This window comes from Polaromonas sp. CG_9.7 (assembly GCF_015752205.1).
Classification (GTDB): domain Bacteria; phylum Pseudomonadota; class Gammaproteobacteria; order Burkholderiales; family Burkholderiaceae_C; genus Polaromonas.
In genome coordinates, this window is sequence record NZ_JADOVG010000002.1 from 222,569 (window position 1) to 280,239 (window position 57,671).

A 57,671-nucleotide genomic window follows, 5' to 3' on the forward strand; every position below is an offset into this window, starting at 1 on the left:
GCCGCCAGATCGGTTTTGCCGACCAGATATTCATCAGCAAGACTGACCTGGTAGCCGAGGATGATGTCAAGGCGCTGATGCACCGCTTGAGCCACATGAACCCGCGCGCACCGCAAAAAGCCGTTCATTTCGGCGAGGTGGCAATTGCCGACGTGTTTGACCTGCGGGGCTTCAACCTCAACGCCAAGCTCGACATCGACCCGGATTTCCTCAAGGCCGACGAGCCGCATGACCATGCCCATCATGACCATGACCATGACCATGAACATGGTGAGCATTGCGACCACCCGTCGCATGCGGCAGAGCAGGGCAGCCACCATCGCCATGACGACGACGTCAAAAGCTTCGTGTTCCGCTCGGACAAGCCTTTCAGTCCGGCCAAGCTGGAAGACTTTCTGGGCGCCGTGGTCAACATCTATGGCCCACGCATGCTGCGCTACAAAGGCGTGCTCAACATGGACGGCACCGAACGCAAGGTGATTTTCCAGGGCGTGCACCAGCTCATGGGCAGCGACTTGGGGCCGGCCTGGGCCGAGGGCGAAAAGAAAACCAGCAAGATGGTGTTTATCGGCATCGACCTGCCGAAAGATATTTTTTTCCAGGGGCTGGAGCAGTGCCTGGTCTGAGACAGACGGGTCATCTGCCAACGCATTCCCGCCTTGAAACAGCCGTGAAAACTCCCATGCTGAAAGTGTTTCAGGGGGAGATTTATTTAGGATTTCTGAAGATGCTTCGGCAAGCCGCTACAATCGCGCCGACCAAAATATCCGGGAATTTGAATCCGGAAGCCAGCCCCGGGGGAACCCGCTCGCTGCAAGGGCTGAAAGCCGCCTCACAGCGGTTTCAGGGGCTGGATTGGCGCAGACACACCAGATTATCTGGCACCAGGCAGGGCTTGGCGGCCCCAGGGCTGCCCAGCCAAAGAATCGGTTCGGGACATCACCCCGGGCCGCTTCCCAGAGGAGAGACTCAGTGAATACCCCAGAAAAGAAAATCAAGACCCCGGTCAAGCCAGTGGCCAAGGATGGCAAGACGAGCAAGGCACCGCTTGCGGCTCCTGTGCGCATGGATTCCGCGCCACTGAAGCCTGGTCGCAGAAGCTCGGCCCGCACCGCGATCCAGACGCCGGCGCCATCGCCCATGCTGCCTACCTATGCGCCCGACGCAGCCAAGGCGAGCTATTCAACGATGACCGAACGCGTCATTGCGCCGCCGGTTCATGCGGTGGTTCCCAAGGATCCGCAACTGGCCAACAACTGGAAGACCACGCCGGCCAACCAGCTGACCGACCCGGAAATCAAGGCCATGCCTGATTCCGAGTACATGAATGAAACCCAGCTGGCTTTTTTCCGCCACCGCCTGTCGGTGCTGAAGCAGGAAATCCACAACAGTGCCGGCCAGACGACCGAGCACTTGCGTGAAGACGCCGCGATTGTTCCCGATCCGGCAGACCGTGCGACGATTGAAGAAGAGCATGCGCTTGAATTGCGCACCCGCGACCGGGAGCGCAAGTTGCTCAAGAAAATCGAGCAGTCGATTGCCCGCATCGATTCGGGCGACTATGGCTATTGCGACGAAACCGGTGAAGCCATCGGCGTAGGCCGGCTGATTGCCCGCCCAACGGCCAATCTGTCACTTGAAGCCCAGCAGCGACGCGAACTCAAGCAGAAAATGTTTGGAGACTGATCCGCCATTCCTGCGCAACTTTTTGATTGAACAGCATGTCCAAAGACGATTCTGCTTCCGGCTTGTTGTCCAAGCTGGTCAAGTTTGTCCGCAATCCTGCCACCAACTGGACTGAACTTGATTCCATCGACGGTGGCAAGGATGACGCCGTCACGAAGCAACTGCTCAATGAAATGATCGAGCGCAAGCGGCGCAACGATTTTGTGCGAAAGCGTGAATTCGACATGTTGCGCAAGTTGCGCAAACTAGAGGTGTCTTCAGGACCCGCGGCTGATCCGGTTGGAAGGCCCTCATTTTTCCAAAGCAGTCTCACGTTCAATGTTGATGACCGTGCGGTAACCCTGAAAAAAATCGACGACATCGAAGCGCAGATGTCCAAGCATTGGTGGACCACCAAGAGTCAGACCGCTGATGGTTCGGTTAACGAGTTGGCACCGGTGTCATTTTCGCCGGTCAAATCGCGGCTGTCCACGGTACAAGGCGCTTTGCCTGATACCTTCCAGCCGACGATTCTTGCTGGCGCGGACTCGGTTCATCCGGCCGACGAGCCTGTTCCCGCCTTCCTGCTTGACGATCTTTTGGGTAGCTTGCCTGAAAGTCCGATCCATATGAAGTTTGCGGTTGCTGACAAGTCCACTGACAGCGGTGTGTCGGGATTGCTGCCGTCGCTTGCTTCGGACCTGGAGCACGAACCCATCGTGCATGACGCCGAACTTGAAGAGTCCGCCATTTTGTTTGCCAACGGCGATGATGCGGGTGCTGAGGCCGGTTTGTTCGAAATTCTGCGGCCAGGTGCATCGCATGCCGACAATGTCTATACCTGGCTGACGCTGTTTGATTTGTACCGCGCCACAGGCGAACAGGCCAAGTTCGAAGCGGCCGCCCTTGAGTTTGCAGAGCATTTCAACCGCTCTGCACCACAGTGGTTTTCGCTACCTGAGATGGTCAAGGCGCTGGTTCAGCCAGGTGAAAAATCCGGGCATGAGAGCATGGACACAGACTGGATCTGTCCCTCTGGCTTGAGCCTGCAGTCCGTGGGCGCTCTCAATACGGCAATGGCCCGATCCTCTATGCCATGGTGCCTTGACTGGCGCTATCTCAAGACCATCGAAACTGCCGCTCTTGAGTCTTTGCTCAAGGTTTTCAGCGACTGGGCTGTCCAGCCTGTGCAACTGCGCTTTCTTGGCGAGGCGCAGTTGCAAACGGTGTTGATTGATTCCACTCCTTCAGGCGAACGGGCGACTGATACAAGGTGGTGGCTGCTGCGTATGGAAATGCTGCGCATCATTCACCGTCCGGATGATTTCGAACTCACCGCGCTTGATTTTTGTGTGACCTATGAGGTATCGCCTCCGGCATGGGAAGTTGCACGCTGTGATTACAAGTCGCTCGATGACGAAGGCGACGCCATGGGCCAGGCAACCATTATTGGTGAGCCGACCACTGAAACCAACTATTCCACATTGATGGAATTGGGGGGTGATTCGGTGCTCGATTTTTCACCGAGCAAGTCCATCCGGTTCTTGTCAGTGGACCTGTCCGGCCAGATACAGGGCGATGCTGTGGGTGTTTTGGACAGGCTGGAAGCCAGTCTGACAGGGGCAGACAGAATGCAAATTTCCTGCGCCAAACTCATCCGGGTCGATTTTTCTGCAGCAGGCATGCTGCTCAACTGGGTATCTGCGCGGCGGGCTGAAAATCGATTTGTCGAGTTTTCCGAGGTTAACCGGCTGGTGGCTGCTTTTTTCAGCGTGATCGGAATTGTCGAATACGCCAAGGTCAGCGCCCGAAACGACTGATTGCATTCGGCACAGCCGAACAACACAGTTTTGCAATCCGTCATTTTCCGCAAGGTAGCATGACCTGTGTGGGTTTGACATGCGGGCAAGGCGACATGGGTTTTGCACTTGTGCTGGCTCTGTTTTAAATTGAAAATCCCTGCTTCACCTTGATGTCCAATGCCTTTGTCTCCGGTTTTTTGCTTCCTCAAGGTTTCGCATCCAAACCGGTTTTCCTTGCTTTTATTCGCAAGAATGAAGCGGGAACATGGCTGTTTATTTATTTCAAATAAAACACTTTGTGGCGTTTTCCGGTGGCTTAAAAGCTGCTGATCGTCGCCAAAATCGGCTTTTTCAAGCTAAAACCCGTTCGATGGATGTGTATCTTGAAATTAAGCCTGCAAGGCTTTAAAGCTTGGAAAAAAATCCATACGCTACGTTTTTGCTAGCTTTAAAACATGACCGATCAAGGCTTGCGGCACTGTTCAGCAAATGAATGATGCCGTCGTTTCACCTTTCCGTCAAAGATCACCTCAAAAAAGTCCAAGCAAGAAATTTTGATTTTTTTGGCTTCTTGATCAATCTTTATAGATTCCGAATATTTTAAATGTTTTACCTTAACTATCTGCGCTAAGTTATTTATACCAAATAACTTTAAATCTTTCAGAAGCTTTTCTTTAGTCCTCTAAGTTATTGATTTCATTGAAATAATTTGTGTCAAATTACAGGTTGGCAAGGGGTTCCCTGATACAGTGGGAAAATGTGCAATTCGGTGGTGAAAAGTGTCAGAGGAGGGATTGAAAAGTGTTACAAGGTGCGTCATTTCTCGCTCTCGATGCCAAAGGCCGGCTGTCCGTCCCTGCGCGCCATCGCGAGTCTCTGGGCGCAGACAACTCCGGCCGGTTCACCCTCACAAAACATCCCCATGGATGCCTCATGATTTTTCCTTTGCACGAGTGGGAAAAGTTTCGGGAACGGATTGCGTCCCTGCCCATGCAGGCGCAATGGTGGAAACGAATTTTTCTGGGCAATGCGATGGATGTTGAAATGGACGCCACCGGCCGCATCCTGGTTTCGCCTGAACTCCGCAAAGCCGCAGGAATCAGCAAGGAATCGGTACTGTTAGGTATGGGCAACCATTTTGAACTCTGGGACGCAGCGACTTATGCTGCCCAGGAAGCTGAGCAGATGAAGGGCGAGATGCCCGATGTATTTAAAGATTTTTCTTTTTGAAAGTAGATGGTGAAGGGCACATGGACACACCGCACCGTCCTGTTGAACGAAGCCATCACGGCGCTTCAGATCAACCCGGACGGTCATTACATCGACGCGACCTTTGGTCGCGGCGGACATTCGCGCCTGTTGCTGTCACAACTGTCGGCGATTGGCCGCCTGACGGCATTTGACAAGGACCTTGATGCGGTAGCCGAAGCGCAATCCATCGATGACCCGCGTTTTGCCATACGCCATCAAGGGTTCAGGCATCTGGACCAGATGCCTGAGGCCAGCATCGCAGGCGTGCTGATGGACTTGGGCGTGAGTTCCCCCCAGATCGACAATCCAGAGCGTGGTTTTTCCTTTCGCAATGAAGGACCGCTGGACATGCGCATGGATACCACGCGCGGTCAAAGCGTGGCCGAGTGGCTGCAGGATGCTTCGATTGAGTCGATGACCGAAGTCATTCGCGACTACGGCGAGGAACGTTTTGCCGGATTGGTCGCCAGAGCGATTGATCGGCACCGGCAGGCATCCGGCCCGCTTTCCACCACAGCCGAATTGGCGGATGTGGTGGCCAGTGCCGTGAAGACGCGCGAACCGGGCAAGGACCCGGCAACGCGGACTTTCCAGGCGCTGCGGATTTTTATCAATGCCGAACTGGAAGAACTGGAGCAAGCGTTGAAGGCGTCGCTCAAGGTGCTGCAGCCTGGTGGGCGCCTGGTGGTGATCAGCTTTCACTCGCTTGAAGATCGCATCGTCAAGCAATTCATGGCAGCACATTCGCGCGAGGTATATGACCGGCGCACGCCTTTTGCCGCGCCCAAGGTGATGCAACTCAAGGCGCTGGGACGCACCAAGCCCAGCGATGAGGAAGTTGCTGGCAATCCGCGCTCACGCAGCGCCGTGATGCGCGTGGCCGAGCGCACCGGAGAAGCCGCATGAACTTTGTTTACGCTGTTGGCATGAGAGACAGGCCATGGGACGTCTGAATTTCGTGCTGCTGCTGGTTGTGCTGGCCAGTGCGCTGTACCTGGTGCAAACCCAGTATGAGTCGCGCCGTCTTTATGTGGAACTTGAAAAGGCGGCGGCACAGAGCCGCAAGATTGAAACCGAAAGCGAGCGGCTGCAGGTGGAAAAACGTGCGGAAGCCACACCGCTGAAGATTGAGAAGCTGGCCAAGGACCGGCTTCAGATGCGCACTACCACGCCGGCCATTACGGAGTACATCAAGTACAAATCCGCTGCCGATGTTGCGGCCGCTGCAGGCCAAAAGGCGCAGCATGAGTAGAAAAAATGTTCTTTATACGTCCAGCCCCCTGCTGGCCAGCAAGACGCCTGTCTGGCGAAGCAAACTCATCGTTGCGCTCATCGCACTGGCGTTTGCCGGCCTTGCAGTCAGGGCGGCTTATATACAGGTGTACGCCAACGAATTTTTTCAGCGCCAAGGCCAGGTGCGGTTTGCACGGACGCTCGATCTGCCAGCCAACCGTGGACGCATCCTGGACCGCAACGGGCTGATTTTGGCGTCCAGCGTTCCGGCCTTTAGCATCTGGGCCATTCCTGAAGACGTCAAGGCCAGTCCTGAACAACTGACCGAATTGGCCCGCTTGCTGGAAATGCCGCTGGCCGATCTGAAAAAGAAGTTTAGCGACGAAGACAAGAACTTTGTCTGGGTCAAGCGTCAACTGGAACAACCCGTTTCCCGGAAAATCAGCGATCTCGGCATTCCCGGCATTTACCAGCGCAAGGAATACAAGCGCAAGTACCCCGAAGGCGAAACCATCGCCCACATCGTTGGTTTCACCAATGTGGAAGACAAGGGGCAGGAAGGTATCGAGCTGACCTTCAACCAGGCACTGTCGGGCAAGGCAGGTTCACGCCGTGTCATCAAGGACCGGCTGGGCCGCGTGGTCGAAGGCGTGGGCGAACAGATTCCGCCTGTTGACGGCAAGGACATTCAGCTCAGCGTTGACAGCAAGGTGCAGTTCTTCGCCTATCAGAAGCTGCGCGATGCGGTGATCGCGCGCAAAGCCAAGGCTGGCAGTGTCGTGGTGATTGACTCAATTACCGGTGAGGTGCTGGCGCTGGCGAATTACCCAAGCTTTGTGCCAGACAAGCGCCAGAATCTGACCGGCGAGCAATTGCGTAACCGGGCTGTGACCGACACCTTCGAGCCTGGCTCGACAATGAAGCCCATCACGGTCGCCATGGCGCTGGAGGCCGGACGCGTCAAGCCGCAGACGCTGATTGATACCGGTCCCGGCCGTTTCAGTATCGGTGGCTTCACCATCAGGGACACCCATAACTACGGCATATTGACTGTCGAGGGCGTGATCCAGAAGTCCAGCAACGTGGGCGCGCTGAAAATTGCCCAGAAAATGACACCCCACGAAATGTGGGATACGTACGTCGCCTTGGGCTACGGACAGAAGCCGCAGATCGAGTTTCCGGGTGCCGTGTCCGGTCGCCTGCGCCCCTGGAAAACCTGGCGGCCGGTAGAGCAAGCCACCATGGCTTATGGCTATGGCCTGTCGGCATCGCTGTTCCAGATGGCACATTCCTACACCTCTTTTGCCCACGACGGCCAGATCATTCCCGCCACCATGCTCAAGAAAAATGAACCAGCAGTCGGCGTCAAGGTGTTTTCTCCCGAGACAGCCCACGCCGTTCGCCGCATGCTGCAGATGGCCGCCGCACCGGGCGGAACCGGCCAGCTGGCACAGACTGTGGGCTATTCGGTGGGCGGCAAGTCGGGCACGGCGCACAAGCAGGTCGGCAAAGGCTATGCCAGCAACAAATACCGTGCCTGGTTTACCGGCATGGCGCCGATCGAGTCGCCACGCATCATCGTCGCGGTGATGATCGACGAGCCCAGTGACGGCAAATACTTTGGCGGCATTGCCGCCGCTCCGGTGTTCAGCGAAGTGGTTCAACAAACGCTGCGCATGATGGGCGTGCAGCCCGACATGAGCGTGAAACCGCAAATCATCACGCAGACCGTGGAGGAGTCGTTTTGACCACCGTCCAGCTTCGCACCCCGGAGCAGGCTGCGCGCTGGCTGCACGAGCGCGTGACCGGTACGCTGTGGGCCGACAGCCGCAAGGCGTGCAAGGGCGATGGTTTCATCGCATGGCCCGGAGCAACTACTGACGGACGGCAGTTTGTGAAGGCCGCTTTGGCTGCTGGGGCAGAAGCCTGTCTGGTCGAGAATGAGCACGTTCAGACTTACGGTTTCAATGATGATCGGGTAGCGACCTACGAGGATCTCAAGTCCGCCACTGGACTGATCGCTGCAGCCTATTTTGGCGCGCCAAGCGAGCAGCTCGAACTTGTGGCCATCACGGGAACCAACGGCAAGACCTCGACCGCCTGGTGGCTGGCGCAGGCGCTTGGTCGGTTGACGCGCCCATGCGGCTTGATCGGAACGCTGGGAATTGGCACACCCGGTGCAATGGTTTCCACCGGAATGACGACGCCAGACCCGGTGCTGCTTCAACAGCAGTTGCGCCTTTTTGCAGGCAAAGGCTTTTCAGCCTGCGTGCTGGAAGCTTCATCGATAGGTATCCAGGAGCGTCGCCTGGACGGAACGAAGATTCAGGTCGCAGTGTTCACCAATTTCACCCAAGACCATCTTGACTACCACGCATCAATGGACGCCTATTGGGCATCCAAGAAAGCGCTGTTCGACTGGCCTGGTCTGCGGGCAGCAGTCATCAATATAGACGACCACAAGGGTCTGGAGCTGGCTGGTTTTCTGGCATCAAAGCCGCTCGACTGCTGGACGGTGTCATGCGTTGGTCCTGCGCGGCTTGAGGCACAGGCGATCCGCCAAGGCCCGCAGGGTTTGAGCTTCGAGGTGGTGGAAGGCGCCGATCGTCACAGGCTTTCAACCACCATGGTGGGCTTGTACAACGTGTCAAATTTACTGGGTGTCGTGGCCACCCTGCGGGCGATGGCGGTGCCCCTGGCCGAGGCAGTAGCTTCCTGCGTGGATTTGTTGCCAGTACCCGGCCGCACTGAAACTCTGGCGATGGCCGGCCAGCCGCTGGTCGTCATCGACTATGCGCACACGCCCGATGCGCTGGAAAAAGTGCTGTTGGCGCTCAGGCCGGTGGCACAGGGCCGGGGCGGCAAGCTGTGGTGTGTTTTTGGCTGTGGTGGTGACCGTGACACCAGCAAGCGGCCCCTGATGGCAGCCGCGGCAGAAAAAATTGCTGACCAACTGGTGCTGACCAGCGACAACCCCAGAAGCGAAAACCCGCTGCGCATTATTGAACAGATGAAAAAAGGCCTGAACCAGCCGCAGGCTGCGCATGAAGAGCCGGACCGGCATGCCGCCATCGCTTATGCCGTGGTGCGAGCCCAAGTGCAGGACGTTGTATTGCTGGCCGGCAAAGGGCATGAAAACTACCAGGAAATCAACGGTGTGAAGATGGTATTTTCCGACCGCGACCAAGCGCAGGCTGCCCTGAATGCCATGGCGGCAGGGCGCCGGGCAAAGGCGGTCGCATGAAGCGCCTGGAGCAACTCGCGGCCTGGTTGCCTTTGTCCCGGCTGGTGGGCGACGGCAGTGTTGCCCCGCTGCGAATTCATACCGATACGCGAAGCCTGCGGCCGGGCGACCTGTTTGTCGCGCTCAAGGGCGAACATTTCGACGCACACGATTTTTTGCCAAAAGCCAAGGCTCAAGGCGCTGTGGCCGCCATTGCACAGCACGGCCTGGCACGGGCTGGCCTGTCCGGTATTGAAGTCGCCGACACCCGCCTGGCGCTGGGCCAGATCGGCGCTGCCTGGCGTTCGCAGTTCAGCCTGCCGCTGATTGCCGTGACGGGCAGCAACGGAAAAACCACGGTGACGCAGATGATCGCGGCGATTCTGCAGGCCTGGAAACCCGAAGAAGCATTCTCGACCGAAGGCAACCTCAACAACGATATCGGCGTTCCCCTGACATTGCTGCGCCTGCGCGCTGCGCACAAGGTCGGTGTGGTTGAACTCGGAATGAACCACGCTGGCGAAATTGCCTATCTGGCCGATCTGGTTCGGCCGACGGTGGCGCTGGTCAACAACGCCCAGCGCGAACACCTTGAATTCATGGCCACGGTGCAAGCCGTTGCCCTTGAAAATGGCGCGGTGCTGGCCTCGCTGGATGCGTCTGGCATAGCCGTTTTCCCTGCCGACGATGTTTATACCGAGCTATGGCGGCGTCTGGCGGGCGCACGCCCGGTCATGACGTTTGCGCTTGAAGGGCCGGCCGATGTGACAGGCAGTGCGAGGTGGAATGGCGACGGCTGGGACGTTGAAGCCCGTACGCCGTCGGGGCTGCTGGCGTTTGCGCTGAATGTGGCGGGCCGGCACAACGTCAAGAATGCACTGGCGGCCATCGCCTGCGCATTGGCCGCCGGCGTTCCGCCGGCTTTCATCAGCGCCGGCCTTTCGGCGTTCATGCCGGTCAAGGGGCGGTCGCGTGCCTTGTCGGTTTCGCTGCCGGGACGCACGGTGACGCTGGTTGACGACACCTATAACGCCAACCCCGATTCAATGGAGGCGGCCCTCCAGGTGCTGGCCGAGCTTCCCGGGCCGCGCTTGCTGGTCATGGGTGATATGGGCGAGGTCGGCAGCCAGGGGCCACAGTTCCACCGTGAAGCTGGCCGAAATGCCCGTGCGTTGGGAGTCGAAAAGCTTTTCACGCTGGGTGAACAGTCGCACAGCGCAGGCGTCGCTTTTGGGGACAGTCGTCATTTCACCAGCATGGCCGAACTGAGCACCGCCGTGGTGGACGAACTGCCGCACGTTGCCAGCATGCTGGTGAAAGGTTCACGGTTCATGAAGATGGAGCGCGTGGTCGAAGCGGCCATGGCCGCTGGCGCCGATTCACAAAAAGAAGACAAGAAAGCGCCTCATGTTGCTTAGCCTGGCCCAATGGCTCCAGACCCTATCGCCTGACCTGGGATTCCTGCGGGTGTTCCAGTACCTGACCCTGCGCGCTGTGATGGCCGCGCTCACCGCGCTACTCATCGGCCTGCTGGCCGGCCCGTTCGTGATTCGCCGGCTGATCACGCTCAAGATCGGCCAGCCGATCCGTGAGTACGCCATGCAGACGCACCTGAGCAAAAGCGGCACGCCGACCATGGGTGGTGTGTTGATTTTGATGGCGATCGGCATTTCCACGCTGCTGTGGTTCGATCTGTCCAACCGCTTTGTCTGGATCGTGCTGCTGGTGACCTTCGGCTTTGGCGCTATCGGCTGGGCCGATGACTGGCGCAAAGTGGTGCTCAAAGACCCGGAAGGCATGCGGTCGCGCGAAAAATATTTATGGCAATCCGTTATTGGCCTGATGGCCGCGCTCTACCTCGTGTTCAGCATCTCGGAAAGTTCCAACATGCGCGTGCTGGAACTGTTTGTCAGCTGGGTGCGGTCGGGGTTCGATGTCAGCTTGCCGCCCAACGCCGGGCTGCAACTGCCGTTCATGAAGGAAATCAGCTACCCGCTGGGCGTCTTCGGTTTTGTGATCCTGACGTACCTGGTCATTGTCGGCTCCAGCAATGCCGTGAACCTGACCGACGGCCTGGATGGGCTGGCCATCATGCCGGTGGTGATGGTTGGCTCGTCGCTGGGCGTGTTTGCTTATGTGACAGGCAGCTCGGTCTATTCCAAATACCTGCTGTTTCCCCACATCCCCGGTTCAGGCGAGTTGCTGATCTTTTGTGCCGCCATGGCAGGCGCCGGACTGGCCTTTTTGTGGTTCAACACCCATCCGGCGCAGGTCTTCATGGGCGATGTTGGGGCGCTGGCGCTGGGCGCGGCGCTGGGCACCATCGCCGTTATCGTGCGCCAGGAAATCGTGCTGGCGATCATGGGTGGAATCTTTGTGGTGGAGGCGCTGTCGGTCATGCTTCAGGTCACCTGGTTCAAGTACACCAAACGGCGTTACGGTCAGGGACGGCGTCTGTTGCAAATGGCCCCGTTGCACCATCATTTTGAAAAATGCGGCTGGAAGGAAACCCAGGTCGTTGTCCGTTTCTGGATCATCACCATGCTGCTGTGCCTGGTCGGTCTTTCAACGCTGAAACTCAGATGAGAAACCTGGCACATCAAAACATTCTGGTTCTGGGGCTGGGCGCATCCGGTCTGGCGCTGGCGCGCTGGTGCGCTCGCTGTGGTGCCCGTGTCACCGTGGCCGATACGCGTCCTGCGCCGCCGCAACTCGCCGCCTTGCAGGGCAGCATGCCAAACGCCCGCTTCATCAATGCTGCGATGGATGGCGCACTGCTGGACAGCGAAAACTTCAACCTGGTGCTGAAAAGCCCTGGCCTGTCACCCGCCTCCATTGCTGGAGTCGTGGCGGCAGCCCGTGCCCAAGGCATCCCTTGCGGCAACGAACTGAGCCTGTTCGCGCAAGCCCTGGCCGAACTGAAACAGGACAGGGGTTATGCACCTCGGGTCATCGGCATCACTGGCACCAACGGCAAGACCACCGTGACGTCCTTGACGGGGCAACTCATCGAGCGCGCCGGAAAAACGGTGGCGGTGGCCGGCAATATCGGCCCCACGCTGCTGGACACACTTATTGAAAAGCTGGAGGTGCAAGCCCGCGATGAAACCTTGACGCTGCCTGAGGTCTGGGTGCTGGAACTGTCCAGTTTTCAGCTCGACGGCGTCGCGAATTTCCAGCCTGACGCGGCAACGGTGCTGAACGTCAGCCAGGACCACCTCGACTGGCATGAAACCTTGACGGCCTATGCCGCCGCCAAGGCGAATGTCTACGGCAGCGCTGGGCTCATGCTGCTGAATCGCGATGATCCTCAGGTGATGGCGGCATTGCCCGCACCCGTCAAGGGCAGGCAAATACGCCACTACCTGACCTTTGGTGGCGACGAGCCGAGGCGGCCGGGTGACTACGGGATCCAGACGGTCAACGGCATGGCATGGCTGGTACGCGCCGCCGAGGCCGACGAAACCCTCAAGCGCCGCAAGACCGAAGATGTGGTGCTGCATATCCAGCGCCTAATGCCGCTCGAAGCGCTGCGAATTCATGGCCGGCACAACGCCGCCAATGCACTGGCTGCGCTGGGTCTGGCCGTCGCCGTGGGTTGCCCGTTGGCGCCTATGCTGCATGGCCTTCGGGAATACCGGGGCGAGCCGCACCGCGTGGAGTCGGTGGCCGTGCTGCAGGGCGTGGAATACTTTGACGACAGCAAGGCCACCAATGTCGGCGCCACGGTGGCGGCGCTGGCCGGATTGGGCGTTGATCGCAAACTGGTGTTGATTTTGGGCGGGGAAGGCAAGGGCCAGGATTTTTCGGCGTTGGCCGATCCGGTGGCGCGCTATGTCCGGACTGTGGTGCTGATTGGTCGTGATGCGCCGCTGATTCGCGCTGCACTGCAAGGCCGACAGGTCGAGTTGCTGGAGGCGGCTTCCATGGCGCAGGCGGTCAGCCTGGCTGCTGCGCAGGCACATGCCGGTGACGCGGTGCTGATGTCGCCTGCGTGTGCCAGTTTTGACATGTTTGACAATTACCAGCATCGGGCACGGGTTTTTTGCGAGGCAGTTCAGGAACTTGCCGTCGAACAGGGAGCTGTGCTGTGACTGCCAAACTGCGTCGTACCGGCTGGTTTTCAGGGGCTGGCAAGGTTGCTTCGGATGCCTTGCCAGTGCGTTTGGGCGGCCGCAGTCTTCCGGGTAAGCTCACCACCCCGGTTCGATTGGCAGGACTCGATTGGGGGCTGGTCTGGGTCACTGTGGCCTTGCTGCTGTTCGGCTTGGTGATGGTGTATTCGGCCTCGGTGGCGATGCCCGACAACCCCAAGTTTTCGCGCTATGCACACACATTTTTCCTGACGCGGCATTTGCTTTCGCTGCTGGTGGCGACGCTTGCAGCTTATCTGGCTTTCCAGATCCCCATGGCCACCTGGGAAAAATATGCGCCCTGGCTTTTCATGGGTTCGCTGTTGTTGCTGGTGCTGGTGCTGGTTCCCTTCATTGGCAAAGGGGTCAATGGCGCGCGGCGCTGGATTCCATTGGGCGTCATGAACTTCCAGCCTTCGGAGCTGGCGAAATTTGCCGTGCTGCTGTATGCCGCCAACTACATGGTGCGCAAGATGGATGTCAAGGAGCGCTTTTTTCGCGCGGTGCTGCCGATGGCTTTTGCCGTGGGCATCGTCGGCATGCTGCTGCTGGCCGAACCCGATATGGGCGCCTTCATGGTGATTTCTGTCATTGCCATGGGCATTCTTTTTCTGGGCGGCGTCAATGCGCGGATGTTTTTGGTGATTTCAGCGGTGGTCGTGGTGGCTTTCGGCATGATGGTGATGTTCAGTGAATGGCGTCGCGAGCGGATCTTTGCCTACATGGACCCGTGGAACGAAAAATACGCCTTGGGCAAGGGCTACCAGTTGTCCCACTCGCTGATTGCCTTTGGCCGGGGCGAGATCTTTGGCGTCGGCCTGGGCGGCAGCATCGAAAAACTGCACTGGCTGCCCGAAGCGCACACCGACTTTCTGATGGCTGTGATTGGCGAGGAATTCGGCCTCATCGGCGTGCTGGTGATCATCGCTTTGTTCGTGTGGATGATCCGCCGCATCATGCACATCGGCCGCCAGTCCATCGCGCTGGACCGGCTGTTTTCCGGGCTGGTGGCGCAGGGCGTTGGCATCTGGATGGGCTTTCAGACCTTCATCAACATTGGCGTGAACCTTGGCGCCTTGCCGACCAAGGGCCTGACGCTGCCGCTGATGAGCTATGGCGGCTCCGCGATTGTGATGAACCTGATTGCGCTGGCGGTCGTGCTTCGCATCGACTACGAAAACCGCGTGATGATGCGTGGAAGCCGCATATGAACCCTCAGCGCTGTGCTTTGATCATGGCCGGCGGAACCGGCGGCCATATTTTTCCCGGCCTGGCCGTGGCGGAGGCCTTGCGCGCGGGTGGCTGGCGCGTGCACTGGCTGGGCGGCAAGGGCAGCGCAGAGCGCCCCAGCATGGAAAGCCAGTTGGTACCGCCGCGTGGCTTTGCCTTTGAGTCGATTGATTTCTCGGGCGTTCGTGGCAAGGGGCTGTTAACGTTGGCCTTCCTGCCGCTGCGCCTGCTCAAGGCTTTCTGGCAAAGCGTACAGGTCATTCGCCACGTCAAGCCTGATGTAGTGGTCGGTCTGGGCGGCTACATCGCCTTTCCGGCCGGCATGATGAGCGTGCTGCTGGGCAAGCCGCTCATCCTGCACGAACAAAATTCCGTGGCCGGCCTGGTCAACAAACTGCTGGCCCGCGTCGCCGACCGCGTTTTTACTGCTTTTCCACTTGTGCTGAAAAATGCCGAATGGGTGGGCAATCCGCTTCGGCCAGCTTTTACCCTGCAGCCAGATCCGACGGTGCGCTTTGCGCAGCGAAGCGGGCCGCTCAAGGTGCTGGTGGTGGGCGGCAGTCTGGGCGCGACGGCGCTGAACGAACTTGTTCCCAAGGCGCTTGCCCTGATTCCAGCGGCGCTGCGTCCCTGCGTCACACACCAAAGCGGTGCTCGCCAGCTTGAAGCGTTGCGCGCCAATTACCTGGCTGCCGGCGTGGGTGCCGAACTCACGCCTTTCATCAACGACACGGCCCAGGCCTTTGCCGATGCGGACCTGATCATCTGCCGCGCCGGCGCCAGCACGGTGACCGAAATTGCCGCTGTCGGTGCTGCGGCGCTGTTTGTTCCCTTTCCGTCTGCCGTAGATGACCACCAGACCGCCAATGCCAAATTTCTTGTTACACAAGGCGGTGGCTGGCTGGTGCAACAACATGACCTGACCCCCGAAAAACTTGCGATAATGCTACAAAAAACAGAGCGCTTTGCGCTTGTCCAGTCTGCGCTAAAAGCCAAAAACATGCAAAAAACAGATGCCACCGCCCATCTTGTCGCCGCTTGCGAGGAACTTGCGCGATGAAGCACGCCATCAAGCACATCCATTTCATCGGCATTGGTGGGGCAGGCATGTCCGGAATTGCCGAGGTCCTGCACAACCTGGGGTATGTGATTTCCGGCTCCGACCTGTCGGACAGCAGCACGCTGCAGCGCCTGGGCGGACTCGGTATCCAGACCTTTGTCGGCCATGCTGCCGGGAACCTGGTCAATGTCGATGCCGTGGTGACCTCCACGGCAGTGCAAGCCGACAACCCGGAAGTCGTGACCGCGCGTGAAAAACACATTCCGGTCGTGCCGCGCGCAATGATGCTGGCCGAACTGATGCGCTTCAAGCAGGGCATTGCGATTGCCGGTACCCACGGCAAGACCACCACCACCAGCCTGGTGGCCTGCGTGCTGGCCGAAGGCGGACTGGACCCGACGTTCGTGATTGGTGGCAAGCTCAACAGCGCTGGTGCCAATGCCAAGCTGGGATCGGGCGACTACATCGTGGTCGAAGCCGATGAGTCGGACGCGTCTTTCCTGAACTTGCTGCCCGTGATGGCAGTGGTCACCAACATTGATGCCGACCACATGGAAACCTATGGGCACGATTTTGGCAACCTGAAAAAGGCGTTTGTCGATTTCCTGCACCGCATGCCGTTCTATGGCACAGCGGTCTTGTGCACCGACGACCCGGTGATCCGTGACATCGTGCCCCAGATGTCCTGCCCCATCACCAGCTATGGCCTGAACGACGCCGCGCAAATACGCGCCGTGAACGTGCGCGCTGTCGGCGCGCAAATGCATTTCACCGCGCAGCGCCGCAATGGTGTGCAACTGCCCGACCTGGAGGTGGTGTTGAACCTGGCCGGCCAGCACAACGTGCTCAATGCCCTGGCAGCCATTGCGATTGCAGTGGAACTCAACGTGCCCGACGCCGCTGTGCAAAATGCGCTTGCCGGCTTCACTGGCGTGGGCCGGCGCTTCCAGCGCCATGGTGACCTGCCTGCCAAAGACGGCGGCCGGTTCACGCTGATCGAGGATTACGGTCACCATCCGGTCGAGCTGGCGGCTACGTTGTCGGCGGCGCGCGGCGCTTTTCCGGGTCGGCGGCTGGTGCTGGCATTCCAGCCACACCGTTACACCCGCACCCGCGACTGTTTCGAAGATTTCGTCAGGGTCATCAGCAGCCACGCCGACGCGGTCCTGCTGGCCGAAGTCTATGCCGCTGGCGAATCGCCCATCGTGGCGGCCGACGGCCGCTCGCTGGCGCGTGCGCTGCGTGTGGCCGGCAAGGTCGAGCCGGTCTTCGTCGGCGACATTGCAGCCATGCCCCAGGCCATCCTCGATACGGCACGGGGCGGCGATGTGCTGATGTGCATGGGCGCTGGTTCTATCGGCCAGGTACCCGCCGGTGTCGTGGCCATGCTGGAGTTCCAGGAATTCAAGGTGCTGGAAGGTCAAGCCGCATGAACGCCCATCCTTCGAGCTTCGGCAAGGTCGCCGTCCTGATGGGCGGGCGCTCCGCCGAGCGTGAAATTTCGTTGATGTCGGGGCAGGGCGTGTTGCAGGCGTTGCGCTCGCAGGGTGTCGATGCCCATGCCTTCGACCCGGCCGAGCGCGACCTGGGCGACTTGAGGAAAGAGGGTTTTGCCCGCTGCTTCATCGCGCTGCATGGCCGCTTCGGCGAAGACGGCACGGTGCAGGGCGCGCTGGAACTGCTCGGCATTCCGTACACCGGCTCCGGTGTCATGGCGTCGAGCATGGCCATTGACAAGGTCATGACCAAGCGCGTGCTGCTGTCCGAAAACCTGCCCACCCCCCGCTATGTGCTGCTGCGCCGTGGTGGATACAGCGCGGCAGAGGTCAATGCGGTCGCCGACACGCTTGGCCTGCCGCTGATCGTCAAGCCGGCGCGCGAAGGCTCGTCGCTGGGCTTGACCAAGGTAACTGAGCGCGCCGATATGGCAGCCGCTGTGGCACTGGCCGAAAAAATGGATGCCGACATCCTGTGCGAGCAGTTCGTTAGTGGCGACGAGGTGACCTGTCCGGTGCTTGGCACCGGCGCGCAGGCGCGGGCGCTGCCGGTGATCCGCATCGTTGCGCCCGAGGGCAATTACGACTATCAGAACAAGTATTTCACCGACACCACGCAGTACCTGGTGCCCTGCGGCCTGCCAGACGGAGAAGAGCAAGCCATCCAGCAACTCGTGCTGCAGGCTTTTCGCACGCTGAACTGCCGGGGCTGGGCCCGTGCCGACGTGATGATCGACCAGGCGACGCGCAAGCCCTACCTGCTGGAGATCAACACCTCGCCGGGAATGACCGGGCATTCGCTGGTGCCCATGTCTGCGCGGGCAGCGGGCATTTCCTATGAGGACTTGTGCGTCCAGTTGCTTCAAACCGCAGCGCTCGACTGCCAGCCCCGGGACGGAACACTGCTGTGAGCCGCACCATGCCACTGCCAGCCGCCCTGCCACCAGACGTCAGGCTCATGAACACCGTGTCGGTGCTTCTGGGTTTGATGTTCGGCGCCATGGTGCTGGCCTTGGGCATGGCTTGGCTGGCACGCCAGCCCGCCTTCAACCTCAGCGCCATACGTGTCGGTGGCGACTTGACGCACAACAATGCCGTCACCCTGCGCGCCAATGTGGCGCCCAAACTGGTCGGCAACTTCCTGACAGTGGACCTGGAATCCACGCGCGCTGCTTTCGAATCCGTGCCCTGGGTTCGCCGGGCCGTGGTGCAGCGCGAATTCCCGAACCGCCTGAAAGTGGTCCTGATTGAGCACAAGGCCGTTGCCTACTGGGGACCCGAGGGCGATGCCAGGTTGCTCAACAACCTGGGCGAGGTGTTTGACGCCAATCCCGGCGATGTCGAAAACGAAGAATTGCCGCTGCTGATCGGCCCCAAGGGCCAAGCGCCGCAGGTGCTGCAGGCTTACCACGAAATGCTTCCGTTGTTTGAAGAGATGGATGCGGTGCTGGAGCAGTTGCAGTTGAATGATCTGGGAAGCTGGCGCGCGCAGCTTGACAGTGGCGCGGTGATCGAACTCGGCCACGGTTCGCGGGCTGAAGTCCAGGCGCGTGCCCGGCGCTTCGTCGACACCGTGACGCAGGTGTCGTCGCGCTTCGGACGCGACGTGGAGTCTGCCGACCTGCGCTATCCCACCGGCTATGCGCTCAAGCTCAGGGGCGTCACCACCGGCGAGATCGCTGACAAAGACGACAAGAAAAAGAAAAGGTAAATGAATGGCCAAAGAATATAAAGATCTGGTGGTGGGGCTGGACATCGGAACGAGCAAGATCATGGTCGTGGTGGCCGAGGTCATGCCCGGCGGCCAGCTCAAGCTGGCCGGTCTGGGCATTGCCGCCAGCCAGGGACTCAAGCGCGGCGTGGTGGTCAACATCGACGCCACCGTGCACAGCATCCAGCAGGCATTGAAAGAGGCCGAACTTATGGCCGACTGCAAGATTGGCCGGGTCTTCACCGGCATCACCGGCAGCCACATCCGCGGCATCAATTCCAGCGGCATGGTGGCCGTGAAGGACAAGGAAGTGACCCAGGCCGATGTCACCCGGGTGATTGAAACCGCCAAGGCCATCAACATCTCCACCGACCAGCGCCTGCTGCTGGTCGAGCCGCAGGAATTCGTGATCGACGGCCAGGATGTGCGCGAGCCCATCGGCATGAGCGGTCTGCGCCTGGAGGCCAAGGTCCACATCGTGACGGGCGCACAAAGCGCTGCCGAGAACATCATCAAATGCGTGCGGCGCTGCGGCCTTGACGTCGACCAGTTGATGCTCAATCCGCTGGCGTCCAGCCTGTCGGTGCTGACGCAGGACGAGCAGGAACTGGGCGTGGCCATGGTCGACATTGGCGCGGGCACCACCGACGTCGCCATCTTCACCGGCGGCGCCATACGGCACACCGCCGTGATTCCGATTGGCGGCGACCTGATCACCAGCGACATCGCCATGGCACTGCGCACGCCAACCAAGGACGCCGAGGACATCAAGGTGGAAAACGGCTGCGCCAAGCAGTTGCTTGCCGACCCCGATACCCAGGTCGAGGTGCCCGGCCTGGGCGACCGCGCCTCGCGCATGCTCAGCAAGCAAGCGCTCGCCGGCGTGATCGAGCCGCGCGTCGAGGAAATCTACCTGCTGGTCCAGCAGGCGATCCGCGAGTCAGGCTACGAGGAAGTGCTGTCCTCGGGCATTGTCATCACCGGCGGCAGCGCCATGATGCCCGGCATGATCGAGCTGGGCGAAGATATTTTCCTCAAGCCGGTACGGCGCGGTCTGCCGCGCTATTCCGGTGCTTTGTCCGACATGGTCGCCCAGACCCGTGCCGCGACCGTCATGGGGCTGCTCGAAGAAGCCCGGCTGGCGCGCATGCGCGGCTTCAAGGTGTCGCAAAAGGCCGGCAGCGTGCACAGCGCCTTTGGCCGCGTCAAAGACTGGTTTGTGGGGAATTTTTGATGACCCGTCTGTCCAGATTTTTCGGCCGTCCCTGGCGCCGAACCCATTCGGGAGGCGCTGATCCACCGGCCTGACCCGCCATGTTTCGCAAAAAATTTGACATGTATTCACCCACCTTATTTACCCCAACAGGAGGCTCCCCATGAGTATCGAAATGATTGAAATCACTGAATTTAACCAAGGCACGCAGATCAAGGTGATTGGCGTCGGCGGCGGTGGCGGCAATGCCGTCGGCCACATGATCCAGTGCGGCGTGCAGGGCGTTGAATTCATCTGCGCCAACACCGACGCGCAAGCGCTTAACCGCGGCACCGCGCACAAGAACATCCAGCTGGGCGCCAGCGGACTTGGCGCCGGCAGCAAGCCTGAAAAAGGCCGCGAAGCCGCCGAACTCGCCGTGGACGACATCCGCGATGCCATCAGCGGTGCGCACATGCTGTTCATCACCGCTGGCATGGGCGGCGGCACTGGCACGGGTGCAGCGCCCGTGATCGCCCGCGTGGCCAAAGAAATGGGCATTCTGACGGTCGGCGTCGTGACCAAGCCCTTCGACTTCGAGGGGGGCCGGCGCATGACCAATGCCGACCTCGGCCTGGCCGAGCTGGAGGCCAATGTCGATTCGCTGATTGTCGTGCTGAATGAAAAGCTGCTTGAAGTGCTGGGCGACGACGTGACGCAGGACGAAGCCTTTGCGCATGCCAACGACGTGCTGAAAAACGCTGTTGGTGGCATTGCCGAGATCATCAATGTTCCCGGCCACGTCAACGTCGACTTCGAGGATGTGCGCACCGTGATGGGCGAGCCCGGCAAGGCGATGATGGGAACGGCCCGGGCCAACGGCCCCGACCGCGCCCGCATCGCTGCCGAGCAGGCCGTGGCCTGCCCACTGCTCGAAGGCATCGACCTGTCGGGCGCCAAGGGCGTGCTGGTGCTGATTTCGGCCGCCAAGGGCTCGCTCAAGCTGAACGAGTCCAAGCTGGCCATGAACACCGTGCGCGCCTACGCTTCGCCCGATGCGCATGTCATCTACGGCACTGCCTACGACGACGAGCTGGGTGATGACATCCGCGTCACCGTGGTGGCGACCGGCCTGAGCCGCCAGGAAGTGCGCAGCAATGTTGCGCCGTTGCAGGTGCTGCGTGGTGCCGGCCAGAATGCGGGCGGCCCGCAGGGTCTGAAGCAGCCCGACTACGGCAACATGGCCGTTCCCAGCGTGTGGCGCACCAACCGCACACAGGCGGCGGCCAAAGTCGATGCGCTGGCATCTGGGGGCATGGACGACTTCGAGATTCCTGCCTTCTTGCGCCGTCAGGCAGACTGATCCTGCCTGTAACTGTACCGGCCTGCCACGGCGACAGGCCGGCACCGCATGGCCTGCTTTATGGCGTGCCATGCCTGCTGCACGCCAGCATGCCGTGTGGGCTTGACGGGCTCCGCCATGGCGCTGCGTGCCTGGCAATTTAAAATAAGACATGCTCGCTCAAAGAACCCTCAAATCACTGACCCGGGCGGTCGGCGTCGGGCTGCACAGCGGCCAGCGGGTCGAGTTGACCCTGCGGCCGGCACCACCCGACAGCGGCATCGTGTTCCGGCGTGTTGACCTGCCGCAACCGGTGGACATCGCCATCTCGCCCGAAGCCGTCACCGACACCCGGCTGGCGTCGACTATTTCCAGCGGTAGCGCCAAGGTGCTGACGGTCGAGCACCTGATGTCGGCCTGCGCCGGGCTGGGCATTGACAACCTGGTCATCGACATCACTGCCGAGGAGGTGCCGATCCTGGACGGCTCGGCGTCGTCGTTTGTATTCCTGCTGCAATCCGCCGGCATTGCCTTGCAGCCGGCGCCCAAGCGCTTCGTGCGCATCCTCAAGCCGGTCGAGGTCCGCGAAGGCGAGGGTCCAAATGTGAAATGGGCGCGGCTGAGTCCCTATGAAGGCTACAAACTGAGCTTCGAGATCGACTTTGACCACCCGGCTGTCGATTCGACCGGTCAGCGCGTCGAGTTCGACATGGGCAGCGGCGCCTACAGCCGCGACATTGCCCGCGCGCGCACCTTCGGTTTCACCAAGGATGTCGAGATGATGCGGGCCAACGGCCTGGCGCTGGGGGGTGGGCTCGACAATGCCATCGTCATGGACGACTACAAGGTTTTGAACAGCGAAGGGCTACGCTACAACGACGAATTCGTCAAGCACAAGATCCTCGACGCCATGGGTGACCTGTACTTGCTGGGCAAGCCGCTGCTGGCCGCCTACAGCGCTTTTCGCTCGGGCCATGCCATGAACAACAAGCTGCTGCGCGAGTTGCTGGCGCAGCCTGAAGCCTATGAAATCGTCACGTTTGACGACGAAAAAAGCGCACCCAAGGGTTTTGCCACCCTGGCGCGGGCCTGGTAAGGCCGTGTCGCGCGAACGGCAGGAAGCCTGATCATGGTGGTGTTCCGTTTGATGATTTTGCTGGCGCTGCTGGCTTCTGCCGTGTCATTTGTGCTGTACGCCATCACCTCACAAGTGCGGTTTCGGCGTCAGGGGCTGAACATCCTGAAATGGACCCTTGTTGCCGCTTTCGGATTTTTTGCGGTGCTTATCATGGATCGGGTCGGTTAGCCGGTCAGCGGCTGCGTCCGGCGCGGTAATGGCCGCCCATCTTGCCGCTGGCTTCACTGGCCTGCGCCAGCCGCGCCATTGCCGCACCCACATGCGCATGCGTGATGGCCAGCCCCAGGGCGTCGGCGGCATCCTTGCCCGGCAGCGACGGCAGCTTCAAGAGGCGCATGACCATTTCCTGGACTTCCGCCTTGCCGGCCTTGCCGTAGCCGGCGACGGCCTTTTTCATCTGCAGCGCGGTGTATTCGGCCACCGGCAGGTCGCTTGACACCAGCGCCGTGATGCATGCGCCGCGTGCCTGGCCCAGCAGCAGCGTGGCCTGCGGGTTGACGTTCACAAACACAATCTCGACCGACGCGGATTCGGGCTGATAGCGCTGCACCACCTCGCGAACGCCGTCGAACAGCACCTTCAGCCGGCCCGGCAAGTCCTTTTTGTCCAGGTGCGCGGTCTTGATGGTGCCGCTGGCGATGTAGCGCAGGTGCGGGCCGTCCATGTCCACCACGCCAAAGCCCGTGATCAACAAACCCGGATCGATTCCCAATATATGCATTGCTATGATTAAAGTAGCTGCTTATGCAGGCTGGTATTGCGCAAAGGCAAGAAATGACTCGTAAAATATGAAAAGCAGGCGCTCATGGCAGTTCTACCCCGCCCATGCGCGCTGCAATGGTCCGGGCGCGCGAGGCCAGGTAGCCCGAGCCGGTGTGGGTTTCAAAATACTTCGGCCGGGGCAGCATCACCGCCAGCCGGGCCGATTCGATGGCGCTCAGGCGTGCGGCCGACTTGCGGTAATAGTGCTGGGCAGCGGCTTCGGCGCCAAAAACGCCTTCGCCCCATTCGACGTTGTTCAGGTAAATCTCCAGAATGCGCTGCTTGCTCAGCAGCGCTTCGAGCATCAGCGTCAGCAGCAACTCCTGTCCCTTACGCAGCAGCGTGCGTTCGCCTGACAGGAACAGGTTCTTGGCGAGTTGCTGGGTGATGGTCGAGCCACCGACGATTTTGGGTGGCTTGGCCAGCGGTGCGTTCGACTTGCCCTGCGCTTGTCGGCTGAGGGCTTGCGCGGCACGTTCCTCAGCCTGGGCGTTTTTCTCCCAGGCCTTTTCCAGCGCGTCCATGTCGAGGCCCTCGTGAAGCACAAAACTGGCGTCTTCCGAGGCAATGATGGCGCGCTTGAGGTGGCTTGAGATTTGTTCGTACGGCACCCACTGCTGGCGCCATGCAAGCGTGCCGGTGTTGCGGGCCACATTCCACGCTTCAGAACGCTGGAAGGCGGTCGATTCCGGGTCGACAAATCGCATCAGCGCAATGCGCCCCGCAAAATACAGCTGCAGCGCCAGGCCTGCCAGCAAGGCCAGGAGCAGCAAGCGACCAAAGGCCTTCATGCCCACCATACCGGCTTGCCGGCGTGGGCAGGTGTGACTCTGCCGTCTTCCACTGGGTTGTCCGGCGCCGGGCCATGCGCTGCGCTTGCGGGATTGCGGGTCAAGGGGGTGTCTTTTTCATGCGAATATTTTTCAATGCAGGCGATGTACCCAGGCTTAGCGATCCGTCAGCTTTGTTTCCAGGCTGTCATCACGCCCGAAATTGAAGCTTGATACCACCACGATCTGGTCGGCCTTGCCGCGCATGGCTTCGCTGAACGGCTCGAAAGGCCCGCTGCCCTGCACCAGGCTTTGCGCCCAGCGGTCGAGCGTCGGGTTGCCCGAACTTTGCACCACCTCGGTCGTCAGCACCTGGCCGTCGGCATTGACCGTCATTGTCATGGTCAACTCGCCATAGAGTTTTTTCCCCGCCCGCTGCGGAAAGTTCAGCGTGCCCTTTTTCTCGATTTTCCGGCGCATGGCGTCGTAATAGACCGCATAAACCGCCTCGCGGGTCGAAGGGCTGATGTAGCGGCGGGACGGCTGTGCGCCGTCTTCATTGATGCTTTTTTCAATTTCAGCGAGCAGCTTGACCAGTTGCCGGCGCTTTTCTTCCTGCTCGGTTTGTGCACGCAGGCTGGACGGCACGCTCAAGTCGGGCGGTGGCAGCGCAGCCAGTTCATTGCGTGTCTGCAGCAGCAAATCTTTTTGCTGTTCCTTGAGCGAGCGAACCTGGCGCTGTTCATTTGCGTCTTCCTGCGCGTCGCCGTTTTTTTCCACCACCGAAGGCGGCAGCGGCGACGTTGGCCGGCCGCTGTCAAGCATGCCGCCGCCCGCCAGCGACGCTTGCGCAATGGCTTTGGCGTTCGCCTCGGGCGTGTCGCTCGACTTGGCATTGACCAGAATGACTTCAAGCGGCGTGTCCTGGAACACGCGGTTGAAGCGTTCCGGATCGACAATCCGCACGGCCAGCAGCGCAGCGTGCGCGGCCAGCGAAATACCCAGCGCCACCTGCAAAGTGCTGGGCGATCTGAATTTCCCCAGCCGTCGGTCAGGTTTCTGCATGAAGGCGCGCTGCCAGGTGCCGGTCATCGGTGGCGCGCTGGACATCTGGGCGGCTTCAGGCGGCCGCAGCGGGAGCCGGCTCGGCATCTGCTGGTGCTTCGTCCATGTCAACAGCAATCGAAATCGGTCCGGCGGCGATTTCATCTTCGCCATCTTCTGCGTCTTCGCCAGCGTCGCTGTGCTGCGCTTCGGCCGAAGCCTCGGCAACCGTGTCAAGCCGTTCAATGACCGTGCCCGCAACGTCCAGCGTGATCTCGTCAATCGCGCCGAGCCTGATGCGCACCCGGGCGCCGCGCGGCAGGCCTTGCGCACCCAGGGCGGCCAGCACCAGCGGGAGATCGTCGGCACGCACCAGGTTGTCCTTGAAGCTGGTGGCTGTCAGTTCGGTGATGCCGTTTTGCTGCAGGTATTTCAGCGTCCAGTAGCGTTCGATGCCCGACTGGAAGCCGTTGTAGGCGCTGTAGGCCGCGTCAAAGCACGAAATCACCGAGAACAAATCGGCATCCTTGGGCTTGAAGGGTGCGACCAGCGCAGCGCTGCGGCCGTGTTTGGTGACGGCAATGATCTGCCACTGGTTCACCAGGTCGGTGTAGCGGCGCAGCGGCGAGGTGCTCCAGGCATAGCTTTTCACGCCGAGGCCGGCATGCGGCAGCGCCTTGGTGCCCATGCGCACCTTCACGCCGGGCGCCATGCTGGCCTGGCTGCGGTAAATGCCCGGAACGCCATGCTCGGCCAGCCACTGGCCCCAGGTGCTGTTGGCCAGGATCATGGCCTCGGCGACGATCAAATCGAGCGGTGCGCCGCGCTGGCGCGTGCCGATGCTGACCGCCTCGTCGCCCTGCGGCTCGCCGCCTGTCGGGTTGTCGAGCTTGAAGTTGTAGTCGGGCCGGTTGAAGTTCTCGGGCTTGCCGCGAGCGATCTCACGCTGGCCTTTCAGGTGCCGTGCCAGGCGGTGCAAAAAGGTCATTTCCACGCCCCATGGCACATCGACCGGCGAGGTCAGTTGCGCCGCTTCAAAGAACGCTTCGTTGAAAACGTTGTCGAGCGCGTCGTGGCGCAGGTTGCTGACGATGGGCACTTGCTCCAGCCGGGTCACGCTGGAAGTGATGTCCAGCGTAGTTTCGTCCATCGTGATGTAGAGCGACAGGGCAGGGCAGTTGCGGCCTTCCTGCAGTGTGTAGGCCTGCACGATCTCGTCGGGCAGCATGGTCAGCTTGTAGCCCGGCATGTACACGGTGGACATGCGTGCGCGGCCCACGGCATCGATCGGGCTGCCCGGCAGCACCGCCAAGCCGGGCGCTGCAATGTGAACGCCCAGCGTGACCGTGCCGCTGCCCATACCTTGAACAGACAGCGCATCGTCGATCTCGGTGGTGCTGGAGTCGTCGATGGAAAACGCGCGCACGTCGGCCAGTGGCAGCTCGTCCTTGACAGGCGGCGCCTGCAGTTCCGCAAAGCGCGTGCCTTTGGGGAAGTTCTCGAACAAAAAGCGCTTCCAGTGGAACTGGTAGGGCGACGCAATGGCGCCGGCTTTTTGCAGCAGGTCGAGCGGCGCGGTATGCGTGGCGCGCGAGGCATCGACCACCGCCTTGTATTCGGCGCTGTTCTTGTCGGGCTTGAAGAGGATTTTGTAGAGTTGCTCGCGGATTGGCGCCGGACACTGGCCCTGGCCCAGTTCCTCTGCCCAGCTGGCGATTTGCGCGGTGATCTGCTTTTTCTTCTCGATGGCGGCCAGCGCCTGTTGCAGGATTTCGGGCGGCGCTTTTTTGAAGCGGCCCTTGCCGGCGCGGCGGAAGTAATGCGGTGCGTCATACAGGCGAAACAGGGCGGCGGCCTGCTGCTCGGCCGACGCCGGCTTGGACGCGTCGGCGCTGAAATAGTCGCGCGCCAGTTCGGCAAAGCCGAATTCCTCGTCGCTGGCAAATTCCCAGGCCAGGTCCAGGTCGATTTCTTCAACCAGGCGCTGGCCGGCGGCAATGAACTCGGCCGGTGCGGGTTTTTCAAACTTCAGCAGCGCATTTGCCGCCTTGACCTTGACGCGCTTGCCCGAGTCCAGCTCGACCTGCAGCGAGGTGTCCGCTTCCGACAAAATCCGGCCGGCCAGGAACTTGCCGGTTTCTTCAAACAATACAAACACAACGAAATCCTTTGGCCTGGGGGTGCGGGGTCACGGCCCTTGCGGGACAGCCTGCTAGTGTAATCAGGCAGCGCCTGGCCCCAAACCAACGGGTGCTGGCTTCAGGTCAGGTCCAGGAAGTTCAGGATGGCGGGCAAATGGACATCGAAGTCGCTCAGCGCATGGTCGCCGCCTTCAAGCAAGCGCAGTTGGGCGCCCGCATAGCGCACCGCCATCTCGCGCCAGTCCAGCACTTCATCGCCCTTGGCGATGAGGGCCAGGTAGTGCTGCGGGCTTTTCAGCGGCCCAGGCTGCAGCGCACGCAGTTCATCGACAAAGTGCGCTTCAAAGAAAAAATGCTCGTCGGGGTTTTGCCAAGTGGTCTGCTCGCCGATGTAGTGGGCCAAGTCACGCGCCGGATCGACTGCCGGGTTCAGCAGCACCGCCTTGCAGCCATGGCGCTCGGCCACTGTTGTCGCATAGAAGCCGCCCAGCGACGAACCGATGACCGCCATCGATGCGGCCGGCCAGTCTGCCACGCCTTTTTCGAGCATCGCCATGGCGTCCTGCGGTGAGGGCGGCAGTTGCGGGCACCACCAGTGCACCGTCGGGTAGCGGTTGGCCATCACTGCGGCCATTTTTTGGGCCTTGACCGATTGGGGCGAGGAACGAAAGCCGTGCAGGTAAAGCAGGTGGGTGATGGGCATGGATCAATGGTAAACGCCTGACTGCAGGTGCAGGATGTTGCGGTGCGGTATCTGCTGGATTTAACATAAAAGAAGCCGTTTGCGCAAGCAGGATGAGCATATTCAGCTATTATTTTTGTAGTGTTGCAGCCCCGGCGCCCATGTCCTTTGGCTTCCAGGCCGCTTGCCGGCTCACCGATAATCGCGGCCATGTCCGCCGTTTTTGACCAACCTTCCCTCTTCAAACGATCTTTGCCCCTGGTGCAGGGTTTTGACGGCCTGCTTGCCTTTGCTGTGTTCCTGCTCGCCTGCGCCGGCCTGGTGATCATGTATTCGGCGGGCTATGACCACGGCACCCGCTTTGCCGACCATGGCCGCAATATGCTGATAGCCGGTGCCATCATGTTCGTGGTGGCGCAGGTGCCACCGCAAAAGCTGATGATTTTCGCTGTGCCGCTGTACCTCCTCGGTGTGACGCTGCTGGTGGCGGTGCTGGTGTTTGGCATCACCAAGAAGGGCGCCAAGCGCTGGCTGAATGTCGGCGTGGTGATCCAGCCCAGCGAGATTTTGAAGATTGCCGTGCCGCTGATGCTGGCCTGGTGGTTCCAGAAGCGCGAAGGGCAGTTGCGCCCGCTCGACTTCGCCGTCGGCCTGGTGCTGCTGGCCGTGCCGGTGGGACTGATCATGAAGCAGCCCGACCTGGGCACCTCGCTCCTGGTGCTGGCCGCCGGCCTGGCGGTGATCTTTTTTGCCGGCCTGAGCTGGAAACTGATTGCCCCGCCCGTGCTGCTGGGCATCATCGGCATTTCGCTGATTGTCTGGTATGAGCCGCAACTGTGCGCCGATGGCATGCGCTGGCCGGTGCTGCACGATTACCAGCAGCAGCGCATCTGCACCTTGCTTGACCCGTCGCGCGACCCGTTGGGCAAGGGTTTTCACATCATTCAGGGCATGATCGCGATTGGCTCAGGCGGCATGTTCGGCAAGGGTTTCATGGCCGGCACGCAGACGCATCTGGAGTTCATCCCCGAGCGCACCACCGATTTTATTTTTGCGGCTTATTCCGAAGAGTTCGGGCTGATTGGCAACCTGCTTCTGATCGCGGGTTTCCTGTTCCTGATTTTTCGCGGTCTGGCGATTGCGATGAACGCGCCCACGCTGTTTTCACGGCTGCTGGCGGGCGCGCTGACAATGATTTTCTTCACCTACGCCTTCGTCAACATGGGCATGGTCAGCGGCATTTTGCCGGTGGTGGGCGTGCCGCTGCCGTTCATCAGCTATGGCGGCACGGCGATGGTGACGCTGGGGCTGGCGCTGGGCATGCTGATGTCGATTGCCAAGGCCAGGCGCCTGGTTCAGACGTAGCCCCCACGCTTGTCGCTTCGCGTACTGCGCTGCCCCCCGAGGGGGCCGCTACGCCTGCGGTCTGGCAAAGCCAGTCCCGCGGCCCTGGCTGATAGGGATTAGCGCTTCAACGCTTGTTGCTTTGTGCACCGCGGAGCCTCCCGAGGGGGCCGCGGCGCCTGCGGTCTGGCAAAGCCAGTCCCGCGGCCCTGGCTGGTAGGGAACGCCACTCCCTTACGCTTGTTGCTTTGCCTGCCTTCCAGCCATCATCCCTATGAACAACACTGGCGGGTCACACTGCCTACAATGATTGGATGATTTCACTCAACTCCGCCGCTTCCTCTGTTCGCCAAACCAATGTCTCCGGGCGTCCTCCGGCCCGGCCTAGCAAGGACTCCACGTCGGAGCGGTTGGCGATTGCCCAAAAACTGCTGCTGACGCCTTTCGGCCTGGACGAAGCTGCGCTGAGCCGGGCGCTGGGTGAAATCACGTCCTATGGCGTGGACGATGCAGACCTTTACTTCCAGTACACGCGCAGCGAAGGCTGGAGCTTGGAAGAGGGCATCGTCAAGACCGGTTCCTTCAACATCGACCAGGGCGTCGGTGTTCGCGCCGTGAGTGGCGAGAAAACCGCCTTTGCCTATTCCGACGACATTTCTGAAGCGTCGCTGTTAGATGCAGCGCGCACGGTGCGCAGCATTTCGGCTGCTTCCCAATCCGGCCGCGTCAAGACGCCAGCGCGCAAGGTTGCCACCAGCCGCTCGCTCTACCGCGACCTGGACCCGATTGCCACGCTGGACAGCACCGCCAAGGTCGAACTGCTGGGCAAGGTTGAAAAACTCGCCAAGGCCAAAGACCCGCGCATCGTCCAGGTGATGGCCGGGCTGGCCAGTGAATACGACGTGGTGATGGTGGCGCGCGCCGACGGCACGCTGGCCGCCGATGTGCGCCCGCTGGTGCGCCTGAGCGTGACGGTGATCGCCGAGCAAAAGGGCCGGCGCGAAGTCGGCTCGGGCGGCGGCGGCGGCCGTTTTGGCCTGGCCTATTTCGACGACACGCAAATCGGCGAGTATGTCGATGCCGCCGTGAACGCGGCGCTGACCAACCTGGAGGCGCGCCCCGCGCCGGCCGGCCAGATGACCGTGGTGCTCGGTTCGGGCTGGCCTGGCATCCTGCTGCACGAAGCCATCGGCCACGGCTTGGAAGGCGACTTCAACCGCAAGGGCTCCAGCGCGTTTTCGGGCCGTATCGGCCAGCGCGTCGCTGCCAAAGGCGTGACGGTGCTGGACGATGGCACGATTGCCGACCGTCGTGGGTCGCTCAACGTCGATGACGAGGGCAATGTCAGCCAGCGCAACGTGCTGATCGAGGACGGCATCTTGAAGGGCTACATCCAGGACTCGATGAATGCGCGCCTGATGAACGTCAAGCCCACCGGCAATGGCCGGCGCGAAAGCTACGCCCATGTGCCGATGCCGCGCATGACCAACACCTACATGCTGGGCGGCGACAAGGCGCCTGAAGAAATCATCGCCAGCATCAAGAAAGGCCTGTACGCCAGCAACTTTGCCGGTGGCCAGGTGGACATCACCTCGGGCAAGTTTGTGTTCTCGGCCAGTGAAGCATTCTGGGTTGAAAACGGCAAGATCCTCTACCCGGTCAAGGGCGCAACGATTGTCGGCAACGGCCCCGACGCGCTGACCCGCGTCACCATGATCGGCAACGACATGAAGCTCGACAGCGGCGTCGGCACCTGCGGAAAGGAAGGCCAGAGCGTGCCGGTCGGCGTCGGCCAGCCGACCTTGCGCATCGACGGCCTGACTGTGGGCGGCACCGCGTAAGCGGTATTTATTCAAGCTGTGCTACATTTAATCAGATGAATTCCGTGAAATTTTCTTTTGCTTACTTTTGGTTCTCAAGCGCCTCCGGCGGTAGAGAGACTTTCGCGTAAGCAGCAGAAAATGCAGCGAATCTCCAAAAACCGCCGGGCCCCGGCGGTTTTTTTTTGCCCGTCCCGATTTGCCAATCCCCTGAAACAGCCCGAATCCGTTTTGAAATTTTGAAAAAAGGAAGCCCGTGATGAATGCCAACGCCAACCCCGCCAGCGCCAGCTGGTATGCGAATGTCGAAAAAACCAGCGAGACCGACGACAAACGCATCAAGGACATCACCGTGCTACCCCCTCCCGAACACCTCATCCGTTTTTTCCCGATTGCTGGCACGGCGGCCGAATCCCTGATCACCCAGACGCGCCAGAGCATCCACAACATCATTGCCGGCACCGACGACCGGTTGCTGGTGGTGATTGGCCCGTGCTCGATTCACGATCCCATGGCCGCTCTCGACTACGCCCGCCGGCTGGCCGAGCAGCGCAAGAAATACGCTGGCACGCTGGAAATCGTGATGCGCGTGTACTTCGAGAAACCGCGCACCACGGTAGGCTGGAAAGGGCTGATCAACGATCCTTACCTGGACGAAAGCTTTCGCATCGACGAAGGCCTGCGCATTGCCCGCCAGTTGCTGATCGACATCAACCGCCTGGAAGTACCGGCAGGCAGCGAATTTCTCGACGTGATTTCTCCGCAGTACATTGGCGACCTGATCTCCTGGGGCGCGATTGGCGCACGCACCACCGAAAGCCAGGTGCACCGCGAACTGGCGTCCGGCCTGTCGGCGCCGATTGGCTTCAAGAACGGCACCGACGGCAACATCCGCATCGCCACCGACGCCATCCAGGCCTCGGCGCGCGGCCACCACTTCCTGTCGGTCCACAAAAACGGCCAGGTAGCGATTGTGCAGACCAACGGCAACCAGGACTGCCACGTCATTTTGCGCGGCGGCAAAGCGCCCAACTACGACGCCGCCAGCGTGGCCGCCGCCTGCAAGGACCTTGAAGCGGCCAAACTGCCAGCGACGCTGATGGTTGATTGCAGCCATGCCAACAGCTCCAAACAGCACGAAAAGCAAATGGATGTGGCACGCGAGATTGCCGCCCAGGTTGCCGGCGGCTCACGCCAGGTGTTCGGCCTGATGGTCGAAAGCCACTTGGTGGCCGGCGCGCAAAAGTTCACCGCCGGCAAGGACAACGCCAAATCGCTCGAATACGGCCGCAGCATCACCGATGCCTGCCTGGGCTGGAACGATTCGCTGGACATGCTGGCAACTTTGTCAAACGCTGTCGAGGCGCGTCGGGCAAAATGATGCGGCACATCCGCCAGCCTGCCAATGGCCGGGCTGGCGGGCACTGGCCGGGCGCTTGCACATTTCAGTGACCGCGACAGACGCGACGCTGGAGCTGGCGCCGGATTTGTTATCACTACCAGAGGAAACCCCATGCGCAGCGAAGTCACTGTCATCTTCAAGAACCAGCCTCCAGTTCAGATTGAATTGCATGACCAACTCGAGCCCATGCCCCCCGAGGCGGCCCGCCGCTGGCTCGACGAGCAGTTCACCCAGATGGGCTGCGAGCCGCTGCGGCCCACCGGCAAGCTGCTGACCGCCGACAAGGTCGTGGTCGTCGCCGAGGCCGCCGGTCCAGAAAGGTTTGCAGACGCCGAATGGGCGCAGGCCTTTGCCTGCGCCGCCACCACGGCGCTGGGCCGGCCGATGGTGAACATCGACGTGACGGCCCTGAGCATCAGCTATTGAGTTGGTTTTAAAGTCGCAAGCCGACGGACAAAATTTTGCTATTGAAAAAATAGCTGCTTACATAGTCGTGCATTGCGCAAAACCCTAAAGTACATAAAACTAGCGGTGAGGGTACGGTTATTGCCTTGCCTGCTGCCATAGTGGCGGGATCACGTCACGCTGCCTCTCCACGGCGAGAATGCCAGCGAATTGCACGCTGTCCGATGCAGGACCGCCTTCTTCACTGGCTCCTATTGACGACGACCATGCATGAAAAAATCCAAGACTCCCTCCAAAATCGATCTGTCAGCTGAAGCCGTGCCTGCCGAAACAGCCGGCACCGCCTTGCGCCTCGACAGCGGCACGGGTGGGCCGCGCCTGTCCGCCGCGCAGCTGCGCTTTAACCGCCTGCTGGCAAAAATCGACAAGCTCGAAGGCCAGGTCACCGGAATCAAGACGCTGGCCGATGCCTTTCGCCCGCGTTATCACCGCACGCTGGAGCCGTTGCGCGAAGCGCACCGGGCGCTGATGCGGCGCATGGCGCTGGCACTGGACGAGCGGCTGCAGCGCAAGGGCGTGACGCCGACCCAGAAGCGCAACGGCCTGAACATCCTGTGCGAGCTGTGCGAAACGCTGGCGGCCTTTGGCGATGAGGCCATGGCCGCGCTGCATGACCAGCGCAGCGCACGCACCCTGCACCAGAAGGAAGAAGACCAGGCCGCAATGATGCGTTCCATGATGGAGCAAGCGCTGGGCGCGCCGCTGGACATGCAGGCGCAGGATGAATCGCTGGACCCGCTTGAAGCGGTGAGGCGTGCCAGCCGCGAGCGCCTGCACGAAGCGATGCAGGCCGAAGAGGCGCAACACGAGGCGGCGCAGGCCAAAAGAAAAAAGAAAAATCCCACGCCGGCCCAGCGCAAAGCCGGTCAGCAGCAGGAAGACGCCGACACGGTGCTGCGCCAGGTCTACCGCCAGTTGGCCAGCGCGCTGCATCCCGACCGCGAGCGCGACCCGGCCGAGCAACAGCGCAAAACCACCCTGATGAGCGAAGCCAATGCCGCCTATGCCAGGCAAGATTTAGTGGCTTTGTTGCACCTGCAGTTGCGCATTGCCCAGGCCGACATGCAGGGCATGCTGCAGCAACCCGAGGAACGTATCGCCGCCATGAGTTTGCTGCTCAAGCAGCAGGCTGCCGAGCTGGAAAATGAATTGTTTGCCCGGCAACGGCACCTTCAGGACGAGTTCGAGCTGACGTTCTACCAGCCGCCAACCGCCGCCATGTTGCAGCGCAAGCTGGAACAGGAGGCGAAATACATGAAGGGCGAACTGATTTTCATGGAAGAAGACATTGCGCTGGTGCAGGACGACGCCGGATTCAAGCGCTGGCTGAAAGACCAATCCAGGATGAATCGGGAGGCGGGTTATTTCTGACCGGCTGCGCATTGCGCGCTTCAGAAGGTGCGCTATTTCAGATTGTTTAGCCGCTTTTCGCAAGACGGACGGACGTTGGCAGCTATGCAATAGATAGCGTCAAGGCTGCGCCAGCGCGGCCAGCAATTTCGCATGAATGCCACCAAAGCCGCCATTGCTCATGCACAGCAAATGGTCGCCTGGCCGCGCAGCCGCCTTCACCTGCGCCAACAGCTGCGCCAGGTTGTCCGCCACCTGCGCGCGTTCGCCCATCGGCGCCAGCGCGCGTCGCGCATCCCAGTCCAGCCCGCCGGCATGGCAGAACGCCAGGTCGGCCTGCTCCAGGCTCCAGGGCAGTTGCGCGGTCATGCTGCCGAGCTTCATGGTGTTGCTGCGTGGCTCGAAAATCGCCAGGATGCGTTCGCCGCCCTTGCCCGCGCTGTTCAACTGGCGGCGCAGGCCATCGACCGTGGTCTGAATGGCTGTCGGGTGGTGGGCGAAATCGTCATACACCGTGAGGTCGCCTCCGTCGCGATGCAGCACGCCGCGCACTTCCATTCGCCGCTTGACATTCTGGAAAGACGCCAGTGCCTCGGCGGCAAGTTCGGGCGCCACGCCGACATGCTCGGCCGCCGCGATGGCTGCCAGGGCGTTCAACTGGTTGTGCATGCCGCTGATGTCCCACTGCACACGCGCCACGGCAATGCCCGACTTGCGCACCTTGAAGTCGCCAGGCTCGCCCAGCGCGCTGAAGCCGCCGTCCGCCACGCCGCCAAACGGCACCTGTTCGCTCCAGCAGCCCTGGGCCAGCACACGCTGCAGGCTGGCTTCGTTTGCATTAACCACCACCCGGCCCTGCGAAGGAACCGTGCGGACCAAATGATGAAACTGCCGCTCGATGGCCGCCAGGTCATCAAAAATATCCGCATGGTCGAATTCGAGGTTGTTCAAAATTGCGGTGCGCGGGCGGTAGTGGACAAACTTGCTGCGCTTGTCGAAAAACGCGGTGTCGTATTCATCGGCCTCGATCACAAAGGTATTGCCCGTGCCCAGCCGTGCCGACACGCCAAAGTTCAGCGGCACGCCGCCGATCAGAAATCCCGGCTGCAGGCCGGCGCATTCGAGTATCCAGGCCAGCATGGCGGTGGTCGTGGTCTTGCCATGCGTGCCGGCGACGGCCAGCACATGGCGCGGGCCGGTGACGTGGTGCGTCGGATGGTGCAACACATGGCCCGACAGCCACTGCGGCCCGCTGGTGTAGGGCTGGCCGCTGTTGAGGATGGCTTCCATCAGCGGATATTTGGGGCTGCCGTCCGGCAGGCGTGCCCGCGACACCACGTTGCCGATCACGAACACATCGGGCGCCAGCGCCATCTGGTCAGCGCCGTAGCCTTCGATCAGCTCGATCCCCAGGCCGCGCAACTGGTCGCTCATGGGTGGATAGACGCCGGTGTCGCAACCCGTCACCTTGTGCCCCGCCTCGCGCGCCAGCGCGGCCAGGCCGCCCATGAAAGTCCCGCAGATTCCCAGAATATGTATGTGCATCGCCCATATTTTAGGGAGGCTAATTCTGAGCGCTATTTTTTAAGGGAAATAAGCTTCTGGCGCAATCCGGACATGCGCAAGCAGCTCTTTATTTCATAGCGGATAAAGAATGCTGTGAACTTTGCGCGCTGACGCGGCCCCAATGTAGGCACAATTGCTTTGAATGCCTTCGGGCTGACCTTCAAATCCCTGACCCTTCGCGCTTGGCTCTGCAGGCCAGCCAACCTTTAAATTGAATACCCTCAAATCAGAAATTGCCGCCACCGCCGCCGCGCTGGTGGTCGAAGAAGGACTGGAATACGGCCCGGCCAAACGCCGCGCGCTCAAGCAGATGGCTTTGCCGGCGCGCACCGCCTTGCCCGACAACGGCGAGATGGAAGACGCCGTGCGCGAATACATCGCGCTGTTTTGCGCTGACACCCAGCCAGCCGAACTGGCTGCGCTGCGCGAGCTGGCGCTGGTATGGATGCAGCGCATGGCGACGTTCCGGCCTTACCTGGCCGGCGCAGTCTGGCACGGCACCGCGACCCGGCTGTCCGACATCTATATCCAGCTGTTTTGCGACGATCCGAAATCGGCAGAAATCGCGCTGATCGAGCACAACGTCGATTACGAGCCGCGCACCGTGACTGGCTTTACCGGCGGCAGCGTCGAGGCGCTTTCCCTCAGCAGTCTGTGCCAGGCGCTGAATGAAAACATCGGCGTTCATTTGATGGTCTATGACCATGACGACCTGCGTGGCGCCTTGCGACCCGATGCCAAAGGCCGTACGCCGCGCGGCGACCTGGCCGCCGTGCAAAAATTGTTGTCCACTTCTTCAGGAGCTTGATTCGTGAATCGCAGAAACATGCTGTATGGCGGCGTTGCCGCTGCCGCCGCCCTGGCCGGTGCCAGCGCTGCCTGGTGGAAATTTCAGCCGCACGCGTTGAGCGGCCCCTCGGCCCAGGCCGTGAGCGATGCTTTCTGGGCTGCCAGTTTTGACACGCCCGACGGCAAGCCCTTGCCCATGAGCAGTTTTCGCGGCAAGTTGCTGATGGTCAATTTCTGGGCCACCTGGTGTCCGCCCTGCGTGGAAGAACTGCCGTTGCTGGACTTTTTCTACCAGGAAAACAAGGACAAAAACCTTCAGGTGGTCGGCTTGGCAGTGGACCAGCCCAGCGCGGTGCGCACCTGGCTGCAGACCCGTCCGCTGAATTTCCCGGTGGGCATGGCCGGCCTGGGCGGAACCGAGTTGAGCAAGTCGCTCGGCAACACATCGGGCAGCCTGCCCTTTACCGTTGTTTTCAGCCCTGCCGGCGCGCTGCTCCATCGCAAGATCGGCAAGGTGACGCCTGAAGAACTGGTGCAGTGGACGCATCTGGTCTGATGGCTGCGTGAGTCTGGGCTTCGACGTATTTGGTCTTGACTTGAAGCGCGCAAGGCGCTGGATTCGCCAGTCGGCAGGTTTTGACGGCATCGGTTTTTGTTCCGGTGTCCAAAAACTGTTGGCTTTGCCGGATACACCTTAAGGTACACTTTGGATTTTTTCGACGCCATGGCTTATCCGGGTTGCCTGATAATTGTTATCCAATGGGTGCGGTAAACCGAAATAAAAGAAAGTAAGCGAAGGAAGAGTAAAGATCGGCCCGTTGCGCCATCTTCTTCTTCATTCAAACCGCGCGTCCAGGGACCGCAAGCCAGCCTCCACCTTCGTTGGGAAGAATCTATGGATCTAAGAAAACTCAAAACCCTGATCGACCTTGTCTCAGAGTCCAATGTGTCCGAACTTGAAATCACCGAAGCCGAAGGCAAGGTGCGAATCGTCAAGTCCAGCGGCGTTCCGATGATGATGATGCAACAGCCCGCCATGAACATGGTTCCCAGCCATCAGGTTCAATCAGTCGCCCCACAGGCTCCTGCGCCCGATGCCCCGGCGACGCAAGCGGCTGGTTATGCGATCAAGTCGCCGATGGTCGGCACCTTTTACCGCTCGTCGAGTCCTGGCTCCAACGCCTTTGTAGATATTGGCAGTGTGGTCAAGGAAGGCGATACGGTTTGCATCATCGAGGCCATGAAGATCCTCAACGAGATTGAAGCCGACAAGTCCGGCACCATCACGAAAATCCTTTCTGAAAACGGCCAGGCCGTCGAATACGGCCAGCCCCTGTTCATGATTGAGTGATCGGGCCTGTTGCCCTTTATCGCCAGACCGGCTAGATCGCCGGCCCCATCGGCCAGACCAGGTACTTTGACGCATGTTTAAAAAAATACTGATCGCCAACCGCGGCGAGATCGCCCTGCGCATCCAGCGCGCCTGCCGTGAACTCGGCGTCAAGGCCGTGATGGTTTACTCCGAAGCCGACCGCGAGGCCAAATACATCAAGATGGCCGACGAAGCGGTTTGTATCGGACCGGCGCCGTCGGCACTGAGCTATCTAAACATGCCGGCAATCATTTCGGCGGCTGAAGTGACCGACGCCGAGGCGATCCATCCTGGTTATGGTTTTCTGAGCGAGAACGCCGATTTTGCCGAACGTGTCGAGAAAAGCGGCTTCAAGTTCATAGGCCCTTCGCCCGAATCGATCCGCTTGATGGGCGACAAGGTGTCTGCCAAGCAGACCATGCTGAAAGCCGGGGTGCCCTGCGTTCCGGGTTCCGAAGGCGCCTTGCCGGCTGATCCGGCTTTTATCAAGCGGGTGGCCAAGCAGATCGGCTACCCGGTCATCATCAAGGCCGCTGGCGGCGGCGGCGGACGCGGCATGCGCGTGGTGCACACCGAAGCCGCACTGCTCAATGCTGTGCAGATGACCAAGGCCGAGGCCGGCGCGGCCTTTGGCAATCCGGAGGTCTACATGGAGAAATTCCTGCAGAACCCCCGGCATATCGAGATCCAGATTCTGGCCGACCAGTACAAGAACGCGGTCTGGCTGGGTGAGCGTGACTGCTCCATGCAGCGCCGCCACCAGAAGGTCATCGAGGAAGGCCCGGCACCCGGCATTCCGCGCAAGCTGATCGAGCGCATCGGCGCGCGTTGTGTAACGGCGGTCAAGAAGTTTGGCTACCGTGGCGCGGGCACTTTCGAGTTCCTCTATGAAGATGGCGAGTTTTATTTCATCGAGATGAACACGCGTGTCCAGGTCGAGCATTCGGTCACTGAATGGATCACCGGCATCGACATCGTCAAGACGCAGATCATGGTGGCGGCTGGCGAGCGCCTGCCTTTTGTCCAGCGCGACATCCAGATCCGGGGGCATTCCATCGAATGCCGCATCAACGCCGAAGACCCGTACAAGTTCACGCCTTCGCCAGGACGCATCACCAACTGGCACCCGCCGGGTGGCCCGGGCGTGCGTGTGGATTCGCACATTTATTCCAACTATTTCGTGCCGCCCAACTACGACTCAATGATCGGCAAGATCATTGTTCACGCCGACACGCGCCAGCAGGCGCTGGCGCGCATGAGCGCTGCCCTGGGTGAAACCGTGGTGGAAGGCATCAGCACCAACATAGCCCTGCACCGCGAACTCATGGTGGACGCCAAGTTCATGGACGGCGGCACCAACATCCACTACCTTGAAGAATGGCTGTCGAAGCGCGAGAGATGACGCCCCCACGGTCGCTCACTGCGTGTGCTTCCTGCCCCCCGAGGGGGCCGCTGCGCCTGCGGTCTGGCAAAGCCAGCCCCGCGGCCCTGGCTGGGGCGGAATGCCCTTACAGCCGTTCACTGCGTGTGTCTCCTTCTCCCCAAGCGGCCTGGTGCGCCTGCGGTCTGGCAAAGCCAGCCCCGCGCGGCCCTGGCTGGGGCGGAACGCCCTTGCAGCCGTTCACTGCGTGTGTCTCCTTCTCCCCAAGCGGCCTGGTGCGTCTGCTGTCTGGCAAAGCCAGCCCAGCAGCCTTGGGTTTAGCAAACTGTTTTGGATAAATGATGTTTGAAATGATTTTGCTGGCGCCTGTGGATGAGGTGGAAAACCTCAGCGACGCGCTGTATGCCCTGGATGCGCTCAGCGTTTCGGTCGAAGACGCCGACGCCCACACGCCGGCCGAGCAGGCGCTGTTTGGCGAGCCTGGCATGCCGCCGCCCAAGGCGGGCTGGGAACGCTCGCGCATCGTGGCGCTGTTTGCCACCGAGGCACTTGCCCGCGATGCAGCAAACCTCTTGCAGATGCAGGATTTTTTTGCTGGCTGCCAGTTGGTTGCGATCCAGAACGTCCCCGAGCAGGACTGGGTGCGGCTGACGCAGTCGCAGTTCACCCCGGTCGAAATCACCTCCGAATTCTGGATCGTGCCGACCTGGCATGAGCCACCGGCGCAGGCAAAACAGGTGATCCGGCTCGACCCGGGCCTGGCCTTTGGCACCGGAACGCATCCGACGACACGTATGTGCCTGCGCTGGATTGCTGGCCAGGGCGCTGCCGGTAAATCACTGGGCCGGGTGCTTGACTACGGCTGTGGCTCCGGCATCCTGGCCATTGGTGCTGCCAAGTTTGGCGCTAAAGAAATAGATGCCGTCGACATTGACGAGGCGGCGGTGGAATCGACCCGCGCCAATGCCCAGGCCAATCACGTTCAATTGCAGACCGGTCTGCCCGACAAGGCCATGGGCGCATATCAGACAGTGCTGGCCAACATCCTGGCGACACCTTTGCGGGTGCTGGCGCCGTTACTCTGCGCGCATGTCCAGGCCGGTGGCAAACTGGTGCTGGCAGGTATTCTGGATCGTCAGGCGGATGAGTTGAAGGCCGCCTACCTGCCTTATTGCAAGCTTGAAGTCCATGATGCGCAGGAAGGCTGGATCTTGATGACGGCCCAGTTTTGAGTCTGTCGGCCTAACCCGGCCTCAGGCACGGGTTGTCTCCGGGAATTTTTCAATCTATTACGCCCGATGAGCCAGATCACCCGCTGTCCCGCCTGCGCCACGATGTTCAGGCTTGTTGCCGACCAGCTCAGGTCGGCGCAAGGCTGGGTGCGCTGCGGCCAGTGCGGTGAAGTGTTTGAAGCATCGCTGCACCTGCTTGTGGACGGTACGAGCGGTACCAGCGAGATGGAGGCTCTGCCATCCACCCTGCATGGCTTGGCGAATAAACCCCCCATGCCGCCTGACAAAGTACCCCAGTTTTCGAAGGTCGATCATGCCGCTGGCTTGCCACATGAACCCAGTGCCAGTCCCGAAAGTGGTGATCCGGCCGCGCCTGGAGCTGCACGGGATGAGGATTTCGCGGGCACTGCGGCTGACGCAGCGCTGATGCAGCCTGCCGGTCTAGAACATCGCGATGTTTCTGGCTGCATGCCTTTGCCTGGCGAAAAACCGTCCATGCCGGCGAGTCCGGCAGGCTCTGAAGCTGTCAATCCTCTGGCTGGAAATGAAGAGCGGCATGAACCGGCATTCAACGCCGATGGCTTCGGTTTCAAGCCCTTTGGCTCGCCACCGCATCCCGGTGGACCAGAATTCCCGCCTGCTTCAGTGAAGCAGGATTCGCAAACATTTCCCGACGTGTCTTTCGTGCGTGAAGCGCAGCGCAAGGATTTCTGGAAGTCGCCCTTGGTTCGCACCGTGCTGGGCGTGATCTGCCTGGTGCTGGTACTGGCATTGATGCTGCAATGGGTTGTCCGGCAAAAGGACCTTCTGGCTGCGCAAGCGCCGCTGCTGGCCCCCTGGCTTCAGGCCATGTGTCGTCCCCTGGGTTGCGAAGTCCTGCCATTGCGGCGCATTGAAGCGTTGGTTATAGAAAACTCCAGCTTTAGCCGGACTGGTCCCGATGCCTATAGGCTAAGCTTCACTTTCAACAATACTGGCAATGCGGAGCTTGAAATCCCGGCGCTGGAAGTCACCCTCACTGACAGCCAGGACCAAGTCGTGGTGCGCCGGGTGGTGATTCCGAGCGAGTTTGGGACCACGGCCACCACGCTCGCTGCCTACTCGAGGCTGCCTGGCACTTTGGCCCTGAAAGTCGCCGGCACTGGCGCACAAGGGTCTGCAGCTCCGGCGCAAGCCGGTTTGCTGCCGGTGGCAAGCTACCGTATCGTCGCTTTTTATCCCTGAACTGAATCGAGAACTAAATGTCTTCTGTAATTTGCGGCTCGCTGGCCTTTGACACCATCATGGGCTTCGAGGGCCGGTTTGCCGAGCAGATCCTGCCCGACCAACTGCACATTCTGAACGTGTCGTTCCTGGTGCCGGCGCTGCGCCGCGAGTTTGGCGGCTGTGCGGGCAACATCGCCTACAGCCTCAAGCAACTGGGAGGGTCGCCATTGCCCATGGCGACGGTAGGCAACGACGGCGCCGACTATCTGGCTCGCATGCAGGCGCAGGGCATCAGCACCGAGTTTGTTCGCGTGGTTGATGATCTTTACACTGCGCAGGCCATGATCATGACTGACCGCGACAACAACCAGATTACCGCGTTTCATCCTGGCGCCATGATGCAGGCCCATGTCACCCGGATCGAGGCGCGCAGCGACATCAAGCTGGGCATGATCTCCCCTGATGGCCGCGATGCCATGCTGCAGCATGCAGAACAGTTCAAGGCCGCCGGCATTCCCTTCGTTTTTGATCCGGGGCAGGGTCTGCCGATGTTCGATGGCAAGGAGCTGGCGCATTTTGTCGATTTGGCAAGCTGGGTCACGGTCAATGACTATGAAGGCCGGATGCTGTGCGACCGGACCGGCTTGTCGTGCGCCGAGTTGTCACGCCGTGTGCGCGGCCTGCTGGTGACGCTGGGCGCCGAGGGCTGCGAAGTCTGGGTCGATGGTGCTAAGACGCTGGTTCCAGCGGTCAAGGCCAGTGCGCTGGTGGACCCTACAGGTTGCGGTGACGCCTTTCGTGGCGCGCTGCTGTTTGGACTGGAACAAGACTGGCCGTTGGTCCGTTGCGCGGCGCTGGGAAACCAGATGGGTGCATCCAAGATTGCCAGCCGAGGCGGACAGAACTATTCAGTGAATTTGAATGAAATAGGTGTTTAGCGCAACAGCCATAAGCGCTCACAGCTATAAAAAATATAGCATTGAATCTGATGCTTGAACATCAGCGGGTTTGGCAGAATATTTTTTCTGTAAATCGTCAACGCTACGCCAAACCGAAGCCTGCGACTCGCCTGCTGGCGATGCTGAAGCCGCAAAGGGCATGTCGATATAAAAGAATGAATTGAAAAAGCCCGACGTTTTGCAACATCGGGCTTGAGGCACAAGACCTGAACGAATTAAGGCTTGCTGCCCTTTGGGAAAGGCCAGGAGGCTTGCGGGCTGATAGTTGTCTGAGCGGTGGGCGTGGTTACCGGCGTCTTGACTGCAGGTTTTTTCTCGGATTTCTCGATTTTTACCTCTTTTACCGCCTTTACAGCTTTTTTTGCTGCGGGCTTTTTTGCGGCTTGAGCGGTTTCAGCAGGCTTGGTTTCGATCTTTTTTGCAGCGGGTTTTTTAGCTGCTGCGGCTTTAACGGCTGGCTTCTCAGTCGCCACCGCTTTGACCATTGCCGTCACAGGCAGCACTTTTTTAGCTGCTGCTGATTTTGCAGGAGACTTTGCCGGTACGGCTTCAGTTGCCTTGACCGCGGTTTTTACTGCTGCCTTTTTGGCCACTGGCTTGGGAGTCGCAGCGGGTTTTGCGGCTGGTGCGGGTGAAGCCGCAGCCTTTTTCGCTGAAACTTTTACAGCCGCTTTCTCTGGTGCCTTGGCAGGTGTTTTTGCCGTAGTCTTTTTAGCCGACGGCTTGGACGCCGCAACTGTTGTTCCCGCCGGTGCGGGCGTCGCCGCAGTTGTCACTTTTTTTGCTGCTGCTTTCGCAGGAGCGGCTTTCTTTGCCGCTGGTTTTTTCGCAGTTGCCATGGTTTTCTCCTCGATCAGTTTGCAAAAAGCACTTCGTCTGGAGTACAGACGAAACGATTCGCAGCATGAGGCCTTCGGATTGCCGAACCCCATACCGCAAACACAGGCGCAACGGTCCCTGCGCACTCTGGGGTGCTGGCTTGGACTGTTGCGAATTTAAAAATCATTATTGTGTGGGCCTTGTGCTTTTTGTCAATCGTGTGCTGTTAATCCCAGGAAAGGGCGCCGCCAGACTGATATTCGATCACACGGGTTTCAAAGAAGTTGCGTTCTTTTTTCAGGTCAATCATTTCGCTCATCCAGGGGAACGGATTTTCCTCATTGGGGAAAAGCGTTTCGAGTCCGATCTGCGTAGCACGCCGATTGGCGATGTAGCGAAGATAGCCTTTGAACATAGAGGCGTTGAGGCCCAGCACGCCGCGTGGCATGGTGTCTTCGGCATAGCGATATTCAAGTTCTACGGCCTTCATGAACAGTTCGTTGATCTCGGCCTTGAACTCAGGCGTCCAGAGGTGGGGGTTTTCCAGCTTGAGCTGGTTGATCAGGTCAATGCCAAAGTTGCAATGCATCGACTCGTCGCGAAGGATGTACTGGTACTGCTCAGCTGCGCCAGTCATCTTGTTTTGCCGGCCGAGTGCCAGAATTTGTGTGAAGCCGACATAAAAGAACAGTCCTTCCATCAGGCATGCGAACACGATCAGCGACTTGAGAAGCGTTTGGTCTGCTTCGGGTGTTCCCGTCTTGAAGGTCGGATCTGAAATCGCTTCGATGAACGGGATCAGGAACTGATCCTTGTCCTTGATGGACTGTACTTCGTTGTAGGCGTTGAATATCTCGGCTTCGTCCAAACCCAGCGACTCTGTGATGTATTGGTAGGCATGGGTATGGATGGCTTCTTCGAAGGCCTGGCGCAGCAAAAACTGGCGGCATTCGGGCGCGGTGATGTGACGGTATGTGCCCAGAACGATATTGTTGGCCGCAAGCGAATCGGCCGTGACGAAAAATCCGAGGTTGCGCATGACGAGACGACGCTCGTCATCGGTCAAGCCGTTCGGGTCTTTCCACAGTGCGATGTCGCGGGTCATGTTGACCTCCTGGGGCATCCAGTGGTTTGCACATGACGACAGGTATTTTTCCCAAGCCCATTTGTATTTGAACGGCACCAGTTGGTTAACGTCGGTCTGACCATTGATGATGCGCTTGTCCGAAGCATTGACGCGCTTGGCTTTTGCGGCAGGCGCAGGCACTTCAACCGCTGGCTGGGTTGAAGGAGCGAAAGAAGGGAGCGGGACCTCCGCTGAGCGGCCGGCTGGCAAGTCGCTCGGGTGGGGAATCTGCAAAGATGGTTTGACTTCTTCGTCCCAGGTCAACATAGGAAATTCCAATACTTGAAGATTATGAAAGCAGCGGTGAAAAATGAAAAGTGTTCATTCAAACCGCTGCAGGTTTTGTTGCGCAATTGCAGCGGGTTTTTGCGTCTTATTCAAAAAAGAACGAAAAATTCCGGTCAGCAAACCGCAGCTTTTTTATTGACAGGCTTCGCAGCCTGGATCATCAATCGCGCAGAACTTGATGTCGGTTGCAGGCGACGCGCTCAACTGGGCTTGCGCTGCTGCAGCTGCCTTGTCAATAGCGCTCATGCTTGCCGCCTTGGACTGTGAACCCGAGGACACCGAATTCATTTTGCCAGCAGTGACAGTTGATTTTTCGACATGCGTGGCACTTTGGGTACGCAGGTAATAGGTTGTTTTCAGGCCTCGAACCCATGCCAGCTTGTAGGTTTCATCCAGCTTCTTGCCCGATGCACCCGCCATGTAGATGTTGAGCGACTGCGCCTGGTCAATCCATTTCTGGCGGCGCGATCCGGCTTCCACCAGCCACGACGTTTCAATTTCAAATGCCGTGGCGTACAAAGACTTGATGTCCTGGGGCACGCGGTCGATCGGACGCAACGAACCATCGAAATGCTTCAGGTCCACCACCATCACATCGTCCCATAGACCGAGCTTTTTCAGATCACGCACCAAGTAGTTGTTGATGACGGTAAATTCACCCGATAGATTGGACTTGACCGACAGGTTGCCAAAGCAGGGTTCGATGCAGGCATCGACACCAATGATGTTGGAAATCGTCGCGGTGGGGGCAATCGCCACGCAGTTCGAGTTGCGCATACCGTCTTTTGCGATCTTCTGGCGCAGCGCGTCCCAGTCGAGCGTGGAGGAGCGGTCCACTTCGACATAGCCGCCGCGTTCATTTGCCAGCATGTCGAGCGTGTCGAGCGGCAGGATGCCCTTGTCCCACAGCGAACCCTTGTAGCTCGCGTACTGGCCGCGTTCCCTGGCCAGTTCGGTCGAGGCCCAGTAGGCGTGGTAGCAGATCGCTTCCATCGACGTGTCGGCAAACTCAACGGCAGCCTGCGAGGCGTAGGGCACGCGCAGCTCATACAGGCAGTCCTGGAAACCCATCAGCCCCAGACCGACCGGGCGATGCTGCAGATTGGAATGGCGGGCCTTTTCAACGGCGTAGTAGTTGATGTCAATCACGTTGTCCAGCATGCGCATGGCCGTGGTGATGGTTTTTTTCAGCTTGTCATGGTCGAGTGCGCCGTCTTTCAGGTGCTGGACCAGGTTGATCGAGCCTAGGTTGCAGACAGCGGTTTCTGTTTCGCTGGTATTGAGCGTGATTTCGGTGCACAGATTGGACGAATGCACGACACCGGCATGCTGCTGGGGCGAGCGGATGTTGCAGGCGTCCTTGAAGGTGATCCACGGATGACCGGTTTCAAACAGCATCGACAGCATCTTGCGCCACATGTCAGTGGCCTGCAGCTTGCGCGACGGCTTGAGTTCGCCGCGCTCGGCGCGTGCTTCGTAGGCAACGTAGGCCTTTTCAAATTCCTGACCGTACTTGTCGTGCAGGTCAGGCGTGTCGGAGGGCGAAAACAGCGTCCAGCTGCCTTTTTCCATCACGCGGCGCATGAACAGGTCGGGAATCCAGTTGGACGTGTTCATGTCGTGCGTGCGGCGGCGATCGTCGCCGGTGTTCTTGCGCAGTTCCAGGAATTCCTCGATGTCCAGGTGCCAGGTTTCCAGGTAGGCGCAGACCGCGCCTTTACGCTTGCCGCCCTGGTTGACTGCCACGGCGGTGTCATTGACCACTTTCAGGAAGGGCACTACGCCTTGCGATTCGCCGTTGGTGCCCTTGATGTGGGCGCCCATGGCGCGCACGGGCGTCCAGTCGTTGCCCAGGCCGCCGGCAAACTTGGACAGCAGCGCGTTTTCCTTGATGGCGTCGTAGATGCCGCCCAGGTCGTCGGCCACGGTGGTCAGGTAGCACGACGACAGCTGCGAGCGCAGCGTTCCGGCGTTGAACAACGTCGGTGTGCTCGACATGAAGTCGAACGACGACAGGATTTCGTAGAACTCGATGGCGCGCTCTTCGCGGTTTTGCTCATTAAGTGACAGACCCATGGCCACGCGCATGAAGAATGCTTGCGGCAACTCGATTCGCTGCTTGCGAACATGCAGAAAGTAGCGGTCAAACAGTGTTTGCAGGCCAAGGTAGTCAAACTGCAGGTCGCGCTCGGGCTTGAGCGCCGCGCCCAGGCGGGCCAGGTCGAACTGCTGGAGCTTTTCGTCGAGCAACTCGTTCTTCACACCCTTGGCGATAAATTCCGGGAAATACGTGACGTAGCGGCTTGCCATGGCTTCATGGCTGATTTCCTCGCCCAGGACCTCCTTGCGGATGGTGTGCAGCAGCAGGCGCGCGGTGGCATAGGTGTAGTCCGGGTCTTTTTCGATCAGCGTGCGGGCAGCCAGGATGGACGCTTTGTAAACCTCTTCAATGGGCACGCCGTCGTACAGGTTGCGCATGGTTTCCGAAACAATCGGGTCAGGCTTGACGTCGCTACCCAAGTTGGCGCACGAGGCTTCAATCAGTGCTTGCAGGTTGCGAATGTCCAGTGCCACCCTTTTCCCGCCATCTGTGACATGCAGCAGCGGCGCTGCGGGCGCCTGGTTTTGCAGTTGTTTGGCGCGTTCCTGATTGTGCTTTTCGCGGTACAGCACATAGGCGCGGGCGATTTCGTGGTGACCACCACGCATCAGGCCGAGTTCTGCTTGATCCTGCACATCCTCGATGTGGAACGTGCCGCCGCTGGGGCGCGAGCGCATCAGGGCGCGAACCACGGCCTGGGTCAGGGTATCGACCGTTTCACGCACGCTGGCCGATGCCGCGCCTTGCGTGCCATGAACCGCCAGAAAAGCCTTCATCATGGCCACGGCGATCTTGTGCGGCTCAAATGCCACGACCGAGCCGTTGCGGCGAATGATCTGGTAGTTGGCAAGTGCTCCGCCAATGGGTAACTCGGTATTCCGAGCAGAGCTGCCGACGGGATCGCTGGATGAACTAGGCACGGCGTAGGGTGCTGTTTGCATGATTTCCTCTGAATTTGTTGTGGTGAGCAAGTGATGTGCGGGATCAGTAAAAAAGAAGAAGCTTGTCGAAAATCAGTGTTTGAAAGGACTGATTTTTTCTTCAATTCCGTGTCAAGGCCAAAATGGGCCAATGGATGGTTAGGCACTATACCTAGTGTCTGAAGCCGCTGCAACCACTACAGGTAGTGTATCGCTGCTGGGTGTTGTCGATATCCAACCTGGCTTTTTTATTGTTTCTTGACAGATTCCCATCGCATTTGTTTTTCGTAAAACAGTGTGCAGGCCTGATGAAATCAGGCTTTTCGACAGCAGGGCAAGCACTGGCGCGGCTTTGCGCCGGTTTTGGGTTGTAGACGCTTGCAAAGCCTCAGCAGGCAGGGCCTGCAAAAGAGTCGCATCGGACACGCGCAAGGACACAGAATCGCTAAAAGGAAAATATCCTCAAGCAATCTGGGGGAAATACCGATTGGGCAATGCCAGGGAATCTTGTATCAAGCGCCAGTCAAAGCCGGACCCAGGATCAAATTTTCGCCCCGGCGCAACATGCTCATGTCCGGCGATATACGCCACCGGGTAGGCTTGAAGAAGCGCTGCGCACAGGCTGGCAAGTGTTTCGTATTGAGGCGCTTCAAAAGTGCCTCCTTCCAGTCCTTCGAGCTCAATGCCAACGGAGTCGTCATTGCATTGGTTTCGTCCCCGGTAAGCGGAGTGGCCGGCATGCCAGGCGCGGTCGTCACAGCTGACAAATTGCCAAAGTGCGCCAGTGCGGCTGATGAAAAAGTGCGCCGAAACCTCAAGTCCCCGGATGCCCTGGAAGTAGGGATGCGCGTCCCAGTCGAGCTGGTTGGTGAACAGGCGCTGCACATTGCCGTTGCCGAATTCCCCCGGCGGCAGGCTGATCGAGTGAATCACGACCAAATCAATTGACCCTCCAGCAGGTCGCTGGTTGACGTTTGGCGACGCCATCACCCTCGCGTGCCGGTACCAGCCGTGCTGCCACAAGCTGGTGTCCGGCAACAGGCTTGCTTCAGGCAAGGTCATCGAGGGCTTCAGTCGTATCGTCGTGGCCTGGCGTGATGATTCCCAGGCGGGCAATGCGGTAGCGGATCTGGCGCAGACTCAGGCCCAGCCGGATGGCAGCCGCCGTGCGGTTGAAGCCGGTTTCCTGCAATACCTTGACCAGGATGCTTCGTTCCTGCTGGTCCAGAAAGTTCTGGAGATTTTCCGGAACGACAACCGACTGCTCGGGTGGCGTGTCAAGCTGCGTCAGATTGTCTTCACCCAAGGCAACAGCCCGGTGCAAAATATTTTCCAGTTCACGGACATTGCCATTGAGTGGCAGCGAACGCAGATGGGTGAGCATGGCAGGATTCAGCTGGGGCATGTCCAGGCTTGACTCCTGGCAGATTCTGGTCAGCAGGGCGTTGCAAAGCGCTGGCAGATCCTCCAGTCGTTCGCGCAGCGGCGGCACCATGATCTCGATCACATTGAGCCGGTAATACAGGTCTTGACGAAAACTGCCAACTTCGACCCCTGATGCCAGGTCCTTGTGGGTGGCGCTGACGATGCGCACATCGACCATGTCCTCTTGCGGCGAGCCCAGCGGTCGCACGGTGCGCTCCTGGATTGCCCTGAGCAGCTTGGACTGCATGGCCAGCGGCAGGTCGCCAATTTCGTCGAGAAACAGCGTTCCGCCCTTGGCTGCCTGAAAGTAGCCCAGCCGGTCCTGCGACGAACCGGTATAGGCACCCTTGCGTGCGCCAAAGAACTCGGCTTCGAGCAGGTTTTCGGGAATCGCACCGCAATTGACAGCCACAAAAGGGTGGGCTGCGCGGTGACTGCAACCATGCACGGCACGCGCCACCAGTTCCTTGCCTGTGCCGGATTCGCCACGGATCAGCACTGGCGCCATACTGCCGGCGACCTTCACAATACGCGATTTCACGGCTTGCATCACAGGCGATTCGCCAACCAGCTTTTGCAGGATGGCCGCCGCGTCAGCCGGTTTTCCAGGCGCTGGGGGCGCAGCGCCGGCCATCGCACTGCGGCTATCGGTCTTGGCCAGTGCCGGGTTGATGTTTCGGGTTTCCTGCACGGCTGATGCCACCACACTGCGGAACTGCTTGAGATCCACCGGTTTGGTGAGATAGTCGAAAGCACCGGCCTTCAGGGCCTCTACTGCATTTTTAGCCGAACCGTGCGCCGTGATGACCACGCAGCGTTCTGCCCGTTGCTGTTGGGCCAGTTCGCGCAGCAGTTCAAGCCCTAACCCGTCAGGCAGGCGCATGTCAGTGATCACCGCATCGAAGCGGGCAGCTTCGAGATGTTCACGAGCCTGTTGAAGCGTGCCGGCGGCTTCTACGTGGTAGCCCTGCCGAAGCAGCGTCAGCTCGTACAGGGTGCGCAAGTCGGGCTCGTCGTCAAGGATCAGGATGCGGGCGGGTGAGGGTGAGGAGGCGGGTGCTTGCGAGTTCATGATTTTTCAGACAAGTACAAAATCCATGCTTGACAGCTCGGTGCGCAGGCGCTGTGAAGCAGGCCGGAACATGACAAAAAACTCATTGCCCTGGATATGGTTTCGCAACACACGCTGGTAACCGATCTGTGCGCCGTAGCGTTCGCACAGTTCGCGGCAAATATACAGTCCCAGCCCGGTGGAGCGGCTTTCAGACGAGAAAAAAGGCTCGAACAGATGGGCCTGGACGCTTTCCTCCAGCGTCTGTCCATCGCTCCAGACCGCCAGCCTGGCCTGACCTGGCGCCACCAGCTGGGTGCTGACTTCAAGCCCCTGGGCTGCGCCACTGGTGTAGCGCAGTGCGTTATCGAGCAGGTTGAGCATCAGGCGCCGCAAATGGTCGTCGTCAAACCCGACTTCCGTATTTTCGCAGTCAGTGCAGATACGCAATTGTCCGTTAACCGCATTTTGCCGGACCCAGTCATTCGCAATGCGCATTACCGCTTCATCAAGCCGCAGACTGGTGGTTTGCGGTGCCGGAATTTCCTGCTGCGCACGCGAGATATCCAGTATTTCATCAACGATTTTTGCCAGACGCTTGGCATTTTGACCAACGATGTCGGTGAGCTGGCGCTGATCGGCCGCTTGCAGGTCTTCTTCAAGCAGTGCATTGGCCTGTGTGATGGCGGCCAGCGGATTGCGAATTTCATGCGCCACTGCCGTAGACATGCGCCCCATGGCGGCCAGCTTCTCGATACGAACGCGTGCCTCCATTTCGCGCAGGTCTTCCAGAAACATCACGCACAGGCTTTCATGCGAACCGTCCCTTGAATCAGTCAAGCGCGAACGAACCTGCAGCCGTCGGGTGCTCAGGCCTGAATGGACGAGATTGATGTTGCTTTCTTGCACCGAATGTTGCGCAAAAGTATGCTGCATCAGCTCGACCAGGGGTTGCCAGGCTGTGTGAGCTGCCAGTCTGAATGGCACTGGGTAAGAGGTTTCCTGTGCTGCCAGCAATCGTCGTGCCGCAGGATTGGCGGAGCGTACGAAGCCGTTGCCATCCATGACAAGGACACCTTCTGCGAGTGTGGCAACCACCAGTTCATTGACCTGTATCTGCATGCGGGCAGCCGACTGGCTTTCCCTGGTCAGTTTTTCTTCCCGCGCCAGCCGCATGGCCAGCTGGTTGGCAAGCAGTGCCACAAGAAAAAATCCGGAGCCGCTCAAGGCTGCCTGCAAAAGCGCGGCATTGACTTCACCACCGCTTGGCACAGAACGCCATGCGGCGTCGGCCAGCAACAGCAGCGTCACGCTGGCTGCCGTGCCAAAAGCCAGCACGATGGGGCCAAGCACCGAGGCCAGCAACACCGGCAGTGCAAACAACGGGGTGTAATTCAGTGCGCTTGCCTGAAAAAAGTTGAGCAGCGAAAACGCCATCACATCCACGCCGATGGTCAATACCCAGAGCGCGTCAAACGTACAGCCCTGCGGACGGGGATGCGCCCAGAAACGAACGGCGAGTGTTGCGCCAAGATAGACGATACAGATGGCCTGCGTCCAGTGGTTCAACGGCGTACCCAGTGCCTGAAGCGCTTCCTGCAAAATGACCAGCACGGATGCGATGGCAATTCGGGCGTTCATGAACACACCCCAGAGACGTCTGAAGGAGCCTTGCGCGGTTTCCGGTTTCCAGGCGCCCGCCGCGCTTTTGACTGTGTTGCGCCAGAACAGTGCTGGCCGTCTCATCTAGGCTTTGGCTTCACGGCGATGTGCCTCACTGCAGTAAAAGCCGTCACGCCCGATCAGGGCTTCCGACTTGGGCAGGTGAATATGGCAAACACCGCAGGCAACCATTTCCGTCGCTTTTTTTTCTTCTGAAGACTTGCTGGGCGCACGACCCGGCGGCACTGCCTTTTTTTGACTCGGCCGGCCGCTGCGCCAGATCCAGAAAACCACCAGTATCAGGAGAATGACGAGCAAATACTTCATGGCCGCCTCAGGATGACTTCAAGTACAAAGCGCGAGCCGGCATAGCTGAGCAGCAACAGCCCGGCGCCCAGGTAGAGCACGCGAACGGCCTTCAGGCCGCGCCAGCCCAGCCGCGCGCGCCCAATCAGCAAGCCTGCAATGACGGCCCACGCCAGCAGCGAAAAAATTGTCTTGTGGTCCCACTTCCAGCCCAGGCCAGGGCCATACAGGGTTTCGGCAAACAGCCAGCCCACCAGCAACGTGGCCGACAGCAATACGAAGCCGGCTTCAACAAAGCGAAAGGTCAGTCGTTCCAGTGTGAGCAGGGGAACACCGGTGTCACTTTGCGCGGCCTGGCGGATGGCGCGCTCGGCCCGCACCATCAGCCAGCCATGCACGACCGCTGCCGCAAACAGGCCGTAGGAAGCAATACCCAGGGCCCAGTGCAGAGGCAGGAAAGGCGAGGCGATCACATGGTAGGAGGTACCAGGAAAAAATACCGACAGCATGACGGTGGCGCTGCCCAGTGCGGCCAGCGCCCAATGCGCCTGAAGCTGCGGAAACAGCCTGCGTTCCACCGCATACACCGTCAGCACCAACCAGACCGTCATCGACAGCGCCGGGGCAAAACCAAAGCGTGGCGGCGTGCCCAGCAGGGCTTCGACCAGTGTCAGCGCATGCAGCCCCCAGGCTGCCAGCAGGAGGGCGCGCAATGGGCTTTCACCCAGCCGGGGTGTCGCCACTGCAAGCACTGCATAGGCCACGGCCGCACCGGCTGCTGCCCCAAGACCCCATCCATTGCTGAAAGCTAAAATCATGCGCAGAGTTTAGCGCCTGGCCCGGTCTGTTCCGGCCTTTGGCTCCCCCGCAGCGCCCGTTTCAGGACACCACTTCATGGCTACAGCCCTTACCGACAAGTTATCCCGCCTCGTCAAGGAAATGCGCGGCCAGGCCCGCATCACCGAATCCAATGTCCAGGACATGCTGCGCGAAGTGCGCATGGCGCTGCTGGAGGCCGACGTGGCCCTGCCGGTGGTGCGGGACTTCATTGCCCGCGTCAAGGAAAAAGCCATGGGCCAGGAGGTGATGGGTTCGCTCTCACCCGGCCAGGCGCTGGTCGGCATCGTCAGCAAGGAACTCGCCGCCACCATGGGTGAAGGCGTCAGCGACATCAACCTGGCCGCGCAGCCACCCGCCGTCATTTTGATGGCTGGCCTGCAGGGCGCGGGCAAGACCACTACCACTGCAAAACTGGCCAAGCACCTGATTGAAAAGCGCAAGAAAAAAGTGCTGACCGTGTCAGGCGACGTGTACCGGCCAGCAGCCATCGAGCAGCTCAAAGTCGTGACCAAGCAGGCCGGCGCCGAATGGTTCCCCAGCTCGCCGGACCAGAAGCCGGCCGACATTGCCCGCGCTGCCATTGACTATGCGCGCAAGCACTACTTCGACGTGCTGTTGGTCGATACCGCCGGCCGCCTGGCGATTGACGAAATCCTGATGGCTGAGATCAAGGAATTGCACGCGATCCTCAAGCCCGTCGAAACGCTTTTCGTGGTCGATGCGATGCAGGGACAGGATGCCGTCAACACCGCCAAGGCCTTCAAGGAAGCGCTGCCGCTGACCGGCATCATCCTGACCAAGACCGATGGCGACTCACGCGGTGGCGCGGCGCTGTCGGTGCGCCAGATCACCGGCGCGCCGATCAAGTTCTCGGGCACCAGCGAAAAACTAGACGGCCTGGAAGTGTTCGATGCCGAGCGCCATGCTGGCCGCATCCTGGGTATGGGCGACATCGTCGCGCTGGTCGAGCAGATGGCCTCGGGCGTGAACATGGCCGAGGCGCAAAAGCTCGCCGCCAAGATCAAGTCCGGCGACGGCTTTGACCTGAATGACTTTTTAAGCCAGCTTCAGCAAATGAAGAACATGGGCGGCTTGAGCAGCCTGCTCGACAAACTGCCGACGCAGATGGCTGCCAAGGCCGGTGCCATCGACATGGACAAGGCCGAGAAAGACATCAAGCGCAAGGAAGGCATCATCCAGAGCATGACGCCGCTTGAGCGCCGCAAGCCCGATCTCATCAAAGCCACGCGTAAGCGCCGCATTGCCGCCGGCTCCGGCGTTCATGTTCAGGAAGTCAACCGCCTGCTCAACGAATTCGAGCAGATGCAGGGAATGATGAAAAAGATGAAGGGCAGCGGCATGATGAAAATGATGAAGCGCATGGGCGGCATGAAGGGCATGCCGAAGTTTTGAAATGCTGACTTTTAGATCAAAACAGGCCCTGGCGCACTCCGTATATGCGCATGATGCTATTTTTTCAATAGCATCGAGCATTTTTGGTCGTGCAGGCTGCAAAAGCGTCCCAGGTGTTCCGGAACATTCGCAACGCGCTGAAAATGTAGGACAACTGCTCTACGTTATGCCGGCTGATACTCCACACGGGAGACGCATCCTGCGGTTCACTGGCGATGAGTTCATGGGTTTTCCCTTGGAAGTTACGAAAACTCATGTTTCGTCGCGTCCAGGCGCCCAAGCTTTGAAGCAATTCACTCCTGAAACCAAAAGGGTAATGGCTTGACTTTGAAAAAATCATGACCACACTTGACCGTTCGGCGTTTCAAATAAAACTTTCTGTTTGTTGTTGCCGAAATCTGTAAGTGGTTACCCGCTGACTCCCATGAAAATCAGGTTCTACCCTGCGATCATCGGCAGATGGTTTGTTTAAGGAAAGGTCATTGATTGCAGCCACATAAAAATTCCTCCTTTCCAGAAAGCCAAGAAATCCCGCAGGAGCTGGCCAGCATGCTGCGTGAAGCCAATGAGCACTTGGTGATTGCTTCCTTGCGGGCGCAGGATTTGCAGGATCAGGCCGAAGCCTCGGTGGAGCGGCAGACAGAATTCTTGTCGATGCTGGCGCACGAATTGCGCAACCCGCTGGGGCCCATCGCACTGGCGGCCGAAATGCTCGGAAAAATTTCCACGGCCCATCCGCTGCTGCCTGACATCCAGCAAATCATTGCCCGGCAAATCGCCCACATGAAGCGGCTGCTGGAAGACTTGCTCGACGCAGCGCGTGTCAACAGCGGAAAAATCACTCTTGAAAAAGGCTTGCTGGTGCTGAGCGGCATTTTGCAAAGCGCGGCTGAAATCAGCCAGCCGCATTTCCTCAAGCTCGGCCAGCAACTGATCGTTGACCTGCCGGGCGAGCCCGTCACGCTTGATGGCGACGGAGTGCGCCTGTCGCAGGTGTTCTCCAACCTCCTGATCAATGCCAGCAAGTTTTCGCCGCGCCAGGCATCCATCACCGTGTCGGCGCGCCTGTCTGAGGCTGGCACGGTGCGCATTTGCGTGAAGGACCAGGGCATCGGCATTGATCCAAAAGTCCAGCCTTTCATTTTTGACCTGTTCACGCAGGCAAGCAACACGCTGGACCGTTCGCAAGGCGGGCTGGGCATCGGGCTGTCCATGGTGCGTACGCTGGTGCAAATGCATGGCGGCACTGTGCAGGTACGCAGTCAGGGAGTGGGTTGCGGCAGCGAGTTCATCGTTGAGCTGCCAGTGTCCGCACAAGCCATGGCCTCTGAAGCCCACCTGACCATCGATGCCCATCCGGCCCGGCCTTGCCGGATACTGGTGATTGAAGACAACCTTGATGCCAATGCAACGCTCAATAGCTGCCTGACGCTCTATGGTCATGCTGTCGATTCTGCCTACAACGGCCTGGACGGGCTTGCCATGGCAAAAGATGGTCTTTACGACATCGTGGTCTCCGATATCGGCTTGCCGACCATGAATGGCTATGAGGTGATCCGCCGAATCCGGGCGCTGCAGCTGGTGCCCAAGCCTTTCTGCGTGGCCATCACGGGCTACGACCAGCAGGGCTACCTGGTCCATGCCAAGGAAGTGGGTTTCGACCATTATTTGATCAAGCCGGTTTCCATGGAGATGCTGGAGGCGCTGATTTCAAAAAATTTCCCTTCAGACGCCATCACCTGACCCATGGAAAATACTGAACCTACGCGCAGCCAACTGATAGAAGCGGCGCTGACCACGCTTCCTGAAACGGTGGCAAACGTTACCCTGCACCTTTGGGAGCGGCTGGCGCCCCAACTGATTTCAATCATTGGCGAGGGCGGTTTCAAGCCGCTTTACACGCGCAGCCTGCGCCTGGCGTCCAGGCTGCATCCCTGGATTGCGCCAGACCTCACAAAATCTGCCATCCAGGAGCGTTTCACTCACTTGCAGGCCGTCCTTTCGCAGCAGGATGCAGCCGAGGCCCGGTTTGGCAGCCTCGCGCTGTTCACCATTTTTCTGGATGTACTCGCTTCATTGATAGGCGAGGAATTAACAACTCATCTTTTGCACTCGGCCTGGAATGACAAGACTTTCGACACATCCGCTAAGGACTTTCCAAAATGAGTAAAAGAGTAACCATACGCCAACTGCCAACAGGGGTTGCCGGACTGGATGAACTGCTGGGCGGTGGCATACCGGAATTTTCCTTCAACCTGATTGCCGGCACGCCTGGCTCGGGCAAGACCACGATGGCGCACCAGATCATGTTCTCGCTGGCCAACCCGCACCGGCGCGCGCTGTTTTTTACCGTGCTGGGCGAGCCGCCGCTCAAGATGCTGCGTTACCAGCAGCAGTTTCCCCACTTTGACATCGACAAGATCAACACGTCCATCAAGTTTGTCAACCTTTCGGGCGACCTGCTCGACGGAGAGTTTGATCGCGTGCTGGCCCGCATCGTTGAAGAGGTGGAAATCTTTTCGCCCAGCCTGGTGTTCGTGGATTCGTTCCGTTCGATGGTGCAGCCGGTCAGGGATTTCAGAGACGACAGTGCGTGGGGATTGCAGCACTTCATTCAGGCGCTCGGTGTGCAGATGACCAGCTGGCAAGCCACCACGTTCCTGATCGGCGAATACCCGGCGCAGGAAGAAAATTCCAGCCCGGTATTCACCGTGGCTGACGGCATTGTCTGGATGTCCCAGCATGTCCACCGCGACGCGATGGTGCGCAAGCTGCAGGTGGTCAAAATGCGGGGTCAAGCGCAGCGGCCCGGTTTGCACACCTTTCGCATCACCGATGAGGGGGTCGAGGTGTTCCCGCGCGTCATTCTGAAGGACGACGGCAGCCAGAAAAAACAATTACCCAGCAACCAGCGCCTGACGATGGGCGTGCCGCTTCTCGACAAGATGATGGGTGGGGG

52 protein-coding genes (2 of these 52 running past the window's edge) are annotated in these 57,671 nt (G+C 59.8%); 38 read left to right on the forward strand and 14 right to left on the reverse strand.

The window, feature by feature from the left end; all coding sequences use genetic code 11:
- From IWX87_RS03070 to IWX87_RS03170, 21 genes are all read left to right on the forward strand, one after another.
- A protein-coding gene (locus IWX87_RS03070; RefSeq protein ID WP_196862046.1) for a GTP-binding protein crosses the window boundary here: on the forward strand, positions 1-626 show its 3' portion. It extends 439 nt beyond the left edge of the window; 626 of the gene's 1,065 nt are visible here — the last part of the coding sequence; the start codon falls outside the window, past its left edge; its stop codon occupies positions 624-626.
- Between the two features lie 346 nt (positions 627-972).
- Positions 973-1,686, forward strand: coding sequence for an RNA polymerase-binding protein DksA (gene dksA, locus IWX87_RS03075; protein WP_280757798.1), 714 nt, complete (start codon positions 973-975; stop codon positions 1,684-1,686).
- A gap of 35 nt (positions 1,687-1,721) precedes the next feature.
- Entirely contained in the window at positions 1,722-3,485 is a 1,764-nt protein-coding gene (locus tag IWX87_RS03080) for an STAS domain-containing protein (protein WP_196862047.1), read from the forward strand.
- Between the two features lie 247 nt (positions 3,486-3,732).
- Complete coding sequence (locus IWX87_RS03085) at positions 3,733-3,876, forward strand: hypothetical protein (RefSeq protein ID WP_196862048.1); 144 nt, start codon at positions 3,733-3,735, stop codon at positions 3,874-3,876.
- Positions 3,877-4,268: 392 nt separating this feature from the next.
- Entirely contained in the window at positions 4,269-4,697 is a 429-nt protein-coding gene (gene mraZ / locus IWX87_RS03090) for a division/cell wall cluster transcriptional repressor MraZ (RefSeq protein WP_196862049.1), read from the forward strand.
- Positions 4,698-4,703: 6 nt separating this feature from the next.
- Positions 4,704-5,624, forward strand: a complete 921-nt coding sequence (gene rsmH / locus IWX87_RS03095; RefSeq protein ID WP_196862050.1) for a 16S rRNA (cytosine(1402)-N(4))-methyltransferase RsmH — start codon at positions 4,704-4,706, stop codon at positions 5,622-5,624.
- A 34-nt stretch (positions 5,625-5,658) separates the two neighbouring features.
- Positions 5,659-5,970 carry a cell division protein FtsL gene (gene ftsL / locus IWX87_RS03100; RefSeq protein ID WP_196862051.1) on the forward strand — a complete coding sequence of 104 codons (312 nt, stop codon included), beginning with the start codon at positions 5,659-5,661 and terminating at the stop codon, positions 5,968-5,970.
- Positions 5,963-7,699, forward strand: coding sequence for a penicillin-binding protein 2 (locus IWX87_RS03105; RefSeq protein ID WP_196862052.1), 1,737 nt, complete (start codon positions 5,963-5,965; stop codon positions 7,697-7,699). Before ftsL ends, IWX87_RS03105 begins: the two co-directional genes overlap by 8 nt.
- Positions 7,696-9,195, forward strand: a complete 1,500-nt coding sequence (locus IWX87_RS03110; protein ID WP_196862053.1) for a UDP-N-acetylmuramoyl-L-alanyl-D-glutamate--2,6-diaminopimelate ligase — start codon at positions 7,696-7,698, stop codon at positions 9,193-9,195. Before IWX87_RS03105 ends, IWX87_RS03110 begins: the two co-directional genes overlap by 4 nt.
- Positions 9,192-10,592: a UDP-N-acetylmuramoyl-tripeptide--D-alanyl-D-alanine ligase gene (murF, locus tag IWX87_RS03115; protein ID WP_196862054.1), complete on the forward strand. Its 1,401-nt coding sequence runs from the start codon at positions 9,192-9,194 to the stop codon at positions 10,590-10,592. Before IWX87_RS03110 ends, murF begins: the two co-directional genes overlap by 4 nt.
- Positions 10,582-11,760 carry a phospho-N-acetylmuramoyl-pentapeptide-transferase gene (gene mraY / locus IWX87_RS03120; protein WP_196862055.1) on the forward strand — a complete coding sequence of 393 codons (1,179 nt, stop codon included), beginning with the start codon at positions 10,582-10,584 and terminating at the stop codon, positions 11,758-11,760. The genes murF and mraY overlap by 11 nt, the downstream gene beginning before the upstream one ends.
- On the forward strand, positions 11,757-13,268 hold the full coding sequence (murD, locus tag IWX87_RS03125) for a UDP-N-acetylmuramoyl-L-alanine--D-glutamate ligase (protein ID WP_196862056.1): 1,512 nt from the start codon (positions 11,757-11,759) through the stop codon (positions 13,266-13,268). The genes mraY and murD overlap by 4 nt, the downstream gene beginning before the upstream one ends.
- A complete protein-coding gene (ftsW, locus tag IWX87_RS03130) occupies positions 13,265-14,518 on the forward strand; it encodes a putative lipid II flippase FtsW (protein WP_196862057.1) in 1,254 nt (417 codons plus the stop codon). Before murD ends, ftsW begins: the two co-directional genes overlap by 4 nt.
- A complete protein-coding gene (murG, locus tag IWX87_RS03135) occupies positions 14,515-15,597 on the forward strand; it encodes an undecaprenyldiphospho-muramoylpentapeptide beta-N-acetylglucosaminyltransferase (protein ID WP_196862058.1) in 1,083 nt (360 codons plus the stop codon). The genes ftsW and murG overlap by 4 nt, the downstream gene beginning before the upstream one ends.
- The gene (gene murC, locus IWX87_RS03140) at positions 15,594-17,030 is read left to right on the forward strand and encodes a UDP-N-acetylmuramate--L-alanine ligase (RefSeq protein ID WP_196862059.1); all 1,437 of its coding nucleotides are present in this window, start codon (positions 15,594-15,596) and stop codon (positions 17,028-17,030) included. Before murG ends, murC begins: the two co-directional genes overlap by 4 nt.
- Positions 17,027-18,004 carry a D-alanine--D-alanine ligase gene (locus tag IWX87_RS03145; RefSeq protein WP_196862060.1) on the forward strand — a complete coding sequence of 326 codons (978 nt, stop codon included), beginning with the start codon at positions 17,027-17,029 and terminating at the stop codon, positions 18,002-18,004. Before murC ends, IWX87_RS03145 begins: the two co-directional genes overlap by 4 nt.
- Positions 18,005-18,012: 8 nt before the next feature.
- Positions 18,013-18,804, forward strand: a complete 792-nt coding sequence (locus IWX87_RS03150; RefSeq protein WP_196862061.1) for a cell division protein FtsQ/DivIB — start codon at positions 18,013-18,015, stop codon at positions 18,802-18,804.
- Between the two features lie 4 nt (positions 18,805-18,808).
- Complete coding sequence (gene ftsA, locus IWX87_RS03155) at positions 18,809-20,038, forward strand: cell division protein FtsA (protein ID WP_196862062.1); 1,230 nt, start codon at positions 18,809-18,811, stop codon at positions 20,036-20,038.
- A gap of 142 nt (positions 20,039-20,180) precedes the next feature.
- Positions 20,181-21,359, forward strand: coding sequence for a cell division protein FtsZ (ftsZ, locus tag IWX87_RS03160; RefSeq protein WP_196862063.1), 1,179 nt, complete (start codon positions 20,181-20,183; stop codon positions 21,357-21,359).
- A gap of 151 nt (positions 21,360-21,510) precedes the next feature.
- Positions 21,511-22,434 (forward strand): UDP-3-O-acyl-N-acetylglucosamine deacetylase, encoded by a 924-nt coding sequence (gene lpxC / locus IWX87_RS03165; RefSeq protein ID WP_196862064.1) that lies wholly within the window; start codon positions 21,511-21,513, stop codon positions 22,432-22,434.
- Between the two features lie 33 nt (positions 22,435-22,467).
- Complete coding sequence (locus IWX87_RS03170; protein ID WP_196862065.1) at positions 22,468-22,644, forward strand: hypothetical protein; 177 nt, start codon at positions 22,468-22,470, stop codon at positions 22,642-22,644.
- 4 nt (positions 22,645-22,648) lie between these two features.
- Here IWX87_RS03170 and ruvC read toward each other — a convergent pair whose 3' ends face one another.
- The 5 genes from ruvC to IWX87_RS03195 form a co-directional block, all read right to left on the reverse strand.
- Positions 22,649-23,197, reverse strand: coding sequence for a crossover junction endodeoxyribonuclease RuvC (gene ruvC / locus IWX87_RS03175; protein ID WP_196862066.1), 549 nt, complete (start codon positions 23,195-23,197; stop codon positions 22,649-22,651).
- A gap of 82 nt (positions 23,198-23,279) precedes the next feature.
- On the reverse strand, positions 23,280-24,029 hold the full coding sequence (locus tag IWX87_RS03180) for a transglycosylase domain-containing protein (RefSeq protein ID WP_196862067.1): 750 nt from the start codon (positions 24,027-24,029) through the stop codon (positions 23,280-23,282).
- Positions 24,030-24,185: 156 nt separating this feature from the next.
- Positions 24,186-25,073 carry an energy transducer TonB gene (locus IWX87_RS03185; RefSeq protein WP_196862203.1) on the reverse strand — a complete coding sequence of 296 codons (888 nt, stop codon included), beginning with the start codon at positions 25,071-25,073 and terminating at the stop codon, positions 24,186-24,188.
- A gap of 55 nt (positions 25,074-25,128) precedes the next feature.
- On the reverse strand, positions 25,129-27,210 hold the full coding sequence (locus tag IWX87_RS03190) for a ribonuclease catalytic domain-containing protein (RefSeq protein WP_196862068.1): 2,082 nt from the start codon (positions 27,208-27,210) through the stop codon (positions 25,129-25,131).
- A gap of 101 nt (positions 27,211-27,311) precedes the next feature.
- Positions 27,312-27,896, reverse strand: coding sequence for a YqiA/YcfP family alpha/beta fold hydrolase (locus IWX87_RS03195; protein WP_196862069.1), 585 nt, complete (start codon positions 27,894-27,896; stop codon positions 27,312-27,314).
- Between the two features lie 189 nt (positions 27,897-28,085).
- Here IWX87_RS03195 and rodA point away from each other — a divergent pair, with 189 nt between their 5' ends.
- The 5 genes from rodA (at position 28,086) to IWX87_RS03220 (ending at position 34,277) form a co-directional block, all read left to right on the forward strand.
- Positions 28,086-29,240 (forward strand): rod shape-determining protein RodA, encoded by a 1,155-nt coding sequence (gene rodA / locus IWX87_RS03200; RefSeq protein ID WP_196862070.1) that lies wholly within the window; start codon positions 28,086-28,088, stop codon positions 29,238-29,240.
- Between the two features lie 293 nt (positions 29,241-29,533).
- Complete coding sequence (gene tldD, locus IWX87_RS03205; protein ID WP_231374551.1) at positions 29,534-31,060, forward strand: metalloprotease TldD; 1,527 nt, start codon at positions 29,534-29,536, stop codon at positions 31,058-31,060.
- A 238-nt stretch (positions 31,061-31,298) separates the two neighbouring features.
- Entirely contained in the window at positions 31,299-32,420 is a 1,122-nt protein-coding gene (locus IWX87_RS03210; protein ID WP_196862071.1) for a 3-deoxy-7-phosphoheptulonate synthase, read from the forward strand.
- 132 nt (positions 32,421-32,552) lie between these two features.
- Positions 32,553-32,867, forward strand: a complete 315-nt coding sequence (locus tag IWX87_RS03215; protein WP_196862072.1) for a hypothetical protein — start codon at positions 32,553-32,555, stop codon at positions 32,865-32,867.
- A gap of 249 nt (positions 32,868-33,116) precedes the next feature.
- On the forward strand, positions 33,117-34,277 hold the full coding sequence (locus IWX87_RS03220; protein WP_196862073.1) for a hypothetical protein: 1,161 nt from the start codon (positions 33,117-33,119) through the stop codon (positions 34,275-34,277).
- Between the two features lie 99 nt (positions 34,278-34,376).
- Here the strand turns inward: IWX87_RS03220 and mpl are convergent, their stop codons facing one another.
- Entirely contained in the window at positions 34,377-35,801 is a 1,425-nt protein-coding gene (gene mpl / locus IWX87_RS03225) for a UDP-N-acetylmuramate:L-alanyl-gamma-D-glutamyl-meso-diaminopimelate ligase (RefSeq protein ID WP_196862074.1), read from the reverse strand.
- 232 nt (positions 35,802-36,033) lie between these two features.
- Here mpl and IWX87_RS03230 point away from each other — a divergent pair, with 232 nt between their 5' ends.
- From IWX87_RS03230 to IWX87_RS03260, 7 genes are all read left to right on the forward strand, one after another.
- Positions 36,034-36,630 carry a hypothetical protein gene (locus tag IWX87_RS03230; RefSeq protein ID WP_196862075.1) on the forward strand — a complete coding sequence of 199 codons (597 nt, stop codon included), beginning with the start codon at positions 36,034-36,036 and terminating at the stop codon, positions 36,628-36,630.
- Positions 36,631-36,633: 3 nt separating this feature from the next.
- Entirely contained in the window at positions 36,634-37,167 is a 534-nt protein-coding gene (locus tag IWX87_RS03235; RefSeq protein ID WP_280757792.1) for a TlpA disulfide reductase family protein, read from the forward strand.
- Between the two features lie 339 nt (positions 37,168-37,506).
- Positions 37,507-37,962, forward strand: coding sequence for an acetyl-CoA carboxylase biotin carboxyl carrier protein (accB, locus tag IWX87_RS03240; RefSeq protein ID WP_196862076.1), 456 nt, complete (start codon positions 37,507-37,509; stop codon positions 37,960-37,962).
- Positions 37,963-38,035: 73 nt separating this feature from the next.
- Entirely contained in the window at positions 38,036-39,385 is a 1,350-nt protein-coding gene (gene accC / locus IWX87_RS03245; RefSeq protein WP_196862077.1) for an acetyl-CoA carboxylase biotin carboxylase subunit, read from the forward strand.
- 320 nt (positions 39,386-39,705) lie between these two features.
- Positions 39,706-40,596, forward strand: coding sequence for a 50S ribosomal protein L11 methyltransferase (gene prmA, locus IWX87_RS03250; RefSeq protein WP_196862078.1), 891 nt, complete (start codon positions 39,706-39,708; stop codon positions 40,594-40,596).
- A gap of 66 nt (positions 40,597-40,662) precedes the next feature.
- Complete coding sequence (locus IWX87_RS03255; protein WP_196862079.1) at positions 40,663-41,820, forward strand: zinc-ribbon and DUF3426 domain-containing protein; 1,158 nt, start codon at positions 40,663-40,665, stop codon at positions 41,818-41,820.
- Between the two features lie 17 nt (positions 41,821-41,837).
- Positions 41,838-42,740: a carbohydrate kinase family protein gene (locus IWX87_RS03260; RefSeq protein ID WP_196862080.1), complete on the forward strand. Its 903-nt coding sequence runs from the start codon at positions 41,838-41,840 to the stop codon at positions 42,738-42,740.
- Between the two features lie 236 nt (positions 42,741-42,976).
- On the opposite strand, the gene IWX87_RS03265 is transcribed toward IWX87_RS03260, so the two are convergent.
- From IWX87_RS03265 to IWX87_RS03295, 8 genes are all read right to left on the reverse strand, one after another.
- Positions 42,977-43,600, reverse strand: a complete 624-nt coding sequence (locus IWX87_RS03265; protein WP_196862081.1) for a histone — start codon at positions 43,598-43,600, stop codon at positions 42,977-42,979.
- A gap of 206 nt (positions 43,601-43,806) precedes the next feature.
- Positions 43,807-44,973 (reverse strand): ribonucleotide-diphosphate reductase subunit beta, encoded by a 1,167-nt coding sequence (locus IWX87_RS03270; protein WP_196862082.1) that lies wholly within the window; start codon positions 44,971-44,973, stop codon positions 43,807-43,809.
- A 153-nt stretch (positions 44,974-45,126) separates the two neighbouring features.
- Positions 45,127-48,036 (reverse strand): ribonucleoside-diphosphate reductase subunit alpha, encoded by a 2,910-nt coding sequence (locus IWX87_RS03275; RefSeq protein ID WP_196862083.1) that lies wholly within the window; start codon positions 48,034-48,036, stop codon positions 45,127-45,129.
- 441 nt (positions 48,037-48,477) lie between these two features.
- Positions 48,478-49,077, reverse strand: a complete 600-nt coding sequence (ampD, locus tag IWX87_RS03280) for a 1,6-anhydro-N-acetylmuramyl-L-alanine amidase AmpD (RefSeq protein ID WP_196862084.1) — start codon at positions 49,075-49,077, stop codon at positions 48,478-48,480.
- Positions 49,064-50,512 carry a sigma-54 dependent transcriptional regulator gene (locus IWX87_RS03285; RefSeq protein WP_196862085.1) on the reverse strand — a complete coding sequence of 483 codons (1,449 nt, stop codon included), beginning with the start codon at positions 50,510-50,512 and terminating at the stop codon, positions 49,064-49,066. The genes ampD and IWX87_RS03285 overlap by 14 nt, the downstream gene beginning before the upstream one ends.
- A 6-nt stretch (positions 50,513-50,518) precedes the next feature.
- Positions 50,519-52,132 carry a PAS domain-containing sensor histidine kinase gene (locus tag IWX87_RS03290; protein ID WP_231374550.1) on the reverse strand — a complete coding sequence of 538 codons (1,614 nt, stop codon included), beginning with the start codon at positions 52,130-52,132 and terminating at the stop codon, positions 50,519-50,521.
- Between the two features lie 105 nt (positions 52,133-52,237).
- The gene (locus IWX87_RS19850) at positions 52,238-52,480 is read right to left on the reverse strand and encodes a PP0621 family protein (protein ID WP_231374549.1); all 243 of its coding nucleotides are present in this window, start codon (positions 52,478-52,480) and stop codon (positions 52,238-52,240) included.
- On the reverse strand, positions 52,477-53,277 hold the full coding sequence (locus IWX87_RS03295; protein WP_196862087.1) for an inner membrane protein YpjD: 801 nt from the start codon (positions 53,275-53,277) through the stop codon (positions 52,477-52,479). Before IWX87_RS03295 ends, IWX87_RS19850 begins: the two co-directional genes overlap by 4 nt.
- Before the next feature lie 76 nt (positions 53,278-53,353).
- On the opposite strand from IWX87_RS03295, the gene ffh reads away from it, so the two are divergent.
- The 5 genes from ffh to IWX87_RS03320 form a co-directional block, all read left to right on the forward strand.
- Positions 53,354-54,712, forward strand: a complete 1,359-nt coding sequence (gene ffh, locus IWX87_RS03300; protein WP_196862088.1) for a signal recognition particle protein — start codon at positions 53,354-53,356, stop codon at positions 54,710-54,712.
- Between the two features lies 1 nt (position 54,713).
- Positions 54,714-55,037 (forward strand): hypothetical protein, encoded by a 324-nt coding sequence (locus tag IWX87_RS03305; protein WP_196862089.1) that lies wholly within the window; start codon positions 54,714-54,716, stop codon positions 55,035-55,037.
- A 224-nt stretch (positions 55,038-55,261) separates the two neighbouring features.
- Positions 55,262-56,455, forward strand: a complete 1,194-nt coding sequence (locus tag IWX87_RS03310) for a hybrid sensor histidine kinase/response regulator (RefSeq protein WP_196862090.1) — start codon at positions 55,262-55,264, stop codon at positions 56,453-56,455.
- Positions 56,456-56,458: 3 nt separating this feature from the next.
- Positions 56,459-56,878, forward strand: coding sequence for a hypothetical protein (locus tag IWX87_RS03315; RefSeq protein ID WP_196862091.1), 420 nt, complete (start codon positions 56,459-56,461; stop codon positions 56,876-56,878).
- Positions 56,875-57,671, forward strand: partial view of an ATPase domain-containing protein gene (locus IWX87_RS03320; RefSeq protein ID WP_196862092.1) — the 5' portion only. 682 nt of this gene lie beyond the right edge of the window; only the first 797 of its 1,479 coding nucleotides appear in the window; its start codon is at positions 56,875-56,877; its stop codon lies off the right edge, out of view. Before IWX87_RS03315 ends, IWX87_RS03320 begins: the two co-directional genes overlap by 4 nt.

Coding starts and splice junctions, on each gene's coding strand:
- IWX87_RS03170 (WP_196862065.1), top strand. CDS start 22,468: ATGGTGGTGTTCCGTTTGATGATTTTGCTGGCGCTGCTGGCTTCTGCC.
- IWX87_RS03195 (WP_196862069.1), bottom strand. CDS start 27,896: ATGCCCATCACCCACCTGCTTTACCTGCACGGCTTTCGTTCCTCGCCC.
- IWX87_RS03265 (WP_196862081.1), bottom strand. CDS start 43,600: ATGGCAACTGCGAAAAAACCAGCGGCAAAGAAAGCCGCTCCTGCGAAA.
- IWX87_RS03105 (WP_196862052.1), top strand. CDS start 5,963: ATGAGTAGAAAAAATGTTCTTTATACGTCCAGCCCCCTGCTGGCCAGC.
- IWX87_RS03310 (WP_196862090.1), top strand. CDS start 55,262: ATGCTGCGTGAAGCCAATGAGCACTTGGTGATTGCTTCCTTGCGGGCG.
- prmA (WP_196862078.1), top strand. CDS start 39,706: ATGTTTGAAATGATTTTGCTGGCGCCTGTGGATGAGGTGGAAAACCTC.
- IWX87_RS03145 (WP_196862060.1), top strand. CDS start 17,027: ATGAACGCCCATCCTTCGAGCTTCGGCAAGGTCGCCGTCCTGATGGGC.
- murG (WP_196862058.1), top strand. CDS start 14,515: ATGAACCCTCAGCGCTGTGCTTTGATCATGGCCGGCGGAACCGGCGGC.
- murD (WP_196862056.1), top strand. CDS start 11,757: ATGAGAAACCTGGCACATCAAAACATTCTGGTTCTGGGGCTGGGCGCA.
- IWX87_RS03150 (WP_196862061.1), top strand. CDS start 18,013: ATGCCACTGCCAGCCGCCCTGCCACCAGACGTCAGGCTCATGAACACC.
- IWX87_RS03180 (WP_196862067.1), bottom strand. CDS start 24,029: ATGAAGGCCTTTGGTCGCTTGCTGCTCCTGGCCTTGCTGGCAGGCCTG.
- accB (WP_196862076.1), top strand. CDS start 37,507: ATGGATCTAAGAAAACTCAAAACCCTGATCGACCTTGTCTCAGAGTCC.
- ffh (WP_196862088.1), top strand. CDS start 53,354: ATGGCTACAGCCCTTACCGACAAGTTATCCCGCCTCGTCAAGGAAATG.
- rodA (WP_196862070.1), top strand. CDS start 28,086: ATGTCCGCCGTTTTTGACCAACCTTCCCTCTTCAAACGATCTTTGCCC.
- murC (WP_196862059.1), top strand. CDS start 15,594: ATGAAGCACGCCATCAAGCACATCCATTTCATCGGCATTGGTGGGGCA.
- IWX87_RS19850 (WP_231374549.1), bottom strand. CDS start 52,480: ATGAAGTATTTGCTCGTCATTCTCCTGATACTGGTGGTTTTCTGGATC.
- IWX87_RS03290 (WP_231374550.1), bottom strand. CDS start 52,132: ATGAACGCCCGAATTGCCATCGCATCCGTGCTGGTCATTTTGCAGGAA.
- IWX87_RS03185 (WP_196862203.1), bottom strand. CDS start 25,073: ATGCAGAAACCTGACCGACGGCTGGGGAAATTCAGATCGCCCAGCACT.
- ruvC (WP_196862066.1), bottom strand. CDS start 23,197: ATGCATATATTGGGAATCGATCCGGGTTTGTTGATCACGGGCTTTGGC.
- IWX87_RS03220 (WP_196862073.1), top strand. CDS start 33,117: ATGAAAAAATCCAAGACTCCCTCCAAAATCGATCTGTCAGCTGAAGCC.
- mraY (WP_196862055.1), top strand. CDS start 10,582: ATGTTGCTTAGCCTGGCCCAATGGCTCCAGACCCTATCGCCTGACCTG.
- IWX87_RS03210 (WP_196862071.1), top strand. CDS start 31,299: ATGAATGCCAACGCCAACCCCGCCAGCGCCAGCTGGTATGCGAATGTC.
- tldD (WP_231374551.1), top strand. CDS start 29,534: ATGATTTCACTCAACTCCGCCGCTTCCTCTGTTCGCCAAACCAATGTC.
- ftsA (WP_196862062.1), top strand. CDS start 18,809: ATGGCCAAAGAATATAAAGATCTGGTGGTGGGGCTGGACATCGGAACG.
- IWX87_RS03295 (WP_196862087.1), bottom strand. CDS start 53,277: ATGATTTTAGCTTTCAGCAATGGATGGGGTCTTGGGGCAGCAGCCGGT.
- murF (WP_196862054.1), top strand. CDS start 9,192: ATGAAGCGCCTGGAGCAACTCGCGGCCTGGTTGCCTTTGTCCCGGCTG.
- IWX87_RS03255 (WP_196862079.1), top strand. CDS start 40,663: ATGAGCCAGATCACCCGCTGTCCCGCCTGCGCCACGATGTTCAGGCTT.
- IWX87_RS03315 (WP_196862091.1), top strand. CDS start 56,459: ATGGAAAATACTGAACCTACGCGCAGCCAACTGATAGAAGCGGCGCTG.
- rsmH (WP_196862050.1), top strand. CDS start 4,704: ATGGTGAAGGGCACATGGACACACCGCACCGTCCTGTTGAACGAAGCC.
- IWX87_RS03215 (WP_196862072.1), top strand. CDS start 32,553: ATGCGCAGCGAAGTCACTGTCATCTTCAAGAACCAGCCTCCAGTTCAG.
- IWX87_RS03285 (WP_196862085.1), bottom strand. CDS start 50,512: ATGAACTCGCAAGCACCCGCCTCCTCACCCTCACCCGCCCGCATCCTG.
- IWX87_RS03260 (WP_196862080.1), top strand. CDS start 41,838: ATGTCTTCTGTAATTTGCGGCTCGCTGGCCTTTGACACCATCATGGGC.
- IWX87_RS03085 (WP_196862048.1), top strand. CDS start 3,733: ATGGCTGTTTATTTATTTCAAATAAAACACTTTGTGGCGTTTTCCGGT.
- IWX87_RS03080 (WP_196862047.1), top strand. CDS start 1,722: ATGTCCAAAGACGATTCTGCTTCCGGCTTGTTGTCCAAGCTGGTCAAG.
- IWX87_RS03275 (WP_196862083.1), bottom strand. CDS start 48,036: ATGCAAACAGCACCCTACGCCGTGCCTAGTTCATCCAGCGATCCCGTC.
- ftsZ (WP_196862063.1), top strand. CDS start 20,181: ATGAGTATCGAAATGATTGAAATCACTGAATTTAACCAAGGCACGCAG.
- mpl (WP_196862074.1), bottom strand. CDS start 35,801: ATGCACATACATATTCTGGGAATCTGCGGGACTTTCATGGGCGGCCTG.
- ampD (WP_196862084.1), bottom strand. CDS start 49,077: ATGACCTTGCCTGAAGCAAGCCTGTTGCCGGACACCAGCTTGTGGCAG.
- ftsL (WP_196862051.1), top strand. CDS start 5,659: ATGGGACGTCTGAATTTCGTGCTGCTGCTGGTTGTGCTGGCCAGTGCG.
- IWX87_RS03305 (WP_196862089.1), top strand. CDS start 54,714: ATGCTGACTTTTAGATCAAAACAGGCCCTGGCGCACTCCGTATATGCG.
- accC (WP_196862077.1), top strand. CDS start 38,036: ATGTTTAAAAAAATACTGATCGCCAACCGCGGCGAGATCGCCCTGCGC.
- IWX87_RS03270 (WP_196862082.1), bottom strand. CDS start 44,973: ATGTTGACCTGGGACGAAGAAGTCAAACCATCTTTGCAGATTCCCCAC.
- lpxC (WP_196862064.1), top strand. CDS start 21,511: ATGCTCGCTCAAAGAACCCTCAAATCACTGACCCGGGCGGTCGGCGTC.